Origin of the sequence: Pseudomonas sp. 7-41 (assembly GCF_021233075.1) — a bacterium.
GTDB lineage: Bacteria > Pseudomonadota > Gammaproteobacteria > Pseudomonadales > Pseudomonadaceae > Aquipseudomonas > Aquipseudomonas veronii.
Genome location: NZ_CP089551.1, coordinates 1,897,763 through 1,954,441, shown reverse-complemented (window position 1 = coordinate 1,954,441; position 56,679 = coordinate 1,897,763). Strand labels below are relative to the sequence as shown.

Genomic DNA, 56,679 nt, shown 5'->3' with positions numbered 1-56,679 from the left:
GGGGCAAGCCGTCGGCTGGACTGGCCATGATCGCCTGATTGAACATCGTCGTCGCTTCGTCGGCATAACCGGAGGTGAGACGCCCCAAGCCGAGGACAACCTGTTCACCCGCCGTTCGGTCGCGGATCGCACCGCGCAAATATTCGCGCAGCAACATGTCATCGCGCAGTACATAGCGCGGCGCCATCTCGTCCTCGCCGATCAACGTCGTGGCTCTGGAACAGAGCCAGCCGTGAACGGAGGAAGCAACCTCGGTCGCAACCTTACGTTGAAAGACGATCATGTCGTCCACCTGTTGTTCATGGCGCCCCGACCAGACAGTCACATCCAGGATGGGATCGATGATGCGTAGATTCAACCGATAGGTCCGCCCTTGCCGAAAGAGGCTTCCTTCCATGACGTAGGACGCTTGTGACGCTCGAGAGACAAGCCGCAGATCCATCGCCGCTTGGCCGAATTTCTGGCTGGAACCCTGGGAAAGTACGGCCACGCTCGGCAGATTGGCGAGGTAAAGGCTGATCTCTTCATGAAATGAGGTGACCAAATCGGGCTCATCAATGCTCAGCCCCGAGAAAGGCAGAACCAGTAGCCGGGGGCGAGGCTGCTCGCGCACAGCGGGCAGCGCCACCGCCTCGCCAATGCTCTTGGGCATGAATTGGAATCTGGGTGTGAATCCCCCTTTCGGCAATGAGATCCGCACCAGGTCCATCACACCCTCGGTCCGATAGTAGAGCTCCAGCCGTGTTCTTAGTCGCCATGCTTCGGTCCGTACACTGGTGTCGACACGCGGGTCGAAGCCCCCATCCCGACCGAACGCATCCACCGCGATAGTGAATTGCTTAAGACGATCACCACGGCCGGCCAGCGTTTCGGACACGAGGTATTGCAGCAGCTCCCGCAGACGCTTCGTGCGCTGGAAGGTCTCGCTTTGCAACACTGCCTGGAGCGCTGCGGTGACGCGCTCCTCTTGCAGGTCGACGGTGGTGATGACACTTGGATTCATGCTGTGCTCGTCCATCGTGCGGCTATCGCCACATCCTATCCCTTTTTTGCGGTAATGCCGCATAGCGCCACGAGCAGACAGGTCACAACACGTCACACATGACCGTCGGTGCCCAAGCCTGAATTAGCGTAACCCTCTGAGACTTCGTTTCCTTGCTGGGCAAGCGCCACTATCTGCGCCATGTTCAACCCAACGAAAACGACAATAAAATGAACCCACTCAGCAAGCTCAATCAGCCGGCGGATTCCGACGCCGGGCCCGTCAAGGCCCCCGGCCCAAGTCCCGAAGCGGTGAAGATGCGCGACGCTATCCTGGCGTTGACGCCGCTTTTGCGCGAAACCGCGTGGGAAAGCGAGAAAGCCACGGCGCTCGTACCCGAAGCAGTGCGGGCGCTGGACCAGACCGGTTATTTCCGCATCACGCTACCGGAGAAATTCGGCGGTTCGGCCTTCGGCGCACGCGATCTGGTAGAAGTGATCGCCGCCGCGTCCTATGCCGATGGCTCGGCCGGCTGGAGCGGTTTCGCGGCATCCGGCATCCGCATGGTCCTTGCTTTCAGCCCACAGGCAGTCGATGAAGTTTCGGCGCAGATATCAGATTGGGTCGGACCGGCCGCGGTGGGGGCTTCGATCTTCTCCAACATCGTGGGGCAGGCCAGACCCACCGACGCGGGATTCCTGGTCAAAGGCAAGTGGATGTATGGCAGCGGCTGTAGTTATGCCGCCTGGGCAGTGGTCGGTATCGAATGGCAAGAAGATGACAAGCCCGTTCGCGGCTTGGCACTGATCTCTCGAGATCAATACGAAATCCTCGACGACTGGCATGTCATGGGCATGGCCGCGAGTTCAAGCAATAGCATCGTGGCCAAGGACGAGGTCTTCGTTCCCGCGTATCGCGTGATCCGCCATGCCGACCTGCCTATCGCCTTGGGCGCGCTCTCGCAGAAATACGAAGGGCTCACCTATCGGATGGGGCCCATGGCGACCATGCTTTCCACGGCGCTCGCCAATATCGCCATCACCCTCGGCATGGCAAGAGGCTGTCTTGATTGCTTCGTCGAACAGGCCAACAAGCGCCTGCCGTTCAACCTGCCTTATGAAACGGTCGCCGCGACGCCGTCGACCCAGGTCGTCGCAGGGCTGGTATATGCCAAGATCAAAGCCGCCGAGGCATTGATCCTGCAGACGGCCGACGAAGTTGATGCACGCACCCGGCGCGCAGAAGACTTCGCGCCTCGCGAGGAATCCCTCGCCACAATGAGCCTGGTCTTCGCCGCGAACCTCTGCGGTGAGGCCATTGACGAGATGCAGCTTTGCATCGGTTCTTCGACCGTCAGCCTGCGCAACCCCATTCAACGCTTCGCCCGCGATGCTCGGGTGATGTTGACCCACGGTGCCATCCGCCGGGATCCAGCGGCAGAAATCGCCGGACGCCATGTCCTTGGTCTTCCCCCCTTCAACATGTTCGCTGGCGGCTTGGCACAGCGCTAACACTTTACACACAGAGAAAAACCTAATATGTCCAGTCCTTCCAACACCCGCACCTCGGTTTACCCCATCGATCCGATCTTTCTGGAGCGCTGGTCCCCACGTGCCTTTGATCGGGACGCTGTCATTTCCGACCAGGACCTGATGACGATCTTCGAAGCGGCGCATTGGGCCCCCTCCTCTTTCAACTCGCAACCTTGGCGCTTCATCTACGCCCGTAAGGACACGCCGCAATGGTCGCGTCTGTTCGACCTTCTCGTGCCGATGAACCAAGGCTGGGCTGCCGGCGCCTCGGCACTGGTCGTGCTGGTGTCCGCCAATACCGCGCAGATGCCGGGTGCCCCGGGCCCAATGCCTTCCTACACCCATTCGCTCGATGCTGGCGCGGCTTGGGCCTATCTCGCCTTGCAGGCCACGCGGCTTGGTTGGCATGCACACGCGATGGCCGGTTTCGATGTCGAGCGCACCTACGAAGCGCTCGATGTGCCCAAGACCTTCCGGGTCGAAACAGTGATTGCCATCGGCAGGATGGGCGATAAGAGCCTGCTGCCACCGCCTTTGCAGGAACGCGAGCAGCCGAACAGCCGGCTGCCGGTCGAAGAACTGGTCATGGAGGGAGGTTTCCGGTCATGAAAATGCCTTCGGACAAGCCCCTCATCGTCGGAATAGGCGGGACTGCCTATAAAGGTTCGTCCACCGAGCAGGCACTGATCCTTGCCCTATCGACCGCGGAAGCGGCTGGTGGGAGGACCCAACTCTTCGGTGGCGAGGCGCTCTTGGCGCTCCCGCACTATGGCAGCGGCCCACTCAACAGTGGCGCAAAAGCACTGATCGAGGCGGTTCGCGCAGCGGATGGTCTCATCATCGCCAGCCCCGGATATCACGGCAGCATCTCCGGTCTCGTCAAGAATGCCATCGACTATATCGAGGAAACGTCCAAGGACGAGAGGGTCTATCTGGATGGACTGCCAATCGGGTTGATCGCTACTGCCTACGGCTGGCAAGCAACCGGCGGGACCCTCGGCGCGCTGCGCTCGATCGTCCACGCGCTGCGCGGCTGGCCGACGCCCATGGGGGCCGCAATCAACTCAAGCGGGAAAATCTTCGTCAACGGTGTCTGCCAGGACGAGGCGACAGCCAACCAGCTCAATTTGGTTGGCCGTCAGGTCGTCGAATTCGCGGGCCGGTCGGCACATTACAGAGCGCAAGCACCGTTAAAAACGCTCAGAAACATTAATTAGGAAACAAACCGGAGCGGTCCACGCGTCCCGCAGCCGTAGAAAATCACTTAATAGCCTGCTGCGGCAGCCCAAGAGAATGGAAAAAATATAGGCACTTCGCCGGCGCTCAATCGGGCGTCGGCACAAACCAAAAATAAAAATAGGTGGAGACGTCATGAACTTTCCCGATCTTAGGAGTGAGGTCCGACGCGACTTCAGTGAACGTATTGCCGGCCCGGACAACAGATCGCATCAATTGGCGCATGAGATCGTAGCCGCGATGGAGGAGGATCTCTCCGGCCGCGACTGGCCGGAAGGTCATCTGATCGGCTCGGTTTCAGACCTGCGGCAGCGCTTCGGAATGGGACGCAAGGTCTGCCAGGAGGTCATCGCCATCATGCAGACACGCCGGCTCATCAATGTCCGGCGAGGTGTCGGCGGCGGCCTCTACGTCTCTCGCCCGGGATTGAACGACACAGTACAAGCGCTCATTCTGCATCTCGTCCTCAGCCGCACCTCGCCGCGAGCCCTTCGCGAGGCACGTATAATTGTTTGTCAACTTGCCATCCGTTCGCTCATCCGGCACAACATGCCCTTCATCTATCGAGACGCGCCCCCCATTGCTGGCAAGGAATTGGGATCAGATTTTTATCGTCAATTAGCCCAGGCCTCCGGCGATACGGCGATCACGTTCCTGATGGATCTGCTGGAAGAGCTACAGCAACGCTTCGTTGCTGCCGATCCCCAAAAAGCCGAGATCCACACAGAACTGGTGGATAACGCCCTCATCAAGGCCATACGATCAGGTGATGCGGAAACGGCGTGCTGCCTGATCCGGGATCGTATACACGCACTCGACCTGGTTGGTGTGAACCGACCGATGGATCAGGTCAGCTTTGAGCAAGCAACCACCTTCCTCGACATGAAAAATTCCTCCGGCCGATTGGCGGGATTGATCGTCGAGGAGATTCTGACGCATGCGGCAACGGTGTCGTTCAAGCTCGGGTCTGAGTGGGATATCGGCGCTCGTTACGGCTTCGCCAGCGAGATCGTACGTCCAGCCTTGCGAATACTCGAGGATCTCGGCATTGTCGCGTGCTGCCGCGGACGTAACGGCGGCGTGATCAGCACGCAGCCCAAGACCGGGACAGTTGTACGCCTGATCAGCTCAGGTATAGCGAATTGCGGCATCTCTCTGGAGCAAAACTTCGAGTTGTCGAGCCTGCTCGTGATCGAAGGGGTCCGCGTAGCCGCCGAACGCAACAACAATGGTACTGCGCCCTCCTCGAACAACGATCTCCCTTCACAGAAAATCGCCAAATTGACTGATCTCATCGAAATTGATAACACGCTGTTCGAAATGATGGGCAACCCGATCCTCGTCATTCTCGTGCGAAGCCTGGCACTACAATCCTTGCTCAGTAAGAGGTGGGCAGACCTTGCCTATTTCTCGGGCAAGGTAGCCTCGACGATGCAAGCCTGCAGCCTGGACATCTCGCGGGCAATCCGAATGGGTGATGCGATGGCTGCCGTCAACGCGGCCAAGCGCAAAAGCGAATTAATGAAACGCGAAATAGTGGGGACTTTGTGAGCAGCGTCGATCTTTCTCCTGCCAATCCAGATTCTGAATTATCCGACAAACTGGATCCGCATCTACTACGCCTTGCCGCCGTGGTGGTTCTGGGTGCCTTTATGTCGATCCTCGACACGACAGTCGTTAACATCGCGATCCAAGGGCTGACAAAAACCTTCCAGGCTCCGCTGGAAACGACTCAGTGGATCTCGACCGGCTATATGCTCGCCCTCACCGCGATCATCCCCCTCGCCGGTTGGGCGGCCGACCGCTTCGGCACCAAGCGTCTGTACCTGACATCGATCCTGCTGTTTCTAATCGGGTCCGCCTTGTCAGGCGCCGCCTGGTCGATGTCATCGCTGATCGTATTCCGCGTGCTGCAAGGACTCGGTGGCGGCATGATCTTGCCAACCGGCATGACACTCCTGAGCCTCGCGGCGGGTCCACAGCGAATGGGGCGCCTGATGGGAATCGTAGGACTGCCCATCGTACTGGGCCCGATCCTGGGTCCGACCTTGGGTGGATGGCTGGTGGACGACGTTTCCTGGCGCTGGATCTTCTTCATCAATCTGCCCATCGGCGCGATTGCTTTGTATGCAGCCTACCGTGTGCTAGACGCTGACGAATCCAAACCCCACCACGCCCTAGATTGGACCGGCTTTTTGCTCCTATCCCCGGGATTAGGGATCTTCATCTACGGGCTTACGCAAATCACGGTAGTGGGCGGCTTCAGCTCACTGACGGCTGACGGCTGTGCCTTCGTTGGTCTTGCAATGATCGTCGGGTTCACCCTGCACGCCCTGAGGCGCGACGATGCGCTGATCGATATCCGGCTGTTTGGCCGTCGGATCGTTGGCCCCGTCGCCATCATTAGCTTTCTGTTGAGCGCATCCGCTTTCGGCATGTCCCTTTTGTTTCCTTTATATTTTCAACTAGTGCGGGGTTACTCGGCCTTCGACACCGGGCTTCTCGTCATAGTTGAGGGGCTAGGGGCCGTGCTGGCAATGCCGCTCTCGGGCTACCTGGTCGACAAAATCGGCGCTGGAAAAGTTGTTTTGTTTGGCATCGTATGCGCGGCAATGTCTGTTCTGTTCCTGAGCATGATCGAAAGTACATCACCGCTCTGGAGCATTGAAGTGATGTTGTTCATTGTCGGGTTTGGCAAAGGCTCAACGATGATGCCTGCGACAAGCGCTGCACTAAGTACATTGCGAAAGCATGAGATCGCTCGTGCCACGAGTGGGCTCAACGTCATACAGCGGGCCGGTGGCGCACTCGGCACCGCACTGCTTGCCGTTATTCTGACGGGCGGGATATCGGCCAATAGCGAGCACTCTGGTGTCACTGCGGCCTTGCAGCAAAATCTCTCGCTCGGGCTCCAACAAGTATTTAGTCACGCTTTTCTTTGCGCGCTGGTACTCATCGTATTGTCAGGTTTCGCCGCCATGTTCTTGTTGCGCAAAACTGCGGTTGACGGCAATGGCGATGCAACCTCTGCTGGCTCAAACAGCGAGGGGAAACCCCGGGCAAGCACTTAGGCACACACTTGCTTGAACGAGTCCCCCGCTTAGGGAAGGTATGAATAGGGACGGTCTGAAGTAGCCGTTTTTAACTGGCCGGTTGTTTCAGGTTAAAAACGTCGACTCAATCATAAATCGGGCCGTCCCTCTTCCCATTGGGCAATTGCACTGACTTGACCAGCCGTTCGCATCGGGCTTGAGCTGCACGTTTCATGATCATGACCGGCAAAAGGTGCTCCCTGGCTTCTGGTTATCACTGGCGGAAAACGACCAAAGCTGCCCAACTCGAATGATCAATCGCCTGGCGGTGCCACCCCCCGCAAGGGAATGGGCGCGGACATGACGATGGACGTGCGCGTCTCGCCAAAGTGGTTGATGCTGCCGACGAAACGCTCCAGGTATCGGATGTCGCGGGTCACCACCCGCAGGATAAAGGAGTCCTGCCCGGTCACGTGCAGGCATTCCAGCACCTCCGGCATCTGCTGCAACTGGCCGATCAGCCGCGCCTTGTTCGATTGCGGAGTGGTCATGCCGATCAGCGCCATCACCCCGTAACCGGCCTTCTCGGCGGAAACCGTTGCGCAGTAAGCCTCAATCACTCCGGCTTCTTCCAGGCGCTTGAGGCGCTCGGAGGTGGCTGGCAGCGAAAGGGCCACCCTTGGTGCCAGATCTGTCAGGGAAATACGCCCCTCGAGTTGCACGATCTGAAGTATTTTCCAGGATTTTGCATCCAGCTCCATTTTTTCAGGCATCCCATTCTGAATTCGTAATTTATTCAGGTGATTACTTGAAACTACCGTAATTCCTGTCTTCAGGATCGATGCATTGCAACGCAGAATATCGCCCATGTCCACTGTCCCGGAGCCTGCGCATGGCGACCCTGCTGTTTCTCAAATCCGTCCTGATCGGCCTGTCCATCGCCGCGCCGGTTGGCCCCATCGGCCTGTTGTGCATCCAGCGAACCCTGGGGCATGGTGTGCGCATCGGTTTCATCAGCGGCCTGGGCGCGGCGGCGGCGGATGCCTGCTATGGTGCGCTGGGCGCCTTTAGTATCGGCGCAATCACTCACATGTTCGTCGCGCTGGTCACCCCACTCGCCCTCTTCGGCGCCCTGTTCCTGGCCTGGATGGGCTTGAAGATGTTGTGCGCCACACCGCCGGAACAATCCGCCAGTGCGAGCGACCAAGCCCGCGCGCTGCCGGCCTTCGCCTCGGTGTTCCTCCTGACCCTAAGCAATCCGCTGACCATACTCTCCTTCGTTGCCATCTTCGCCACCCTATCCGGCGGCGAGGCGATGTCCAGTACGGACGGGCCGGTGATGGTGCTGGGCATATTCTGCGGCTCTGCGCTCTGGTGGCTAGCCCTCAGTTTCGGCGTGTCCAGTATCCGTCACCGCCTGGGAGTTGGCGCCATGCAATGGATCGACCGCAGCGCAGGCCTTTTCCTGCTGGGATTCGCCGCCTGGCAGTTGATACGCGTCATCGCCAGTTGAAAGCGGCAGAGAACGGCCTGAAGCGACGCGCTCAACCCGCTGGCCGCTCGCCCGCCCCCTGGCGAACGAGACCAGCAGAGTTGACACACCAATCAGGGATACGCCTAAAGGCGCCACCGCCAGTGCGCAGATTTACAGTTCCATGCATGGCTACGCCACGTAATAGAGTGGTTGCCGCATGCCCTGTCGGTAGACGACTGCGAAGCGTTGTTACCGTGGAACTGCTCACCGGAAATGCCACGGTAAACGCAAGCCGTATCTGATAGCAGGTGTACCTGGTGGGAACGTTTTCCGGGGGCGGTTTTACTGCGCAGCAATATCGATAGGACGCTCGTCAAGAACCGTTAGCCCGTACCCGGAGACAGCAACCAGACTGTGGCGATGATTAGATAGCAGGATCACTTGCTGAACCCCAAGCTCAGCCAGCACCATGGCGCCAGTGCCATAGTCACGCAGCTCCCTGGCTTCCGCGTCCCGATCATCCTGGCCGCGAAACTGAACGGTCGCAGTAAATGCATCGGATCGTGGCTTGTTGATGATCACCACCACACCCGCGCCTTCTTCGGCGATCACTTCCATTGCCCGGGCGAGATAACTTGATTCCTCACAGACTTCACCGAAGGCGTCGGCAAAGATAGAGAGCGCGTGCATTCGCACCAAAACCGGCCGGGTTGGGTCGATGATGCCCTTGACCAAGGCTATTTGCTCGCTCTTGCTGGCCTTATTCCAAAAGGCATAGACCAACCACTCTCCTCCCCATTTACTCTTGAAGGTCGTGGTGGCCTTGCGCTCGAGCAGATGGTCGTGGCGCAACCGATAGGCGATAAGGTCGCGGATCGTACCGATCTTCATGTCATGCTTTTTTGCGAAAACGATCAAGTCGTCCATACGAGCCATCGTGCCATCGTCCTTCATGATCTCGCAGATCACACCCGAAGGATTCAACCCGGCAAGACGCGACACGTCTACGGAGGCTTCGGTGTGACCGGCTCGAGTCAGTACGCCACCATCGCGGGCACGCAGGGGGAAAACATGCCCTGGGGTGGTGATATCCGCAGGACCGTTGGCAGCACCAATGGCGACGGAAATCGTACGCGCCCGGTCGCTTGCTGAAATCCCGGTGCTGACGTTTTCGCGCGCCTCTATTGATACGGTGAAAGCGGTTTCATGACGTGTTCCATTGGAACGACTCATCGGTTCGAGTTTGAGTTGCTCGATCCGTTCCTCCGTCATCGCAAGGCAAATCAGGCCTCGCCCATGGGTCGCCATGAAATTGACCGCATCGGGCGTCGCCATCTGGGCAGGAATAACAAGATCACCTTCGTTTTCACGATCTTCATCGTCGACCAGGATGAACATTCGACCATTACGCGCTTCGTCAATGATCGCCTGAGGCGAAGAAATATAGGATCGCGATTGAACAGGCTGATTTGTTTTTTCTTGCATTATAGATTCTCCTTCGCCCCCTTGAGGAGGCCTGCCTGAAGCTCGGTGATATCAAAAACATAAATTCTGTTCACGGGTTGTGAGCGGTGAGCAGTTTATTTTTTAGAATCAGAAGTTAATCATTAGCTTTTCATTGAGAATCAGCGCCGTTGGAAGCTCGTTTTCTGCCACCGTTCCCGGATTAGTCACTAAAGAGGCGGTCGAGATGAGATAGATACCTGGACTAAATTGATAGGCATATGAAAGAGCCCCTTGAGTCGAAACTCTAGACGTATCGCGAGCTCCGCCTGCAGCGACCGCATCTTGCAACTCGGGACTCTCCCAGGTTTTACTGTACCCAATCGAAGCCATATCGAATGGTCGACTCTCAAACGGCCCCACATAAAAAAGATTAACTGCAAAGTCTTTATAAAATATATTCCGATCCGATGGCGCAGAGTCGACTTTGATATCCAAATTCAACCCACCCGGGTTAGTCGAATTCTTGGTAAGCTGCACCGTAAGCCCCGCATACGCCGCGTAGTTATCTTCCGATTGCCCTCCGTTGAATGTTGAATAGTCCGTTGTATTGTAAATAAAGCCGGCCCTGGCCCAGACAGGCAGACTTCCCGGTGCGAATTCGGTTTTATAACCAAACTCATTGACGTATATCGGACCGGTATCTTTGGTTCCCCACCTCAAACCGGTAGGATTTTCGTCCAACTCGTGGATCGCGCCGTCAGCACTGATACTGCGCGACATTGCGAAATGGTGATAAAAACGCTTTGTCCATGGATCCCTGACTGTAATCTCTGCCGTCGGTGTTGGTGAATACACGCTCATCCCCACCAGCGATGGAATTGAACTCTGCACACCTTGTGAGACTGACCCGGCGTTTCCAGTCAGATTCATTCCTACAAAATCTTGAGTCAACAAAAAATAGCCGGCTTTAAGTTCAAGCGCGTTATCAAGTAAGGGCACAGTGAGGCCCAAAGTGGCCACGGTGGGGTCCATCGCAGGCGGCTCCCCCGTACCACCGGTAGAAAAAACCTGAGAGAAACTGCCGGTAAACTGAGAACCCAACGGGAACCCGTTTCGACCCAGATCATAGGTGACATATACGGTGCTGATTGTATAAGCACTCAGAACTTGCCCAGAGTATTTTTGCGTTGTCGAAGAGCTGTACCTATTTTTGATATCGTAATCTGCGGCGACACTGATCGTACCTCGAATGCCCCAACCGGCATTAGCGAGCCCTTCTCGAGCACCGAACAATGTTGGCGAAACAGTGTCACACGTCGACGGCAAATAAATTGTCGTCATAATACGAGTATTATATTTATCGTATTTTTGACAACCTTCATAACCCGGCGGAAGTGCCCCCTCCTCCATGGGCGGAGGACTGAGGATTTGCGTTGATTGCGTTACGGAAAACCCCGATGCCGGCCTGTCCTCCTGTATCTGTGCCTGCGCCATGCGTTCGGAGAGCGCTAAAAAAGTGAACAACGATACCAGCAAGACGATTTTACACGTTGTTACGACGAGCCCATTCGGAGCCGCAGTCCTCTTTATTTTAACCACAGCACTCTCCTTATTATTATTGAATAGCGATGATTAATACAACCGACATAACCCGCTCCGCGCGCCCCAAAAAACAGGTGTATCTATCACAATATGCGCCTTAGACTTTTCTTCCAGGCGGGCGAAAACAAGCAGAGGTTCGTCACTTCAATCCAGTGAAACAGACAGATCCCAATGTTGTTCCGTGGCACTGCGCCGTGTGGATCTGCAGGCACGACACATGACATGTCAGCCGAGAGAGGACTTCTCGAGACTGACGGCACATTCACTATCGCGGCCATCGGCACATGATGCGACGGCCTCGGATCGCGGTGCTCTTTCGATGAGTGCTGCTAACCGGCGTGAACGGCTAGCAGACTGTCTTTATACAATCAGAAGTTAAACATTAGCGCCCCATTGACAATCAGAGCTGCGGGCATCTCCGATTCCGACACGGTTCCCGGGTTAGTCACGTAAGAAGCCGTCGATATCAGATATATACCCTGACGCAGTCGATAAGCATACGAAACTGCTACTTGACTGGTCTGTCTCGACGTATCATGAACGCCACCCATCGCTACAGCATCCTGCAACTCGGGACTCTCCCAAGATTTACTGTACCCCACCGACGCCATATCAAAAGGTCGACTCTCAAACGGGGCCACATAAAACAGGTTAATCGCGAAGTCCTTCGTATAGATATTTCGATCCGATGGCGCAGAATCGACTTTGATATCCAGGTTCAACCCACCCGGGTTAGTGGCATTTTTGGTGAGCTGCATCGTCAGGCCAGCATACGATGCGTAGTTATCTTCCGATTTGCCACCGTCAAATTTTGAATAGTCAGTTGTGTTGTAGATAAAACCAGCCCTGGCCCAAACAGGCAGGCTGTCGGGTGTCATTGAAGTTTTATAACCCACTTCGTTGACATACATCGGGCCTGTGTCCTTTGTGCCCCACTTCAGGCCCGTAGGATTTCGTTCCAACTCCGTAATGGCGCCTTCAGAACTGACACTGTTCGATACGGCAGAGTGGAGATAGAAGTTTTTCGTCCATGGATCCCTGATGGTAATCTCAGCCGTCGGTGTGGGTGTGAATACGCTCATCCCCACCAGCGCGGGAATTGAACTCTGTACACCTTGTGAAACGGTGCCGGCGTTCCCAGTAAGATTGCTGCCCACAAAATCTTGACTCAGCAAAAAGTAGCCGGCTTTAAGTTCCAGAGCGTTATCAAGCAATGGCACCGTGACGCCCAAAATGGCCACTGCGGGGTCCATATCAGCCGGTTCACCCTGCCCACCGGAAGAGTTAACTTGAGTCAGGCTACCGGTAAACTGAGAACCCAACGGAAACCCGTTTCGACCCAGATCATAGGTAACATAGATGTTGCTGATGGTATAAGCGCTCAGGTTTTGCCCGGAATACTTTTGCTGCGTCGAAGAGCTGTACCTATTTTTAACATCGTAATCTACCGCCGCACTCACCCGGCCTCGTATGCCCCACCCTGCATCAGTCAACGCGTCTCGCATACCGAATAAAGTTGGAGAAATGGTATCGCACGTCGTCGGCAAATAGATCGTGCTCATGATACGGGTATTGGTTTCATCGTATTTGAGGCATTTAGAATCGACCGGCGGAAGTGTCGTCCCCTCCAACGGTGGAGGGCTGACGATTTGCGCTGTTTTCGCTACGGGCGCCGTTGGCGTCTGCGTGCTCTCCTGTGCTTGGGCTTGCGCCATGCATGCAGATGCTCCCAGGAAAGTTAACAACGACACCCGCAAGATTACTTTAACCTGGGCGATGACCGTGTTGCTGCAAGGCAATTGCGAACCACAGTCTCTCTTATATTTTATTTGGACCACAGTATTTTCCTTATTATTATTAATTGAGCTGAACTAAACAGCTGTCACTGCTACGAGCGCTCATAATCGGCTCTGTGGTCCAAAAAAATAGGTGCATCTATCGCGGCACGTTCCTCAACGGCTTAGCAAATTAAGAAAGGTCTGAAGCCGGTAGGCGTTTTTAAGTGGCCCGTTGTTTCAGGTTAAAAAATGTCGATTAAATCGTGAACCAGGCCTTCCCCCTCCCAACTCGCCTATTTTCTGCGAACACGCACTTTTCAGGCACGCCTCTGCTGCACTTAACAAGCGTTTTCGCCTCATCCGCAGGTTTCACAGAGCCAAAAGCACGGTCTGCTGGGCCGCGTGGCAATCGACCAGAGCGTCTTGCGATCTGGGTGTTCCGCACGCCTCTCAACGCCGATGCAACCTGCGTCACCCACGTGCGACTCCCCCCGAAAAAGTATTGATGACCTCTTCCCGAGATCGATTTTTACCGACAAGTCCCCCTTCGTCAGCGGCATTGATACACCTATATCCCTTCGATATTTCGATGCCTAATCATCTTTGGCTGCCAGCAGAGTCATGGGGATTGAGCCGCAGCGAGCCAGGCGCGACCTGGCGTGGAATCTGTAGCGGAAGGAGATAGACGTTGATTACCGTTAAAGACATCGCATTTGTGCGCTACCAGGTCACCGACCTGGAGAGCATGGAACAGTTTTTGGTCGACTTTGGCTTGCATCAGGTTGTGCGTACTGAGCGCGCCCTGTACATGCGGGCTGCTGGCGCCGACCATCATTCGCATATCAGTGAACTCGGCGACAAGAACGCTCCCATAGGCTTCGGTCTGAAGGCTCAGTCGCTCGCCGATCTGGAGCGACTCGCCGCGCACCTGAATCTGAGCGTCGAAGACAGCCTCGAGCCCGGTGGCGGCAAGCGTGTGCGCTTCACCGATCCGGCGGGATTCGTGGTGGACGTGATTCATGGCCAGGCGCTCCATGCCCCCTTGCCGACGCGCGAGCCACTGGCGATGAATCCGGCGGTGCAACGCCAGCGCTTCGGCAAGAAAGTACGCGTCGCATGCAGACCGAGTTCGGTCATGCGCTTGGGACACGTCGCGGTACTCGTGCCTAACTTTCAGGAAATGCTCGCGTTCTATCGCGACGTACTTGGCTTCCGCGTCTCGGATACCTACTGGGCTGGTGTCCAACAGAACACGATCGCCGCATTTCTGCACTGCGGCCTCGGCGAGCAGTGGACCGATCATCACACGATCGCAATGGTGGCAGCACAAGACGGCGTGGCGCGTTTCGACCATTGCGCGTTCGAGGTACTGGATCTGGACGACCTGTTCCAGGGCAACGAATATCTCATGGCGCGCAACTACAAACATTCATGGGGCGTCGGCCGCCATGTTCAAGGCAGCCAGATCTTCGATTACTGGCGTGATCCGTTCGGCAACAAGATCGAGCACTGGACCGACGGAGACCTGGTCAATGACGGCATGCCCGTAGGCCACGCCGAAATCTCCAACGATGAAATGAGCCAGTGGGCGCCCCCGTTGATGCCGGAATTCTACGAGTGACCGTATTGCCGGTTAATTTTTTCAGGAGACACACTCATGAAGCTTGCGCGTTATACCCATGGCAATACTCCCCACGCCAGTATCGCGACCATCGGCGTTGTCGTTGACGAGCGCGTCTTGCCGCTCTCGGCGCTCGATCCTGCAGCGCCCGATACGATTCGCGACGTGCTTGCCAAAGGACCTACGTACATCAAGTGGCTTGCGCAACAGCTCGAAGGCATGGCGGGCGGGGTACCACTCGCCGAAGTTCGTCTCGAAGCGCCGATCCCCGATCCACAGAAATACCTTGCGATCGGCATGAACTATCACGATCACGCCGAGGAAGCGGCGCGCGCCGGTATCGCGATACCGAAGAATCAGCTGTGGTTCAACAAGCAGGTCAGTTGCATCACCGGACCTTACGATCCGATCTACAAGCCGAGTGTCTCGGACAAAATGGACTACGAAGCCGAGCTCGGTGTCGTGATCGGGCGGCGCTGCCGCCATGTGTCCATTGAAGAGGCAGCGAGCGTCGTGGGTGGCTATTTCGTCGCCAACGACGTGACCGCACGCGACTGGCAGTTCAAGAGCCAGACCTACACGCTCGGCAAGTCCTTCGACAGTCACGGGCCGATAGGTCCCTGGATCACGACCGCCGATGAGATCGCCGATCCACACGCCTTGCAAATGAACCTGTGGGTCAACGGCGAACCGCGCCAGAGCGCCAGCACCGGCGGCATGATCTACACCATCTGGGAGCAGATCCACGAGCTCTCGCAAGTGATGACACTGGAGCCTGGTGACCTGATCGCGACGGGCACATGCGCGAATGTTGGGATTGCATTGGGGAAATTTCTGCAGCCCGGAGACGTTGTGCGCGTAGAGATCGAACACCTCGGCCACATTGAGAACACCGTCGCCGAAGAGCCGGCTGGAACTGCGTTTATCGACTCGAATCTTGCTTCAACGCCAAGGGGCCGGTGATGTTCGAAGTCAAATTGCTGATAGATGGAAAAATCATGTCTGCGGCATCTGGTGTCACATTCGAACGGCGTAATCCGCTTTCCGGGCAGGTGGTTTCGCGCGCCGCCGCAGCGACGGTGCAGGATGCTCGCGCCTCAGTCGATGCAGCGGCACGGGCCTTTGTCTCGTGGTCACAGACGGGGCCGGGCGCACGCCGCCAATTGCTTCTGAAGGCCGCCGATGCGGTTGAAGCGCGTGTTTCGCGGTTCATCGAAGCGATGGCCGCAGAAACCGGCGCGAGCGTCTCGTGGGGAAGTTTCAATGTACAACTGGCGGCAGCGATACTGCGCGAAGCGGCCGCGTTAACGACTCAGGTCAGCGGCGAGGTGATTCCTTCGGACCAACCGGGCAACCTCGCCCTGGCCGTGCGGCAGCCGGCTGGCGTCGTGTTTGGCATGGCGCCATGGAACGCCCCGGTGATTCTAGGCACGCGCGCGATCGCTACGCCGCTGGCCTGCGGAAATACAGTGGTTCTCAAGGGGTCGGAACTCTGTCCGCGCACCCACGGCCTGATTGTGGAGGCGTTGAACGAAGCGAGGTTCCCGCCTGGTGTGTTGAATTTCGTGACCCATGCGCCGGCAGATGCGGCGGCAGTGGTCGAAGCGATAATTGCGCACCCCGCCGTGCGCCGCGTTAACTTCACCGGCTCGACACGCGTCGGGCGCATTATCGCCATCACTTGCGCACAGCATCTCAAGCCTGCGGTACTGGAATTGGGCGGTAAGGCGCCGCTCGTCATACTCGACGACGCCAATCTCGAAGCCGCCGTGGACGGTGCGATCTTCGGGGCGTTCGCCAACTCCGGCCAGATTTGCATGTCGACCGAACGCATTATTGTCGACGCGCGCATTGCCGATGATTTCGTTCTGCATCTCGCTGCTCGTGCGCGCGCGCTGCCGCTTGGCGATCCACGCGGCAAGGATCCGGTGGTGCTTGGTTCCGTGGTCGATATGAGCACAGTCGAACGCTGTAATACCTTGATCGACGATGCGCTGGCGAAAGGCGCAACGCTGCTGTGCGGCGGCAAAACGGATAACACGCTGATGCCGGCCACGTTGCTGGACAAGGTGACGCCGGACATGCGGATTTACCATGAGGAAGCCTTCGGTCCGGTGAAGCCGATCGTGCGCGTCAACGGTGTCGAGGAGGCCATCGCCTGCGCCAACGACAACGCGTTCGGGTTATCAGCAGCAGTGTTCGGCGGAGACATTGCGCGGGCCCTGGAGGTGGCCAAGCGCATTGAGTCGGGTATTTGCCACATCAACGGCTCGACGGTGCACGACGAGGCGCAGATGCCTTTCGGCGGTGTGAAGGGCAGCGGTTTCGGTCGCTTCGGCGGTCGCGCGGGCATACATGAATTCACCGAGCTGCGCTGGCTGACGCTTCAGACGACGCCGCGCCACTATCCATTCTAAAACCGATAAAAACAGGAGACGTCCCATGACGTTCGAATTCAAGCCCGGCGTGCGCTATCGCATGCCCGTAGTGTTCGGGCCTGCGCCAGGCCCACGCCAGAAACCCGACGGCAACCTCTGGAGCCCAGAAGAAACAGGCACGATGAACGCCCAGTGGATGACCGTGAGCTACCGCACCGAGCGATCGAGCCTGGAGCGTATCCTGCCCCCCGGCTTCGCTCTGCGTGGCGAGCCACAGGTTCATGTTTCGTTGGCCTATTTCCATAATCTATGGTGGCTGGCCGGTCGCGGCTACGGCATCCTCAACGTGGAAATTCCGGTCGTCTATACCGGCACGACGGAAAGGATCGAAGGCTCGTTCTGTCCGGTCCTGTTTGAGGGCATTCCAGATGCCATTATGACGGGCCGTGAGGAGCTGGGCTTTCCAAAGTTGTTTGCCGATATCCCGCTGCTAGACATCGATCATGAAGCGGGTACGGCTGGCGGGGAGGCATCGTGGTTTGGCTTCAAGTTCTTCGACATCCAATTGAACGGCCTTACCGAAACCGCGGGTGACAAACGACTCCCCGGCCCCGGAGGCGCAACGCTGTTTTATAAATACATGCCGCGCACCGGTCCTTTGGGTAGCGGCGGCTGCGATATCGCCTATGCAACCACTTCGCAACCTTTGCCGGGCGCGACGGGCGACACCTCGCCAATCAAGTTCACCGACGCGAACTTCCGCAAGTGGAGAGGTACGGGAGGCTCAGTGAAGTGGAATCGCGCAACATTCGAACAGTTGCCGACCACCTCCCAAGTGATCAACGGCTTGGCGGATCTTGAAATCCTCGAATACCTTGGCGCAGAGATGATCGAATTTTCCGGACCAGGCATTGGCGTCAGCGCCAACGTCATTCGGCCCGTGGAATAGGCTGTGGCCTGAGCCTAGGCACATCGATGATCGGAGTGCTGTTTATGAAAAAAACCGCTTTGCGGCAATGCCATCCACTCCAGGTTTGAATCGCTCTGGCAAGGGAGCTTGCTCCCGTTGGGGCTACGTAGTAGCCCCCTTTTTTTGGCTCATCACGGATTACCGAGAAAGACGGTCTTGATCCTCATGAAAAAGAATTCGTTATCCCGGTAACTGCACACCGTCCGCTTAGTGACCTTTATTCGCTTGTCTATCCCTTCCAACTGCCCCGTGTGCATCGGCCTCGCGGCGCGTCATGCGGGCATAGCGACCCAGCCGACTGCCGGCCTCCACGCGCTTCCCAAAATCACGACAATCAACACGCCTGAGCAAAACGCGCAGGCATGGAGAATCAGATCGATCTGTGGCGCGTCGCCGACAGGCTTGATCGAGACAATGGAAAAGCCCGCTCATAAAGGAAGGAAAACATTACTACCGCGCATAAGAACGCCGGTTTGTTAGATATGTTTGTGCGCACCAACATCATCAAACAAATCGGCGTTCTTATTTCTGCGTTTCCCGGGATTGAGTGAAGAACCTTTTTCGAGCGCTTCGTACTGAAACGCCAGCCCTGCGTCGAATCAATACGTTGCCAAGTACATGAAGTTTGAGTAGCAGCGCACTACTCAGCGTACCCATGCATGGCGTGTTGCGAGAGATCGTTGGTGAACACAACGGATCCGGCAACCACGCCGTCAATGAGCACGGGTTGTTTACTTTGCGTAAAGCTCAACCGGGACGGGCCATTCCGGCGGGTAATCCGGTAGGAGCGCCGCCAACATCACCGCGACCATCATAAGTCCAGTCAGGACAGCAAACGGGATGAAGTAACTTCCGACCGCTTGCGCTACTGCACTGGTAATGAAAGGTGTCAGGCCAAAAGACAGCGAACAGATTGCCAGCGTTAAACCCTGAAGTTGTGCAAAGGCTTTGGGGCCGAAATAGCGAGCAACCAGGTAGGGGCCGAGCGCTGACTCCGCACCGGTAGCAAACCCCAGAGCGCCCATTGCCACATACAACAAAGACACCGAGCCTTGATTGACGTAAGCGATGACCACCCCCATCGGAACCATCGCGAGCAAAGGTGCAATAATCCAGGGCCGGCGACTGCGATCGAGGACCGTGCCACCGATAAAAAGGCCCAAGATCGAAGCCATGAATAGAATGGATTGCGAAAGTGCGATGTCGCCTAAATCAAAGCCACGTTGTTGGAAAAAATCAACGGAGTTCTGTCGGACGGTCATCGGGCCCGCCGCAGTGATCGCCAGAAAGAACGTGATCGATAGCCAGGTCCTTGTCTTGATGGCGGCCCCGAGGGGGATGCCGGCCGCATCATTCTTACGCAGCGCCGGTACGGGCATGGGAAGGAGCTTGTCAGGCGATCGACCGGTGGGTTCTGAAATGAGCAAGAGCCCTGAGGGAATGCCCAGCACAGCGATCAAGCCGGCCATTACAAAGTAAGCCCCGCTCCAACCGATGCCACCAGCTTGGCCGAGCGCAGCAACCGATCCGTCGCTGCCGGCGCTCCCATATATCAACCACTGGAACAATGGCGAAAATACTGCCCCGGTAAAACTTGAAAGGATGCCAATCAGCGCAAAACCGATCCCCCGATGCTCTGGAAACCAGCCAGTGATGACTTTGAAGACCACGGCGAGGCTGCACATAAAACCAAACATCGCCGCCAGGATGATCATAGGCGCCAGAAACCACAGCGATTCGCCAACGAGGGGAATCAGCACCGTGGTTACCGCGTATAGAGTCACCGCGGGAATCGTGACGGCTCTCGCCCCCCAGCGGTCCACCCACGCGCCTGCAATCGGCAGGATGAGCGGACCGAGCAGCAGCGGCATCGCAACGAAGATCAGGATCGCTTCAGATTGTGCTCGATGTGTCGCTGCCGAAAAGGCAGCCGTCACGAAAGGGGTAATCGCCGAAAAACCTGCAGGGCTAATGACCATCAAGATCAGGGATCCCACCAACGCCATACGGGCTTTTCTGGGTGCCCCAACCAAGTCTGAAAAATAGGCTCGCAATGTTTTTTTTTGAAACGGGGAAGTTGAAGAAACCTGCGCCTGTCCCATAGGAATTTTTTCCTTTTGTATTGGTTTTTATTGGTTTTATTAATGCACGCCTGTTACTCATTTCGTTATTTCGAGGATCGCAGCACTTCAGTTGCCGTGAGGTGAGTTACGCGATCGAGTTGCAGCCCATCCATGGTTCCAACTCACGGATGAATCCGATGCGCGAACTTCATCGTTACTTCTGGTTCGTTATCTGTTTGCGAACAACTTTTCTCAGGTCCGTTTCGCAAACCCGGAATGTTCCGGGCTCCACCTACGGTTGCGACATCGCGACGTCGACCTATAGTGAGTTCACCGCCCCGCTCTTCAGCCTATTCTCAGATGTTCAAACAGGGACATGCAGACTATCGCCAGGCCTGACCGCAAATGTCGCGTTAGGGCGCCAACTTCGCTTAGGCCGACGGTTTCGGAAGGATGGGCGCCATCATTTTTTGGAAGGCGCTCCAATGCTCAACGAGCTTTCCACCTCGTACCCGGAAGACGGTGAGGATGTACCAGTCGTAGGTTTGCCCTGGCACAAGGGGGTCCGGCATCGGATGCCTGAACATCACGTACCCCAGTTCCCCTTCGACGGTCACATTCACCACCGGTGGGGCCGTGCCTCTATCCAAGGGGGCTTTTCGGAAATACTCAATCAGATTGTCCCGGCCGTTACCGAGCGCATTCGGATCATGTTGGATATAGTCATCGCTGACGAACTGCGTCATAACCGAGACGACATTGTCCTCGACAGCCTTGGCACGAACCATCTTGGCAAGAGCGACCTGAAAATCAATTAACAGGCGCTTGATTGCGGCGACTTCCGGGTATGGTGACGCCGACACTGCCGCCAGGTAATCCTCCCTGTCCAGCCAGGTCTCATAGAGCTTCGGGTCGTGGATCTGTGCGATGCCGTCAATGATTGTGAAATCAGTCATGTACTTACAGCCCCTTTTCTTCAGTATTGGAACGCTCTGGCACCGCGCCGGCGAACATGGGGAACGGCTTGAGCCCCAAAAGCCGCCGCCCATTGACCTCGGCTTGCGGGTCCAGTCGGACGGCGCCATGCGAACTCAAGACGCGAACGTCGCGGACAAAACGCTGAATTGGGTTGCTCAGCGACACAGTCGATGAGCCGATTGTCTTTTGCAGCAGGTTGATAGCGTCCTCGCAAAGGCTGGCGACGTAAGCGAGGTTCAGACTGATTTCCGAGTCTTCATCAGGCGTAAAGTCGAGGCCTGCAGCTGTCCTGGCATCAACCTGATCGGCATAACCCTCGATCACAGCCGCAGAGACGTTGATCATGGCGAGCGCTTTGCCGGCAGCGACTTGCGCCGACGCCATGTCTGCGATTGTCGGATAGGGAAGTGTAAAAGGTTGGCGTTTCTTGGCCTGCTCCACAAAGCAGTTCAGTGCGCCGCGGGCCATGCCGAGCGCAATCGACATATCGCACAAGGAAACAGTCGTAAGCATCGCGAGCCCGCGTTGCTGATAAGCGGTGCCCTGGTAACGGGTGTGCAGATGCTGAAAGCGCACAGGGTATTCGGCCAGGTCGAGGAATCGATGATCGGGCACAAATACTTCTTCGGCGATGGCCAGGCTATTGCTGGCGCTGCCCGCCAACCCCATGACATGCCAGTCGTCGAGGATTTCATACTTCGAACGATCGACGACGACAACCCCACGCCCGGTACCGCCTGCGGTCTTCGGATCGTAAGTGATCCCCAACATCGCCCATTTGGCATGCTTGCATCCGCTGCCGAAAGCCCAGCGGCCTTTCACCATCCAGCCGCCGTCTACCTTGCGACCATCGCCGACTTTTGTTGCGAAAACCGATGCGCCAACGACGGTCGGACCAACCCAGTCTCGCGTATCTTCAAGAACTTCTTTGACAACCTCAGCATCGAGCGCCAGCAGGTTTTTCACCCCTACCGCGACGAAGCCAGCCCATCCGGCTGAGCCGTCTGCTTCGCCCAGCGTGGCAATGATGTCGACCAGATCCCGCGTTCCCAACGCGTAGCCGCCCCATTCGGTGGGCATAGCCATCTTGTATACGCCGATAGCTTCGAGCGCATTGAGAACATCCGGCGTCAGCGCACCAATCTCCTCGCCTTGGCGCGCCTGTTCCCGAATAAGCGGAATAAGTGCTCTGGCCTTATCCCGGATCTCGCGGCCCAAATCGGTCAACCATTGCGACTCGACGGGCCCTGCTGGGGGCGGCGGCGGCATACCTACGGGCATTGGAGGCATTCCGGGTGGTGGCATCCCGGAAATATTTGGCCCACCGGGAATAGGTGGCATACCGGGAATAGGCGAAAAGTTACTAGACATCTGTGAGCTCCTCTTATTTTTTAGCCAAGAACTTCGGCCAGAACTAGACTGTACCGTACAGTACAGTCGTGTCAATTGCTTTTTGTCGACGGCAAGAAGATTGCGTTTACGTGAAAGGAGGCCATGGGACTAAGCTTTTGATTCGCCCCTGCTTATAAGCTATAAGGCCGGTGACGGTCGGCGCCCTCTGTGAGCGCCTTCCCAATGCGACATTGATGTAGGACCTGAAGAATGCCTCACCCACGAATCCAGACTTCCAGATCAAAACGAGAGTTGATCATGGCCGCTGCCGTCGATCTTCTGTTGGCAAACGGGTACGAGCGAACGTCCATGGACGCCGTCGCAGCCAAGGCAGGCGTTTCAAAGACAACGGTGTATGCACACTTCTCGGATAAGCTGAAGTTATTCCACGCCGTCATGGCAGAGGCCGCTTCAGACTTCGCGATCGACCTGGGCTGCGTGGTCGAAAACCGATCGGTAGCCGATCCGCAAGAGCAGCTCATCATTGCGCTGATCGAGGTGGTCAAGGCTGCATCGGCCCCTCAGTTGACAGCTTATTTCCGTGTTCTCATTGCCGAGCTTGATAGACGCAGCGAGTTGCAGGCCATTTTTGAGCAGGTTCAGTCAGGAATGCCGGACGTGATCCGGATCTTGGCGTCTCTCATCGTCGAGGTGGCCACTACTCGCGGTTATCGTGTCGAAGACCCCGAACGATATGCCGCACTGCTGATCCGACTGACAGCACCGGGTACCCAGTTTGATACCCTGGTCTCGAATTTCCGCCCGTCGGACGAGCTGTTGGCGGCGCATGTCAGGCTCATCGTAAGCATCTTCTTCGATGGTATAGGACCGAAAGACAGCGACGGAAAAGTCGCAGCACTGCCCTCCGCCTACCTCTATCCGCTCGGCCCTAACCCCTAGGCCGTCGACGCGTAAAAGCCTCAATGCCGAACGGGCCTCAACAGCACCGCGCAAAAAAGCACGCTGGTCTGCCGACGCAGCAGGCGGCTGGATCCCTCCAGCCGACCGTGGCGGTTATGAGACCGTTGTCATCCGACCAGGCACCTTCTCCTCCTGGGTCGGTTGGAGCACCCATGGCTTGGGAAACTTCGGGAGCATAGCCGCGAGAATGACCGCGATCACACCGGCTGCGATAAGCATCAGGAGAGGAACGGTGTAGCTGCCGGAACTTGTCTTGATCACACTGACAATGAAGGGGGACAGCGCCAAAGCCGGTGAGGTGATCGCAAGGGTCAGCCCCTGCAATGCGCCGAAGGACTTCAGTCCGAAGTACCTGGCGATCAATGTAGGAGCAAGAGTCGACTCTGCGCCGGTTGCGAAGCCGAGCAGTGACATGGAGATATAGAGGAGCACAACAGAACCGCTATTGACGAGCGCGAGCGCCAGACCAATCGGTACTGCGGCAAGGAGCACTGCCGCGACCCATGGACGGCTCGCTCGGTCGAGGACAGTCCCGGCGGCGAGCAGTCCGAGGACCGACGTGCTGAAGAGTACGGACAACGCGAGAGAGACAGTTGCCGGATCGATGCCTGCCTCGCCGTAAAAGTCCACCGCGTTAAGGCGTAGCGCAATCGGTCCTGCGGCAGCTAATGCGAGAAACAGCGTGATGGAAATCCATGCACGAGTCGCAACCGCTTTCTTGAACGGCACGCCGGGCAGACTGGCATCCACGGTAGTCGGCATGACCGCTGTCATGCTCACCTTCGGTTCGCAGATGAGCCATAGGACAGCTGGGATACCGATGACGGCGATCGCGATCGCGATCATATAGTAGGTGCCGTCCCAGCCAAATCCCGCGAACACGGCTGGGTCGACGGCGGAAATCGCCCCTCTGGAAAGTTCGCCCGGTGGCGCGCCGCTACTCATGCCCGGCATCATCGGTGGCAATGCTGGCGCGTTACCGTTCACGAGCCACTGGAACAGTGGGGAGAAGACGGCGCTGAAGAGACTGGACGCTACCCCGACGAGGCCAAAACCGATTCCGCGGTGCTCGGGGAACCACCCCGAGATCACCTTGAAGGCTATGCCCAAGCTTGCACCGAATCCGAAGGTCGACGCGAGAACGAGGAGCGCCCCCATCAGCCAGGTCGTACCCGCGCTGAGGGGGATGATCGCCGTAGTGATCGCATACAGGATCAGCGCAGGGAAGGCAATGCGCTGAGCGCCTAGCCGATCGACCCAACGTCCGGCGATAGGCAGGACGAGCGGGCCGATGAACAGTGGCAGGGTAACGAAGAGAAGAATCGCTTCCGGCGGTGGCGTGCCCGTCTTCATTGCAAAGGCTGGCACCACGAACGGGGTGAGTGCCGAAAGACCGGCCGGGCCCATGGCCACGAGGATGAGACTGCCGATGAGTGCGCCCTTGGCTCGGCCGGACGACTTCATGAAGTCGGCGAAGTACTGCCTCCAACTGACCTTCGGTTGAGCCCCATCGCGCGTCGGTATTACTCCATCTGGGTACGGCGTTGCGGGAGATCCCGTCGTTACAGATAGATTCGCTTGAGACATCTGAACTCCTTGAACTCAGTGCACGCGGGCGTCAATGAGGCCGCGCTTCAGTTATTTTTATTGGTGACTGCGTTTGAGCACTATCGCGACGAATCTAAGTACGAGGAGGCATCCCTTCGGGCGGCATCCGAGGTGGCATCCCGGCTGACGGCGGAGCCTGTGGCGAGCCGGCGCTCGGAAGAGGAGAACTGAGGGCAGCCATCATCGGGAAAGGCTCAAAACCGAACAGGTCTCGTCCATTGATTTCAGCCATTGGATCGATGCGGAACGCACCATGCGTCGCCAGCACATGGATATCGCGCACGGCGCGCTGGATCGGATTACTGAGGACGACAGCCGACGAGCCAAGCGCAAGCAACAAGCCGTCGACAACGCGCAGGCACTCATGGATTTGGTGGACCAGGTCCATCGTGATCTCGGGCTCATTCCACGGGAAGAATTCCTCCTGTGCGACCGCTCGCCGGTCGATCTCGTCGGCATGACGCCAGAGCACCGCGTTGGCCCCGTTGATGACGGCACGGGCCTTGCCAGCAACGACTTGGATTGACGCCATTTCCGACATCGTCTTGTACGGGAGGTTGAAAGGTGGCCGCTTCGCCGCCTGCTCGAGGAACGAGTCCAGGGCACCCTCTGCGATACCGACCGCCAGCGCAGCGAAGGAACACGTAGTGGCGACCATGCTGCCAATCATGCTGTGCTTGAAGGCCATTCCGGAGTACTTTCCGCGCAGCGCTTCCGTCAGTCGCGGCAGGTCGTTAGTGTGGACGATGCGGTAGTCCGGCACGAAGACTTCCTGGTCCGCTCGGACGCTGTTCGAGTTCGTCGCCTGCAGACCCATGACGTGCCAATCATCGACGATCGTATACTGGTCGTGCGAGAGTATCCCCATCGCGCGGCGGCGTTCTCCGCTTGCCGCATCGTCGTATTCGAATCCGACGGCACCCCAGGCTGCGTGTTTGCTACCGCTGCCGAAGGACCATTTCCCCTTCACCATGTAGCCGCCGTCGACCTTACGGCCGTCGCCGACCTTTGGCGCGAAGACAGTGGCGCCAAACATGATTGGCCCGACCCAGTCGGAGATGCAGGCGAAAACTTCATCGCGAGCCTTCGGATCGAAGCCCAGCGCGTTCCTGGCGGCGCTCGAGACAATCACAAGCCAACCAGCTGAGGCATCGCCCTGACCGAGCGCTTTCACGATCTCCGCCGAGTCGCGCGCACCCAGTGCGGACCCTCCAAGTTCGATCGGGATCGTAATCTTAAAGGCACCTACGCGATGGACAGCCTCAAGGGTGGCCGGCGCCAGCGCTCCAAGTTGCTCGCCTTCGGCTGCGTGCTTGCGCAACAGCGGCAGCAACTCGAGGATTTCATCGCGCATCCGACGCCCGACCTCGCTTAGGTAGGGCGACTCTGAAAACTTCGTCTGGCGGGCCAAAGGCCCTCCAAGCGGCGGCAATCCCGAAGGGGGACCTCCTACGGGTGGTGTAATGTCCAAGGTCATCAGTTGTACTCTACTTTGTTATTGTGGTTGAGAGTCAGGCTGGGTCAGGGACGGGGTCCTGGCGGTAGAACGAGTGCAAGCATCGGCGAGGGCTCGTCCATAGACCCCATTTTCAATTTCCCATCGGGTTCTGGCCGGGCACCACTTTGCGGAAGGTGCTCCAATGCTCGGCGATCTTGCCGTTGTGGACCCGAAAGACGGTGAGGATATTCCACTCGTAGGTTGCGCCAGGCACAACTGGATCGGGTGCGAGTTCGCGCATCATGATGCAGCCGACCTCTCCGTCGAGAATGACACTCACCACAGGGGGCGGTGTCGAACCGGCTATGGGCACGAGCCGGAATTGCTCGATAAGCTTGTCGCGGCCATGGCCGAACGCGTTCGGGTCGTGCTGGATGTAGTCATCGGCAATGTACTTGGTCATCACCTCGACGACCCGTTCTTGCACCACATTGTCACGGACTATTCGGGAAAGGTCGGCCTCGAACTCAATGAGCAACCGCTTGATCGCTGTGCGCTCTGGCGACGGGTCGGCCGCGACAGCAGCCTTGTACTCGTCGTTATCAAGCCAGTTCATATAGATAGCGGGATCACTGATCTCGGCGATGGCGTTGACGATCTTGAATCCACTCACTTTCGTGGCCCTCCCTTCAGACCACTGGACACAAGCGGCACGCCAGGCATCGGTGACAAGTTACTGGACATCTTGAGCTCCTCTTATTTTTTTGATCAAGAACTTCGACTGAATATAGACTGTACCGTACAGTACAGCCTGTCAATTGCTTTTTTGCCGAAGGTAAGGAGATCGCGTTTCCGTGAAAGGAGCTTATGGGACTAAGCTTTTGATTCGCCCCTGCTTATAAGCTATAAGGCCGGTGACGGTCGGCGCCCTCTGTGAGCGCCTTCCCAATGCGACATTGATGTAGGACCTGAAGAATGCCTCACCCACGAATCCAGACTTCCAGATCAAAACGAGAGTTGATCATGGCCGCTGCCGTCGATCTTCTGTTGGCAAACGGGTACGAGCGAACGTCCATGGACGCCGTCGCAGCCAAGGCAGGCGTTTCAAAGACAACGGTGTATGCACACTTCTCGGATAAGCTGAAGTTATTCCACGCCGTCATGGCAGAGGCCGCTTCAGACTTCGCGATCGACCTGGGCTGCGTGGTCGAAAACCGATCGGTAGCCGATCCGCAAGAGCAGCTCATCATTGCGCTGATCGAGGTGGTCAAGGCTGCATCGGCCCCTCAGTTGACAGCTTATTTCCGTGTTCTCATTGCCGAGCTTGATAGACGCAGCGAGTTGCAGGCCATTTTTGAGCAGGTTCAGTCAGGAATGCCGGACGTGATCCGGATCTTGGCGTCTCTCATCGTCGAGGTGGCCACTACTCGCGGTTATCGTGTCGAAGACCCCGAACGATATGCCGCACTGCTGATCCGACTGACAGCACCGGGTACCCAGTTTGATACCCTGGTCTCGAATTTCCGCCCGTCGGACGAGCTGTTGGCGGCGCATGTCAGGCTCATCGTAAGCATCTTCTTCGATGGTATAGGACCGAAAGACAGCGACGGAAAAGTCGCAGCACTTCCTCCCGTCTATGTGTATCCCATTCGGACGATATAAACCCCGGACGATCGTTAACCGTGCGGCAAGCGCGTCTTGTCGCTACGCGGCGTGAAAAAAGCCAGCGCCGCCGCCCAGGGTGGTCAGGTGCTGCGCGAAGGGCAAACCGTCACCTACGAATTGGAACGGGGGCCGGGGGGCGAGTGGCAAGCGGTCAATATCAGGATCGTGGAAGAACCGACGCTGAATTAGCGCCATCCTGCGCGCCGCCACTCGCGGCGCACTTCACTACAGCTGAAAGCGTGCCACCGCCTCGTTCAGTGCGACCGCCAGTTGCGCCAGTTCCCGGCTCGCGCCGTTGATCTGCCCGGCGCCGGAAGACGATTGCGCCGACAAGTCGCGAATGTTGACGATGTTGCGATCGACTTCCTTGGCGACCTGGGCCTGCTCCTCGGCGGCGCTGGCGATGACCAGGTTGCGCTGGTGAATCTGGTCGATGGAATCGGTGATCTGGCTCAAGGCGCCGCCGGCGCCTTCCGCCAACGCCAGGGTGTCGGTGGCGCGTGCGGTGCTCGACTGCATCGAGGTCAGTGCGTGGTCGGAACCCGCGCGCATGGCGCTGACCATCTGGTCGATTTCCAGGGTCGATTGCTGGGTGCGGTGCGCCAGGGCGCGCACTTCGTCGGCCACGACCGCAAAACCGCGTCCGGACTCCCCGGCCCGCGCCGCTTCGATGGCGGCATTGAGGGCCAGCAGGTTGGTCTGCTCGGCGATGGAGCGAATCACGTCGAGTACCTTGCCGATATCCCGCGATTGCTCGGCGAGGTGTTGCACCAGGGTCGAGGTCTCGCCGATGTTGCTGCTCAGGGCTTGAATCGCGCTGACCGTTTCGCCCACGCGATGCTGGCCTTCGCGCGCCGTTTCATTGGACACCCGCGTGGACTCGGAGGTGGACACCGCGTTGCGCGCCACCTCGTCAGCTGCGGAAGTCATCTCATTGACGGCAGTGGCGGCCAGCTCGATTTCCGCGGTCTGCTTTTGCAGGCTGCGGCTGCTTTGATCGGTGATGCCGTTCAGGTCGGTAGCCGACGACGCCAACTGCCCGGCCGACTGGCGAATCAGCTGCAAGGTGCCGCGCAGGCTGGCTTGCATACTCTGCAGCGCCACGAGCAAGCGGGTCACTTCGTCGTCGCCGGTCACCGCCACCGTTTCGGTCAGGTCGCCACGGGCAACGTTTTCCGCGGCCCGCACCGCATGGCTCAGCGGGCCGACGATGCTGCGTGTCAGCAGCCAGGCCAGCGCCACGGTACTCAAGGCGGCCAGGAGCACAAAGCCGAAGACCATCGTGCGCGAACGGCCATACTGCGCCTCGGCCGCCAGCCCTTGTTGGTTGATCTGCGCGTTGTAATAGTCGGCCAATGCGTTGAGCTGGGCGCCGGAGCCATCGACCACGGTTTTCATATCCACCAACAGCAACTTATTGAGCTCAGCCCCCTGTTGCTGGTCGGCCAGCGCAAACGAGCGGGTCAGCCCTTGCTGGTACTGGCGCAGCGAGACCTGGAACTGCTCATACAACGCGCGCACTTCGGGGCTGTCGATCACGGCGTCGAGGTCGGCCAGCTTTTTGCTCAGGTCCTGGCTGCGCGTGTCCATCTGGCTGCGGTATTGCGGGATGCTTGCCGGGTTCGGGTCCAGCGCCATGCGCAAAGAGATGGTCCGAATGCGCAACATGATCTCGCGGATATCCGAGACCAGACGCATTTTAGGCACCAGCCCACGCTCGACCTGGACCGCACTTTCACGAATGCTGGCCATGTTCGAGAGCGCAAAAAAACCGAGTACGGCCACCAGCAAAGCAATCAGGGCAAAACCCAGGCCCGCGCGACGGGCGATGGACAGGCTACGTAAGGACATTTTTCGAGGCTCTTTTATTAGTGATCAGATGTCATACAAGAGCATTTCGGCAGCCAGGATCAGGACTTTAGAGACGTCATCCATTTCCCCGCGTGCGCCTGCGATCAGTCATGCAGGATTACAGGGAGATTTGCGTATGCGGAAAAATCCCTGCACGGGAAAGAACCTGATCTCTCCATCTGAAACGAAAAAGCCTGCAGAACGCTCGGTTCAGCAGGCTTTTCGCTGCGGGCATCGGTTAACTGCCCTCAAGCGCACCCGCACGGGGTTGACGCTCGAACCGCGACTTCACACGCCTTGTCGAGCCATCAACTACTGACAAGTCCCACCTTTGTGGTGCGACCCCGTGCCCCCGACCGGATGTGTCCCCTTCGGACACGCCGCGGCAAAAAACGGGCTACACGCCAACACCACCAAAACCCCGACCAATAACAGCTTCTTCATACCATCCTCCGTGATCGTCACGACATATGATGGCACAAAGATATCACACCTCCACAAAACCGATACTCGGTTACTTCGCCCAAGCCTGCGGGCCGCTGAAGAACGCCTGCGCATTGCTGTCCAACGTCTCCAGGTGATACCCGCCCTCCTGCACGATCACACAGGGCAACCCCAGGCCGCGGATGTGCTCACCCAAGCGCGCAAACCCGTCCCGCGTCACCGCGACTTTGCTTTGCGGGTCCAGTTCGTAGATATCGAAGCCCAGGGAGAGCACCAGCACATCCGCAGAAAAGTCCTTCAGCGCCTTGAGGGCCAGTTCGAGCTGTTCAAAGAACACCGCCTCGCTGGCACCGTGGGGCATCGGCAGGTTGAGGTTGAAACCTTCGCCGGCCGCGTTGCCGCGCTCGTCGGCAAAACCGGCGACAGCCGGGTAGAAGTTGGTCGGGTCGCCGTGGATCGACACGTAGAGCACGTCGTCGCGGTCGTAGAAAATCTCCTGAATGCCTTGGCCGTGATGCATATCGGTATCCAGCACCGCGACGCGCTGGAAGCCTTCGAGCAACACCTGCGCCGCCACCGCGGCATTGTTGATGTAGCAGAAGCCGCCCGCCGCATCGAAGCGCGCGTGATGACCGGGGGGGCGACACAGCGCGTAGGCGGCGGGCGCGCCATCGAGGACGGCCTTGGCGGCAGCGACGGCGCTTTGGGCCGACCAATAGGCCGAGCGCCAGGTCCGTTCGCCGACCGGGCAACTGCCATCCGCCAGGTAGCGTGCGGCTTGGGCGAGGATGCCGCGCAGGGCGTTGGGTTCACGCACGAAGATGTTGGACATGACTTCGTCGCCCCACTCTTCAGGGATTTCCTTCCAGCGCGGGTAAGCCTCCTGAAGGAAGGTCAGGTAGGGCGCACCGTGTACCGCCAGCAGCGGCTCAAGGCCGTGGTCCTCGGGTGACACAATCTCAAACCCCAGGGTTTGCGCGGCCCGCAGCAGGTTGCGGGCACGCTCGGGGACTTCCTGCGGCGTTCGCATCTGGCCACGGGAGTAGTAGCTGCGCGGATGATGCAGGAGTTGTTCGGGGTGGAAGAATGTTTGCATGGGAATCTCCTGAGTGAACACGCCGCCGGTGGGCGCTGGCTTGCCTGCGGCCCGGCAGGTCGTCTTCAGTCGTCCTGAATGAGGCGGTCAGTTGGCTTGGCCGGCACGTTTCAACACGGCGTTGAGTAAAACATCGGCGCCCTGGCGCACATCCTCGGGCAGTACGTCTTCGGCTTCGTTGTGGCTGAGGCCGCCGACGCAGGGGATGAAGATCATCGCCGTCGGGCAATAGCGTGCGAGGTGGATGGCATCGTGGCCGGCGCCGCTGACGATGGGCTGCTGGCTGTAACCCAAGGCGTCCACCGCCGCTTGCACGCAGGCCACGCATTCGGCATCGAACGGCGTCGCTGGGCTGATCCAGTGAGGGCTGATGGTGACGCTCAGGCCGCGCTTCTGCGCGATGGCCTGCAAGCGCGCCCTGACCTGCTGCTCCATCGCCTCAATGTCGGCGTCGCGGTGATGGCGCAGGTCGACGGTGAAGGTCAGCAAACCGGGAATGGTGTTGCGCGAAGACTTGGCAATGCTCAACTCGCCGACGGTGGTGAGGCCCTGGGGGGCGAAATCCATGGCGAGGCATTCCAGGGCCTGGATCATTTTCGCGGCGCCATACAGCGCGTCCTTGCGCAGCGGCATCGGTGTGGTGCCAGCATGCGCGGCCAGCCCTTCGACCCGCACATCGAGCCAGCGAATCGCCTGGCCGCCGCTGACCACGCCGATGCTCTTGGCGTGGTCCTCAAGGATCGGGCCTTGCTCGATATGGGCTTCGAAATACGCATCCACCGCCCCGCCCAGAGCACGCTTGCCGTGGCAGCCGAGCGTGCGCAAGGCGTCGGCCACGCTGATGCCGTCGGCATCGGTGGTGGCCAGGGCTTGGTCCAGCGCCAAGGTACCGGTGAACACGGCGGAGCCGAGCATGGCGGGGGTGAAACGGGCGCCCTCCTCGTTCGTCCATACCGCGATTTCCAGCGGCTTGCGGGTCTGGATGCCATGGTCGTCGAGGCTGCGCATCACCTCCAGGCCGGCCAGCACGCCGTAGACACCGTCGAAGCGGCCGCCTTCCGGCTGGGTGTCGAGGTGACTGCCGATCATCACCGGCGCGGCGTCCTTATCCGTACCGGCACGCCGGGCGAACAGGTTGCCGATGGCGTCCATGCTCAGGCTCAGCCCGGCGGCCTTGCACCAGTGGCTGAACAGCTCGCGACCGGCGTGGTCTTCAGCGCTCAACGCCAGGCGGCAACTGCCGCCGCGCGCGGTCGCACCGACTTCGGCCATGGCCATCAGGCTGGCCCATAAACGCTCACCCTTAATCTTCAACATTGCACCCGCTCCATTAAACACCAGGGGCCATTTCCAGGCGGTGGGCGGTGGCGTGGCGGCGCGACAAGGCCAATACGCTCACCAGCGAGACCGCCGCGATCAGGCTGTAAAACACTGCCATCGGCCACCATTGGCCTTGGTATTCGTGGGCCAGCCAGGTGCCGATCAACGGCGTCAGGCCACCGGCCAGCGCACCGCACACCTGATAGGCCAGGGAAATCGCGGTGTAGCGCACGCGGGTTTCAAACAGGCCGCTGACAAAGCCCGCGATCACCGCATAAAACGAAGCCATGCACACCACCGCCAGGGCGATGCCGAGGATGATCAACGGCGCCTCACCGCTGCTGACCAACACGAACATCGGGTAAGGCGACGCCATCGCCAGCACCGTCATCGCGCAGAGGAAACGCGTGGCGCCGACCTTCTCCGCGACCCAGGCCGCCAGGGGCTGTACGCAGAACTGGATGATGGCGACGACGAACAGGCACTCCAAAATCAACGAGCGCGGTAGGCCCAGTTGCTGAGTGCTGTAGGCAATCATAAAAGTGTTGGTGAAATACACGCCGGCGATGCCCAGGGTGTTGGCACCGATGCACAGCAGCAGCGGGCGCCAGGCGGTTTTCAGCACCTCGATCACCGGGGCCTGGTCCGGCTTGAGCGCCCGTGCCTTTTCGGCCAAGGCTTTGTCTTCGAGGAACTCAGGCGACTCGTTCACCCCCAGGCGAATCGCCAGGCCAACGATCAACAGCAAGGCGCTGGCCAGGAACGGCAGACGCCAGCCCCAACTGAGCAGGTCTTCTTCGGGCAAACGGGTCACCGCGCTGAACGCCAGCAGCGACAGAATCAAGCCCGCCGGGCTGCCCAACTGAGCAAAGGAGGCAAAGAAATTGCGGCGGCCCTTTGGCGCGTGCTCGCCGGCCATCAACACCGCCCCGCCCCACTCGCCACCCACGGCGATGCCCTGCACGATGCGCAATAGCACCAGCAGGACCGGCGCCGCGACGCCGATCTGCGCGTAGCTCGGCAACAACCCGATGCACACCGTGACCACGCCCATCATGACCAGAGTGATCACCAGCGACTTCTTGCGGCCGATGCGATCGCCGATATGCCCGAACACAATGCCGCCCAACGGCCGCGCGAAAAAGCCTACGGCAAAGGTGCCGAACGCGGCCATGGTGCTGAACAATTTATCTTCGGAAGGGAAAAACAGCTGACCGAACACCAACGCGGCGGCGGTGGCGTAGATATAAAAGTCGTACCACTCGATCATGGTGCCGATGAAAGCGGCGGCCGCAGCACGGCGAGGCTGGGGCGAAGCGGAAGGCTTCATGGGGCGGGCTCCTTTGGTTATTTTTTTGGCAGGAGAAAGGTCGAACGCATGCGCTCTGATGGCGCTTGTTGAGGGTGATTTATCGTCGCGGGGCTATGATTAGTCAATTTTCTATTTATTATTCCAATTATAAATACTGCTTATTATTGAGCCGCGCCATGCCCGAAACCCGTCGCGATATTCACCCGCTGCTCAACGACCGCCTGGACTGGAACCTGCTGCGCACCTTCCGCGTCATTGGCCAGGAACTGAGCATCAGCCGCGCCGCCGCACGCCTGCACCTGACTCAGCCGGCCATCAGCCAGGCCCTCAAACGCCTGGAAGAACAACTCGACTGCCAACTCATCGCCCGCCGTGGCCCGCGCTTCGTACTGACCGAGGCCGGCGAACAGATCTTCGCCATCGCTGGCGAGATGTACGGCCAGGTCTCGCAGATGAGCAACGCCCTGCAAAAACCCGGCGATGAAGTGATCGGCAAAGTGCGCCTGCTGATGATCAGCCGCATCAACTCCAACACCTTCGATGAGTTCCTGGCCGACTTTCACCGCGAACACCCGCGGGTCGACCTGGAGGTCGAGGTAATGCGCAGCTCCGACATCGTCGCCGCCCTGCTGGAAAAAACCGCCACCCTGGGCCTGAGCCTCAACCGCCGGCCACAGCCGCGCCTGGAACAACATCTGTTCCTGCACCAGCGCTATGGTTTTTTCTGCGGCAAACACCACCCACTGTTCGGCCGCAGCGGCTTGGCCGAAGGGGACTTGCAGTCGGAAAACTTCGTCAGTTTTACCAGCGACCAGATCGGCGGGATGCTCTCGCCGTTGACCATATTCCGCGATCAGCAGGGGTTCAGCGGGCGGATCGTGGCGTCGTCATCCAGCCTGGAAGAAGTGCGCCGCCTGGTCATCGCCGGGTTTGGCCTGGGCTGCCTGCCGATTCATGTGGTGGCGGAGGATGTGCAGAACGGACTGCTCTGGCGATTACCGCCGGACGAGGGGATTGCGGATGTGGATATCCATGTGTTGTGGCATCGGGAGCAGAAGATGAGTCGCGCAGAAACAGTGTTTATCGACAGTCTGCTGGCTCGTCTGGCGCGGTAGTCGAATGTATTCAGCGATTTATCAGACGGTTCTCTCAGGCGAACTCAATAGGGCCTTGGCTTGTTCATCCTGGACTTCGGCGAACTTTGTAGACTCTTTCCTCGTCAACTAAAGTTCAGCTCGTTGAAAACATTGTTTTTGCTTCGCCAATTAATGACACCTGTCACACCGGCCAGGCCAAACTTTAAAAAAGTTCATCAATACCAACGAACACATCTCTGATGCACTCATCTAGCAGCGGGAACAGAAATAACATTATACGTTCCTATACTTAATAAAGCTTAAACAACCACCTTCAAAAAATAATAAACCGCGCCTGACTCTACTCAGTGTTTTGCGCCACCTATTAGGTGAATTGAACCGAGCACTGCTATGGCTCTCGATTCTTCAGGATCCTTTTTGCGGCGCCAATAATTTCTTTCAGCGACGTTTCATCTGCTTGATAGGCAATGTCGCATAGGCAGTGGCGAAGGTTCGCGGCGGTTGGTTCAGCGTGATCCCGGCTCGTGAAAAAAGCATCCAGTCCCACGCCCAGGACGTCAGCGATTCGCTCCAACATCTCGATGCTAGGGGCGTATTCGCCCCTCTCGTAACGACTCACTGTCATCGACTCACACCCCAGTGCTTCGGCAAGGGCGGCCTGTGTCCATTTATTGTCTAGTCGTAAGTGCTTGATTCGCTTGCCTATACGTATAGTGGCACTTTGCTTCATCTGAAATATCACTTAAAATCAAATGCTTACACCTATTCACCTCCCCAGGAAGATCATAAAAAGGCTAGATTGCTATTATTTTCTAGCCAATTTCAGTATAGTCATTTTTTGACTATCTGAACGATGTTGAATTGCTAAGGAATTTTCCCATGGACGCCGAAAATTATGCCTGCCGGAAAATGCGATTGATTTTTGGTGCCTGCAGGTACCCGCGCTTGAGAAGCACCCAGCATTTATTTGTCGTTACAGGTCAAAAAACACCGCTCCTATTGCCTATGGTTGGGTAACTGGGGGGTAAACGTTCATGCTCACACCTTCCCACCTTCAACAACTGACACGACAAGGCATGATCGAACAGGCGTTACGCCAGGTCGATATCGAGCACGAATTCAGCCTGGTTTTTCAGCCGGTGATTGATTTGCGCAGCTGGCGCACCGTAGCGTTCGAGGCATTGGCACGCTGGAACAGCCCAGAGCTAGGTGACGTGCCTCCCGGCCAGTTCATTCCGATTGCCGAGCGGATCGGCCTGATAAATCGCCTGACCACTCACCTGCTCGGCAAGGCATTGCTGATTGCCTCTGACTGGCCCCGCCACATTTGCCTTTCTTTTAACTTGTCCGCGCACGACTGTGCTTCAGACGAAATCGCCGGACAAATAATCGAAATCATCAAGGCCAGCCATTTCGACGCCAGGCGACTGGACCTGGAAATAACCGAAACAGCGATCATGCAGGATGTCGTTAAAGTGCAACATACTATTGACAGGTTCTGTCGGCTAGGTTGCGGAGTGGCCCTTGACGATTTCGGCACTGGATACTCCAGCCTTAGCCAACTACTTTCGCTGGCGCTCACTAAAATAAAAATAGATCGAACCTTTATTACTGGCATTGACGAAAACCCCACCAGCTACAAAATTGTAAAGTCTCTAGTTGCTTTGAGCAGTGACATGCAACTGGAATGTATAGCCGAGGGCGTGGAAACTCGCGAGGAATTGGAATCCTTGATTAGCCTGGGTTGTTTTTTTGTCCAAGGTTATTACTTTTCGCAGCCCATGCATCATTCGCACATAGATAATTGGCTCAAAGACAATTGAATGGTTCGTGGCATGTCAAAAACTCAATGTCGAGCGCTGACTGAAGTGCAGACCTTCGCAAGGTTTCTCTAATATCCAACCCGGTACGAAGTGGCTAAATCTGGAAGCATCCTTGCATTTTCTGGTCAATGTAGCCCAGAGATCCAGGCAACGGATTCCTCAGGCACGGTGGCCTTGGTTTGCTCGGATGAACCGCCAGCCTTGCGCGCTTCGCTCATGGTCTCCTCGGCCTGTTTGCTGAAGGCGCCGGAGGCACACTCCAGCTCGGAGGAAACCTGTTTGAACTGGTCGCGAGTGGTGTCGGACATGGGTTATCCTCCCTGTAGGGTATAAACCTCTATCGCCGCAGACACAAAAAACTTAAGGACGAGTTAAAAATGCCTATTGCTTAATGGCTAAAAAGCCAATTAAACCTTCCATCAGAACTAAATCAAGGATGACTCTGTGTCACAGCAAAACTTCAACGACAACATCGTAAACTGGACATTTGAAAACTACGCAACACTGGCAAGCTTAGGTAGCGGTATCGCCATCTGCTTGTTAGCTTTGTACATTTATTCACGTTCAGGCTCACTGATATTCCTACGCGACTTAATGTGGCGCTTTTTCGGCGGCTCCACAAAATTTGAAACCGAAGACTACGAACAAGTACGAAAAAACCTCAGGGAAGTTGAATACTACCGATTCGAGTTCAACATACCCGCACAGAACTTGGCTGACACCAAACTCGCCGAAGAATGGATCAAGAAAAATGGCTTCTGCCATAGAGATGTTGCACGAGCAAGAAAATATATAGACTGGAAAAACTTTGACAGCCTAAAATTTAAAGAGGCCCTGTTTTCGAAAAAAGCTCAATGTGCGTTTTTTGCGCTACTCTTCTTTTTCTTCGTAATTATCAGCATTTCAGTACCACTTACGAACGCAAAATACCTGATGGTTTCATTGAAAGACGCTCCGGAAGCTCCGTCATTTTACCTATCCGAGGGCGATGCTAAATTCAGCTTTTTCAAATCCAACCCAACGCTAACAGAGAAAGAGTGCCAGTCACCGGATTCACTTAAAAAATTTATCAATCACGAGTTCTCAGAAAAAAACATCAACATCATCTGCTCGCTCTTTGGCGAGGACAAATACCGTGAGCATGTAAACAATGGGCTCAAGGGGCAACGAGGGCTTCTTCTGGCAATCGTCGCAATTTCGATTTTCTCCGTGTTCTGTATATTGGTGCGAATATCCAGATCAGATGTTGCAAAAAAACTCCACGAAAAAATTCATCCGCCCAAAAAACAAATTTTCAAAAAATAACCCATCCAGCTGAATAGCTTTGCGACTCTTACATTACACCGTTAGAGTCGCCTCGCTGGATTGATCACACCCCGAAGCCTTTTCTAGACTACGAGCAGGCTCATAGGACGTTTGGCGAAGACCTTCGCTGCGGCCTCTTCCGCTGACAGCGAAGCTCCGAAGATGCTGTCCCGCCGCATGGCGGAATCGACCGACACGGCTTTGCCATGCTGGAGGTGCTGAACCACTCTTGCCAGAAGGCCCTTTCAGCCAAGCCGATGGGCACGCCGAGCCACTGCTGCAAGGCGGCGCGCAGCCGTCCGGGTTTCCAGCGTTTCACGGCCAGACGCCCGCCATGATCGGGTTGTTGAAGAAGCCCTTGCGGCCACCGATGTCGGTCAGCCATGAACGGCAGGCAAAAAAAATCCGGCACTCTTATCAGAAGCCCGGATTTTTCAGCAAATCAAACTAGCTCAGTACTACAGAGCTTTTACCGGCTTAATCAAACTCTCCGCCGGAATCCCAAACATCTCATGCAGTTTCCAAATCATCGGCAGCGTAAGAGCTCGCTTCCCGTTCAGAACCTCATAAACCCGATTCTTGCGCCCGATGGCAGGCACAAGGTCTGTCGCTGACAAACCGGACTGCTCCATCCTGAAACGTATGGCATCCACCGGGTTGGGCAGGTCAACCGGGAAGTGTTTCGCTTCATAAGCTTCGATCAGCGTAATCATTACCTCTAGGTAATCCCCTTCAGGAGTCCCTGGCTCTGGCTCATTATCGAACAGCGGCGAGACAGCCTTCAGCGCTTCTTGGTAATCCTGTTCGGTACGAATGGGGCGAATGTTCATGGGTTACTCCATTTCAACAGTATCTGCGTCAACGGCGTCGTACTGCTTATGTGTGCCGACAAATTTGATATAGAGAGCGCTGTAGCGGTAGGCCACAGCGACCACTAGCCGGTAGTCATTGCCCTTGATGTTGAACACGACCCGGCGGCTCTTGAGAACGCTCGCATGGCGAAATTGGCCTTTGATGTCTGCGGGCGTCTGCCAGTTCGCTTTCTTGACCTCGTCAATCCAGGCAAGGAGGGATTGCTCTGAATCCGGATATTTCTGCCAAAAAGTCTTGAGCTGGCTGATCGCGATGATTCTCATAGAATGATCCTAGTCCCACGGTGGGACTCACACAAGTGCGTTTCATCTGTTTGCCGTGTCCTGATACTCCCCCACACTCAGAAACGCCAAACTGAAATCATAAAAAAATTTTGCAGTCAGACACCCGCCATGATCGGGTCGTTGGAGAAGCCGTCGCGGCCACAGAAGAGATGTACGTCGCCGTGGTGGGGATCAAAGGGTCCACGATCACTGCGGCGCCGGTGCGACCGCGACGAGAGCATTCAGCACAAAGTGGATGATCCCGGAGCCAGCCGAGTCGAGTATTTTGCCAGTGGTAGCTATAGAGCCTGGGTTTACTCTCGCTCATCGCCGGGGAAATTTGATGCGTGCGAAACGTTATCAATTAGAACTTTTAAAAGCCTTCACTAGACTCAATCAGCAACCCCTGATAACTTAACTTAAAATCAGACCCAACTTATAAAGTACACACAACATGACTATTGAAAACAACATGAGAGGGATAGTTATAGCACCCTCACTAGATCTCGACGCACATAAAAATATTAGCTACTTAGGAACCATTCACCCTGACACCTTTAAAAAATACTTACTTTACTTTGACAAAATTGACATCCCAAAAACTACCAGAATAGGTTTTGAATCAACACCTGACGATAAATTTCTCGAGAGCGCTGGGATCTTAGAGCACACGCTGCACGACGAGGGCTCTACATTTCAGCCAAAGCACACAAAACTAAACCTAATCGAAAATGCCCTGAAGATACGCCATAGTGTCCAACCTGGGCAGTGGAGCCTGGCGAATCACAAGCTCTCTCCGAGCGAGAACCAGCTTACGAAGAACCCAGGGATCGAAATAAAAATTTATGAATGCCTACCGATTCCAAGCCCAGAATCATCTTTCGACGACATATTAAACTACAAAGACAAGAGAGAAGATGAACTATTAGAATTTCGAAATCATCTAGACGACATCTACCAACTGATTCTTTCTCAGCCAGACACCGAGAGAGGTTTAGTGACAGCAATAGCAAACCTCAAAAAATCCATAACCAACGTCAATGCCTCAGCTACGAAAGGCCTACTACGAAGAGTTGCTTCCAGCTTCAACATCAGCCTTAACATCGAAAGCACTTTTTCGTTGGCCAGTGCTTTACTAGCAGGAGACAAAAGTCAGGTCATCAAAGAAGCATTGGGTTTCATTAGCTTTGAACCTGCAAAACTATTTACAGCGACTGAGATCCCGAAGGATCTAAAGGCGCTCTCTTATTTGGTCAACCTCAACAAAATATGACATCACTCGTCCAACCTTTATAACTCGATAGCGATGGGGATCCGTCCTATGCGGGGATGCAGCAACCAACCTGAGATCTTTTTACTCTCTAACAGAAAATCTACAAAGTAGGCGTTTCAAGTGTTTTTCCGCAACGACACAGTGATAAAACTTTGACGCACTATCGGCGCAAACTGTCCTGACAGATGGTCAAGTACCGCGTCTCTCAGAGCGTCTCGATAACTCAGCAATCATTCGATCATGCAGTCGCTGGACCCAGTTGCGATAAGTCCTATCCGCCGATGGCTCCAGTCCCAGCTGCCGCATCTGCTCAGCAACGGACAGCTCCCGTTCCGGTAGATAGCGCAAGCTCGCCAATTTGGCTAACCGCTGGCCCTACTCACCTTGATGTTGCAACCAGGCCAATGCGGCTTCCACCTCGCGTGCCATGTGATCGGGACCGGCTCCCACGAGTAGATCCCTCGAGCCCGGCGTACCACGGCCCCCCCCGCCCCCCAGTTTTGGCAAGACATTCGAAAGAGAATCGGTGCGCGTTTGGCAGCATCAACACGGACTCGAACAAAGTAAGCATCTTTCAGCTCGAAGTGATATTCGCTTTCGGGGGGAGTTCATGGTTTTTTCACCCCTATCCAAAAGCTGCAGGTACGTGCGCGCTTCGGCGTACCGAATAACGCCTGCTGTGCCTTCTACGGAGGCCACCACATTGCTTGAGTAGGCAGCGGTGGGAGAGCCGCGCAACAAGGCGCGGTAGCGGGTATCGCATCACCAAATCCTTATGAGTGATGGAAGGCTGCTGGGCGAGCCTTGAGAATTGCCCTAAACCAAACCCCAACAACGAAAAAGCCCCTGAAATGTTCAACCATTTCAGGGGCTTAGTCGTATTCAATAATGGCGGAGAGATAGGGATTCGAACCCTAGGTACCGGTGAAGGTACAACGGATTTCGAATCCGTCCCATTCGGCCACTCTGGCATCTCTCCAACGGCGCGCATCATAACAGCCTGTCTCTGGAAAGCAAAGCGCCGAAGCGATTTTTTTCCGTGCTATCAGATGCTTGCGTCGATTACAGCGGTACGCCGAGGCGCTTGGCGACTTCTTCGTAGGCTTCGATCACATCACCGAGGCCTTGGCGGAAGCGGTCCTTGTCCATCTTCTTCTTGGTGTCCTTGTCCCACAGGCGGCAGCCGTCCGGGCTGAATTCGTCGCCCAGGACGATGGAGCCGTCGTGGAACACGCCGAATTCAAGCTTGAAGTCGACCAGCAAGAGGCCGGCGGCGTCGAACAGCTTGCTCAGCACGTCGTTGACCTTGAGGGACAGTTCCTTCATGCGCGCCAGTTGCTCGGCGGTGCCCCAGCCGAACGCCACGACGTGGGATTCGTTGATGAACGGGTCGCCCTTGGCGTCGTCCTTCAGGAACAGCTCGAACGTGTAAGGGTTGAGCTTGAGGCCCTCCTCCACGCCCAGGCGCTTGACCAGGCTGCCAGCGGCGTAGTTACGCACGACGCATTCGACCGGGATCATGTCCAGCTTCTTGACCAGGCACTCGTTGTCGCTCAGCAGTTTGTCAAATTGGGTCGGAATGCCGGCCGCTTCGAGTTTCTGCATGATGAAGGCGTTGAACTTGTTGTTCACCATGCCCTTGCGATCCAGTTGTTCGATGCGCTTGCCGTCGAACGCCGAAGTGTCGTTGCGAAACAGCAGGATCAGGCGGTTGGCGTCGTCGGTCTTGTATACCGACTTGGCTTTGCCGCGGTAGAGTTCTTCACGTTTTTCCATGATGGGCTCCGCTTTGAGTGAGGTGGGCTAGGCGATGTGTCGCCAGTCGAGCCCTGAATCTTGATCGGCCAGTTGCAGCCAGTCCGGGTCGCACCCAAGGGTATCGACAAAACATTGCCGGGCCAGCTGCGGCAGGTTGTTCTTGCTGCTCAGGTGGGCCAGGACCAGGTGTTGCAGGTCTTGCCAGCCCAACTCATACACCAGGTACGCCGCCTGGTGGTTGTTCAAATGCCCGAGTTCGCCGCCCACCCGTTGCTTGAGAAAGTACGGGTAATGACCGCGAGCCAACAGGTCTCGGCAGTGGTTGGACTCGATCATCAATGCATCGAGATCCCGGTAACCGTCCAGCACCTTGGCGCAGTAGGAGCCCAGGTCGGTGAGTACGCCGAAACGTCGCTCGCCGCCACTGAATACATACTGCGTCGGCTCCTGGGCGTCATGCGCCACGGCAATCACATCGATGCTCAAGGCACCGATCTGCAACTGCTCGCCACCGGCCAGGAAGCCTGCGGGTTCAATGGGTTTGCGCATCCCGCGCAAGGTGCCGCGACTCAGGTACACCGGAAGATTGTAGCGCCGAGACAGCAAACCCACGCCATGCACATGGTCGGCATGTTCGTGGGTCACCAGAATCGCGCTCAGCTGCGAGGGGTGAACCCCCAGGCGCAGCAGGCGCCGCTCGGTTTCCCTTAACGAGAAACCACAATCCACCAGCACATACGTGTCGTCTTGAGCGACCAGCGTGCCGTTCCCTTGGCTACCGCTGCCGAGAACGGCAAAACGCATCGGATCAGCCCAGGTTGTCCTGAATCACGCCCAACACTTTGCGCGCTGTTTCAGCTGGCGCAACGGTGTTGATGTTCTTCTCGACGGTGACTTGCACGCTGTCGCCAACCTTGCTCAAACGAATCTGATAACGCTCGGCGCGGGTTTCGATCTCTTCCTTGGTCGGCGCGCTGCCGAACAATTTGCTGAAGAAACCTGGCTCGGCGTCTTTCTTCTCGGCTTTTTCCGCCACGTTGATGTAGTACAGGCCCAGGCTGCGGTTGATGTCTTCAACACGCCAAGGGCCTTGTTCCAACGCGCGACCGACACTGGCCCAGGCACGGTCCAGATCTTCACCCAGGTTCAGCACCACGTTGCCGCTGCCGTCTTCGGTGAGGCTGACGCGGCTCGGGGTATCGTAATCGCGTGCGGCGAGCAGGGAGATCGAACCGCCCTTCTCGGAAATACGGCTCATGCTGGCCAGCATCTCGTCGACCAGTGCGGCGTCGACGCCGGTGTTGACCGAGCGGTTGGTGAACTCGACGTTGGACGTGCTGCCGGCAGGACGCTCGGCGCTGACCACATAGACTTCACTGGTATTGCGCTGCACGCCAGGCTCGATGCGTACACGTACACGGGCTTCGCTGTCAGCGGCGATACCGCCGGACTGCAAACGCTTGGCCATGCTGGCGGACAGCTCGCTGCCCTGCTGCCACGCAGTGGTGAACTCACCGGTCTGCGGGCGCTGCTCGTCGATGCGGAAGCCATTGTCCTGGAAGAACTGCACCGCCACCGGCCAGACTTCGGCAGGTGGGCGCTGTGCCACGATCCAACGCGAATCGCCGCTCTTCTGCAGGCTGTAGTCGCTGGTATTCGCCACGGCCGAGATCGGTTGTGGACGCGGCACCACGTATTCACCCTTGGCGGTGTCGTCGGCGACATTGCGCGGAATCGGCAGCAACGGGTCAAGGCGCTTGGCGACATTGACGTCCGGCGGCAGTTGCATCGGTTTGGTTGCTTGTGCTTCCAGGTAATCGCTGCCGCGGTCACGGAAGTAGCCTTCCGGGCCCCAGATCCAACCGCAGCCGCTGGTGCTGGAGATAATCAAGGCAAGTGCGGAAAGTCCGGCCAATCGCTTCATGCGTAGTGCTTCCTCAATTAAACCAGGACGCCGGACTGGCGCAGGGCCTGTCGCAGCGGTTCGTGACAGGCTTCGCTGAGGCGGGTGAGCGGCAGACGGATACCGTCCGGCATCATGCCCATCTCGAACAGCGCCCATTTCACGGGAATAGGGTTGGATTCGATAAACAGTGTCTTGTTGAGCGGCATCAGTTTTTCGTGAATCGCACGCGCGGTCACGGCATCGCCGGCGAGGGCGGCGGCGCACATGTCGCTCATGGCACGCGGGGCCACGTTGGCGGTCACCGAGATGTTGCCCTTGCCGCCCAACAGGATCAGCTCGACAGCAGTGGCATCGTCGCCGGAATACACCAGGAAGTCGCTGCTCACGCCTGCCAGGATGTCCTTGGCGCGCTGCAGGTCGCCGGTGGCTTCCTTGATGCCGATGATGTTCGGCACGGTGGACAGGCGGATCACGGTCTCGGCCTTCATGTCGCACGCGGTGCGACCTGGCACGTTATAGAGGATCTGCGGGATATCGACCGCTTCGGCAATGGTGCGGAAGTGCTGGTACAGGCCTTCCTGGGTCGGCTTGTTGTAGTACGGGGTCACCAGCAGGCAGGCGTCGGCGCCGGCTTTCTTGGCGTTCCTGGTCAGCTCGATCGCTTCACGCGTCGAGTTGGCGCCCGTACCGGCGATCACGGCGATACGGCCCGCGACACGCTTGACCACGAACTCGATGACCTGGATGTGTTCTTCCACGTCGAGAGTGGCCGACTCACCTGTGGTGCCGACCGCCACAATGGCGTTGGTGCCCTCTTGCAGGTGGAAGTCCACCAGTTTGCCCAGGCTATCCCAGTCGAGACGACCTTGTGCATCCATGGGTGTGACCAGTGCCACCATACTGCCCGCAATCATGCAACCGCTCCTGCCGGAAAAAGAGAGCCGTAATGGTACTGGCGCCAAGATGCTTGTACAAGCGAAGTACCGCCTGAGGATGCGTTCTGGCGCAACTAAACGACGGGCATTGCCATCATTGCGCGAAAGTGCGGGCCGAGACGGGGTAAAAACCCGCCGATCACGCAATGAAAACGCCACCTCCTATCCCTTGGCGACGCTTTTCGCTACCCTTCATGCTTTGATCGATACAGCCCTCACCGTATCGACCGCTCATCGTTTTAGGAAGGCTGCATGTCCACCCCCACAGTTCGCGAACAATTCCTTGTTATCAGTGCCCTCGGCGCCAACCCCATGGAGCTGACCAACGTCCTGTGCCGCGCCAGCCATGAAAACCGCTGCGCCGTCGTCACCTCCCGTCTCACCCGCCATGGCGAGTGCAGTGCGCTGGTGCTGCAGATTTCCGGCACCTGGGACGCCCTGGCACGCCTGGAGACCGGCCTGCCGGGCCTGGCCAAGAAGCACGACTTCACCGTCAATGTGGTACGCAGTGCCGCGCTGGAAAACCGCCCGCAGGCCCTGCCTTATGTGGCATATGTCAGTTCGGCCTACCGCTCGGACATCGTCAACGAGTTGTGCCAGTTCTTCATCGACCATAACGTCGAGCTGGAAAACCTCACCTGCGACACCTACCAGGCACCGCAAACCGGCGGCACCATGCTCAACGCCACGTTTACCGTGACCTTGCCGGCCGGCGTGCAGATCAGTTGGCTGCGCGACCAGTTCCTCGACTTCGCCGATGCCCTGAACCTCGACGCATTGATCGAGCCGTGGCGCCCACAGAACCCAATGTAAGGAAGCCCCCATGGCGGTAGTCATCGACAAACCCGTAGCCGATTTCGAAGCCCAGGCCACCAGCGGCCAGACCTTCAGCCTCGCTGCCCTCAAGGGCAAGCAAGTGGTGATCTACTTCTACCCGAAGGACAGCACCCCGGGTTGCACCACCGAAGGCCAGGGTTTCCGTGACCAGTACGCAGCGTTCAAGGCAGCCAACACCGAAGTGTTTGGCGTGTCGCGCGACAGCGTGAAGTCCCATGAGAACTTCAAGGGCAAGCAGGAATTCCCGTTCGAGCTGATCAGCGACAAGGACGAAGCGGTTTGCCAGCTGTTTGATGTGATCAAGCTGAAGAAGCTGTATGGCAAGGAATACCTGGGCGTGGATCGCAGCACCTTCCTGATCGACAAGGATGGCGTGCTGCGCCAGGAATGGCGTGGCGTGAAAGTGCCAGGGCATGTGGACGCCGTGCTGGCGGCCGCCCAGGCTTTGCATAACGCGTGAGCATCATCGGGAGAGGGCGCACGCGCCCTCCCCTCGCTTCAGAGTAAGGGCGCCACCACCGGTTCCTGCCGCGGCCATGCATCCAGCACCGCCTTGAACAGCGTCGCCAGAGGGATCGCAAAGAACACGCCCCAGAACCCCCACAACCCGCCGAACAACAATACCGCGCAGATGATCGCCACCGGATGCAGGTTGACCGCCTCCGAGAACAGCAGCGGCACCAGTACGTTGCCGTCCAGGGTCTGGATGATGCCGTACACCGCCATCAGGTAGATAAACTGGTCGCTCCAGCCCCACTGGAACAAGGCGATCAACGTGACCGGCACCGTCACCACCACCGCGCCGACATACGGCACCACCACTGAAATGCCCACCAACAATGCCAGCAGCGCCGCGTAGTTCAGGTCCAGGGCAATAAAGGCGATGTAGGTCACGCCGCCACAGATGATGATCTCGATCACCTTGCCGCGAATGTAGTTGGCGATCTGCCGGTTCATCTCCTCGGCCACCCGGGTGATCAGCGCACGCTCACGCGGCAGATAGCCACTTACCCAGCGGCCGATCATCGCGCGGTCCTTGAGGAAGAAAAACACCAGGATCGGCACCAGCACCAGGTAGATCATGATGTTGACCAGCAACGGCAGGCTGGACAGGGAAAAGGTCACCGCCCACTGCCCGAACTTTCCGATCTCGCCGCGTGCCACTTCGATGGCTTGCAATACCTGCTCATCCGACACCAGATGCGGGTAGCGCTCCGGCAACAGCAGCAATAGAGACTGCCATTTGGCGAGCATGCCGGGCAACTCATTGAACAGGGTGATCAACTGGTGCCACAGCAGTGGCACGACCACCACGATAAATACCAGCAACAGCCCCATGAACAAAGCAAATACCAGCCCCACTGCCGCCGCGCCCGGTAAGCGCAGACGCTCCAGGGTGGTGACCAACCCCTGCATCAGGTAGGCCAGCACCATCCCCGCCAGTACCGGGGCGAGCATGCCACCCAGGGTGAGGACGGCGGTAAAGGCCAGGAACAGCAGGACCGCCAGCACCACGGCTTCCTCGTCGGAGAAGTAGCGCTGAATCCAGTCTCGTAACACTTTGAACATCAATCAACCTCGGGTGGTGGGAAGCGGACGCTTCAGGCCTTGCGCAACCAATAACGGTAGACACCGGCGGCGTCTTCTTCATGCACCAGGGTATGACCGGCCAGCCTGGCAAAGGTGCGGAAATCACGCTGGGAACCGGCATCCGTGGCGATGACTTTGAGCACCGCGCCGCTGGCCAATCGATTGAGTTCGAGTTTGGCCTTGAGCAAAGGCAACGGGCAATTGAGGCCGCTGGCATCGAGTTCGGCATCAAAGGCTACAGCGTCGGTCATGGTTTTACTCCGGGCAAGCGTTCAGGTTGCTTAGAATATCTGGTCCGACGCTCAGTGTCCGGCTACAGTAAGCTCTTTGTCGAAAGGCTCTGTGCATGACTTTTTTGCGCCCCACCCTGCTGACGCTGGCCTGCCTGCTGGCCTCCCCGGCCTTTGCCGACGACCTGCCGTCACTTGGCGACGCCAGCTCAGCCATTGTCTCGCCGCAACAGGAATACCAACTGGGTCGCGCCTGGCTTGCCTACTTACGCGGCCAGGTGGCGCAGCTCAACGATCCGCAGCTCAAGGATTACGTCGAAACCAGCGTGTACAAACTGGTGGAGACCAGCCAGGTCAATGACCGCCGCCTGGAGTTCATCCTGATCGACAGCCCGCAGCTCAACGCCTTTGCCGCACCTGGCGGTATCGTCGGGGTCAACGGCGGGTTGTTCCTCAACGCTCAGACCGAAGGTGAATACGCCTCGGTGCTGGCCCACGAACTGGCTCACTTGTCCCAGCGTCACTTCGCGCGCGGCGTCGAAGCGCAACAGCGCATGCAGATCCCGATGATGGCCGCGATGCTCGGCGGCATCATTGCCGCCGCAGCCGGTGCGGGCGACGCCGGCATTGCTGCAATTGCCGGCACCCAGGCCGCGGCGATCCAGGAACAACGGCGGTTCTCGCGCCAGAATGAACAAGAGGCCGACCGCATCGGCATCCTCAACCTGGAGAAAGCCGGTTACGACCCACGCTCCATGCCGACCATGTTCGAGCGCCTGATGCGTCAATACCGCTTCGACGCCAAGCCGCCGGAATTCCTGCTGACTCACCCGGTGACCGAATCGCGCATCGCCGACACCCGCAACCGCGCCGAACAGGCCAAGCTCGGCGGCACCGAAGACAGCCTGCGTTATCAATTGATTCGCGCACGGGTGCAGCTGAAATACGAAGACACGCCAGGCCTCGCCGCCAAGCGCTTCCAGGCCCAACTGGACGAAAACCCGAAAAGCGACGTGGCGCGCTATGGTCTGGCCATCGCCCAAATCAAGGGGACCAAGCTCAAGGAAGCCCGGGAAAACCTGGCCCCGCTGTTGGCCAAGTCGCCCAACGACATTACCTACAACCTGGCGCAGATCGAACTGGACATCACCAACAACCGCTTGCCGGATGCCCAGCAACGCACTGACCGGATGCTCACCCAGTACCCCGGCAACTATCCGCTGAACCAGGTGCGAGTGGACCTTTTACTCAAACAGAACCGCACCGCCGATGCGGAAAAGGCCCTGGACGGTTTGCTCAAGTCGCGCCCGGACGATCCGGACGTGTGGTACCAAGTCGCCGAAACGCGCGGCTTGTCCGGCAATATCATCGGCCTGCACCAGGCGCGCGCCGAGTACTTCGCCCTGGTCGGCGACTTCCAGCAAGCCATTCAACAACTGGACTTCGCCAAGCGCCGTGCCGGCAGCAACTTCCCACTGTCGTCACGTATCGACGCACGCCAGCGTGAGCTGATCGAACAGGAACGCTTGGTGAAAGGAATGATGGGCTAAACCCACCGCCCACAAAAAAGCCCCGCCCTCGTTAAACGAAGGCGGGGCTTTTTTATGCGCCGGTGTTACTCAGCCAACTTGAAGGTAATGAAGCTGGCACGGCCCTGACGCAGGACGCGCATCGAGACCGAACGGTTCTTCGGCAGCGCCTTGGCGATGTCGGTGAACTGCTTGGTGCTGTCGATGGCCTGATTGTTCAGGTGAGTGATCACATCGCCTGGCTGCAGGCCGATCAACGCGGCAGGACCGTCCTGCACTTCCTTGATCACCACGCCGCTTTTCAGGTCGAAGGCCTTCTTCTGCTCGTCCGTCAGCTCGGCCACGGCAATACCCAGGCGATTGCTGCTGCGCTCGGCGCCCGGCTTGGCGCTACCGAGGGCATCAAGGGTCGCGCCTTCTTCCGGAATGGCGCCGACGGTCAGTTCAACGTTCTGGCGCTTGCCTTCACGGATCACTTCCAGCTTGGCTTTGCTGCCCGCCTTGAGCGCGCCCACCAAATGCGGCAGGTCTGCCGACATGACGATCGGCTGGCCGTTCATGCTCAGAATCACGTCGCCGACTTGCAGGCCGCCCTTGGCTGCCGGGCCGTCGTCCTGGATCTGAGCGACCAGCGCACCGGCCGGCTTGTCGAGGCCGAAGGACTCGGCCAGGTCCTTGTTCACTTCCTGGATCACCACGCCCAACCAGCCACGGCTGACCTTGCCGCCGCTTTTGAGTTGGTTGGAAACGTCCATGGCCACGTCGATCGGGATGGCGAACGACACGCCCATGAAGCCACCGGAGCGCGTGTAGATCTGCGAGTTGATGCCGACCACCTCGCCGTTCAGGTTGAACAGCGGGCCACCGGAGTTACCTGGGTTGATCGGTACGTCGGTCTGGATGAACGGCACGTAGTTTTCGTTGGGCAGGCTGCGGCCGATGGCGCTGACGATGCCTTGGGTCACGGTGTGGTCAAAGCCAAACGGCGAACCGATCGCCACGACCCATTGCCCGGCCTTCAGGTCCTGGGACTTGCCCAGTTTCAGCACAGGCAGGTCCTTGCCGTCGATCTTCAGCAACGCCACGTCGGAACGTGGGTCGGTGCCGACCAGCTTGGCTTTCAACTCGCTGCGGTCAGCCAGACGGACGAGGATCTCGTCAGCGTCGGCAATCACATGGTTGTTAGTCAGGATGTAGCCATCGGGCGAGATGATGAAGCCTGAGCCCAAGGACTGCGCTTCACGCTGGCCACCGCCACCACCACGGGGCGCGCGTTGTTGCGGCATGCCACGCTCGAAGAACTCGCGCAGCATCGGCGGCAGGCCTTCCAGGTCCGGCATCTGCTGGTCGGAGACTTTGCGCTCGGGCAGTTTTTGCGTGGTACTGATGTTCACCACGGCAGGCGAGGCCTGCTCGACCAATTGGGTGAAATCAGGCAGCTCGACCGCTTGCGCGGGCACGGCCTGACCCAACACCAACAATGTGGCGACTATGGATAAATAGGACTTCAAGCGTGGTATCGACATACAGCTCCCGTTACGACGAGCAGGGTTGGGCGACAGGGTTCTGGAAACGCCGGAAACTGTGACCGACATCTCCGTTCCGCGAACAAAACATGGTCAGCGCCGACAAGCCCTGACCTATAAAAAATATGAGGGATTTTTGCAAGTGAAAATGCTGGACCAGACATTTCATGATGCTCGGCAGCCAACCTCGCATGGACGTAGGGTGAAAGGCCAGGATGAACATAAGATTAACGATTCACGGCTTGGCGGCTGGTTTTTTTTCACCGCGCACCGACAGCGCGATGCGCTCGGCGGTGCCCATGGGGATTTCGCCCACTACCGTGACCATCATTTCGCCATCCACCGTATTCAGCCGACGCGACACCGCCACCGTCGGGCCCAACTGGGTACGGGTTTCGGTAACGCCGGATTCGCCGATCGGCTCAAGAAATACCGAAAACCGCGCCAGCCCATCTTCATACATCCGACTGTCGACCGTCGCTTTGGTCTGGGTGTCTTTGCGCGCATTGCTGCTGGTCAACTGGAAACCCGGCGGCAACCATTCCAGATGCCAGTCCTGGGCAGGTTGCACCTCGGGCGCTTTAGCCGTGGCCACTGCAATAGGCGTGCAATCGCCAGTGGGTTGCAAGTCGCGATCATCCGGCGTGACCGAGGTGTTCAATCGCGTGAACTGGAAACGCTCCAGCAACTGCCCCTGATCGTTCACCAGCAGGGATTTAAGGGGCAACGCGGTTTCGCGGTCCAGGTGCAACTCAAAACCATAGCGGTATTGGTCACGCGGAGTGATCGACACAATCACCGCATTTCGACCGGCCACGCGAGATTTACCGATGACGGCCAGTTCATAGAATTGCGCGATTTTTTGCGGATCAAGCGCACGTGAAGGGGCATCACGCGAATTGCCGAGGCCGGCGACAAGAGTGCCGCTGACGCATTGCGTCCGACCGTCTACCCGCACGACTTCCTGAGCCGAACCGTCGAGCTGCAAAAGCCGCTCGCGAACCTGACCGTCCTGGACACGATGCCAGATGTCGTGGGTAGAAAAATTGCCGTTACGCTCGTAGACGAACGTACCTTGGAAGCTTTGCTGTTGCTCAGCACGCCCAAGTCGAGTCAACCAGTCTTGGGCATCATCGGCGTGGGCGGGGAGTGCAAACCAACCACTGAGCAAAAGCGTAAGGAGCGGTATGGCGCGCATAGTGCTCCTCAACGGTTCAACGGTTTTCCAGGCTTGCCGCGCGAGCATAAGGCAGAGCGCTTTCAGTGCCTTTCAAGGCCGATTCCTGTGCGTGTTGGCGCAGGTAGCCTGGAAGACGCTGATCCTGCCAGCCGGATTGCCCTTGAAGCACACCGTTCGCCATCGGGCCGGTAGTGTCGGAGCTTTCCTTGTAGCCTGCCAGTACGGCGGGGCCCTTGACTTGCGGGCCAGCCATGATCGGTTGCTGAGTCTGCTGGGCCAGTTCGGCACCGGCGATTTCGTCCTGGTTGTACAGGCGAACACCAGCCAGAACGGCAACAGTCACCGAAGCGGCCACTGCCAGGCGACCCAGGCTACGCCATGGCCCCCGCGCAGCTTTTGCCGGAACGGCTTCATCAGCCAGTGCAGCAGAAACGGCCGCAGCAATATCCAGACGAGGGATTAGAAGATCCTTGTGCATCACCGCCCGAGCGACTTGGTAACGAGACCAGGTATCACGGGTTTCGGCATCACCGAATGCATTGAGCACCCGACGAAGTTCCAGTTCATCCGCTTCGTTATCCATCACTGCGGACAGCGATTCCTGCAGGGCATCACGACTCATGGCGGTTCCTCTCTTGGCTGTCGCCGCTGTCTTTAGTTTTCCTGCAACAACGGTTGCAAGGCTTTATCGATGGCTTCCCGGGCCCGGAAAATCCGTGACCTTACAGTCCCCACCGGACACTGCATGACGCTCGCAATGTCTTCATAACTCAGACCATCGAATTCACGTAAAGTTAACGCCGTCCGTAAATCTTCTGGCAGTTGCTGAATAGTGCGATGAACGGTGCCTTCGATCTCGTCGCGCAGCAATGCACGCTCCGGCGACTCGAGATCTTTGAGGCCGTGATCACCATCGTAAAATTCTGCATCTTCCGAACTGACATCACTATCTGGTGGGCGGCGTCCGCGAGACACCAGATAGTTCTTCGCCGTGTTGATGGCGATGCGGTAGAGCCACGTGTAAAACGCGCTGTCACCGCGGAAATTGCCCAGCGCACGGTATGCCTTGATAAAGGCTTCCTGTGCAACGTCCTGCGCTTCATGGGTGTCGTGCACAAACCGCACGATCAACCCGAGAATTTTGTGCTGGTATTTCAGCACTAGCAGATCAAAAGCTCGCTTGTCGCCGCGTTGAACGCGCTCGACCAGCTGCTGATCCTCTTCCTGGGTTAGCATGAACACTCCTCGTTGTACTTGAAGGAGGCTTGCATAACTGAACGATCAGGCTTGCAAACATAGACTCGGACTTTCCGCAAAAGTTCTCCCCTCCAAGCAAGTTTCCGGCATGCACTGATTTGGCACACACGAAAAACGCAGCGCGGGCAATGCCGGCTGCGCGAATAATCTTGTCGCCGGTTTCCTGACGCGTCCAATGCTCCCGACGGGCCAATAAACTCAACGTTTTCCCAGCTTTCGGGCAACCTGCTATTGAGTCGGGGCTTATGCAAAAAGTTCCCACTTCAATAACCGGTCCATTTACCTTGGCCGTGCACCGTAATTTCACATTGCCACGAATGCGCGGCTATTGTGCCGCTCCCCCCCTCTATATACTAGTAGCCCGTGTGACCCTTTGATTCGCCGATCCAGGCGTCCTGTTTGCGCCAGCCCCTGTGGATCGCTTTTTGCGGAATCCTTCAAATGAGCCAACAGTTTCAACACGATGTCCTGGTGATCGGCAGCGGCGCAGCCGGCCTGAGCCTTGCGCTGACCCTCCCCAGCCACCTGCGCATTGCGGTGCTGAGCAAAGGCGACCTGGCCAATGGCTCGACATTCTGGGCCCAGGGCGGTGTTGCCGCCGTGCTGGACGACACCGACACGGTGCAGTCCCACGTCGAAGACACCCTCAACGCTGGCGGCGGCCTGTGCCACGAAGATGCGGTGCGCTTTACCGTCGAACATAGCCGCGAAGCCATTCAATGGCTGATCGACCAGGGCGTGCCGTTTACCCGTGACGATCACGCCGGCAGCGATGACGGCGGCTTCGAGTTCCACCTGACCCGCGAAGGCGGGCACAGCCATCGCCGCATCATCCACGCCGCCGACGCCACCGGGGCCGCGATCTTCAGGACCCTGCTCGAACAAGCCCGCCAACGCCCGAACATCGAACTGCTCGAGCAACGGGTCGCCGTCGACCTGATCACCGAGAAACGCCTGGGCCTGTCGGGCGAGCGCTGCCTCGGCGCCTATGTACTCAACCGCAACAGCGGCGAAGTCGACACCTACGGTGCGCGCTTCACCATTCTCGCCTCGGGCGGCGCGGCCAAGGTCTACCTCTATACCAGCAACCCCGACGGTGCCTGTGGCGACGGCATCGCCATGGCCTGGCGCTCGGGCTGCCGGGTGGCCAACCTGGAATTCAACCAGTTCCACCCCACCTGCCTGTATCACCCGCTGGCCAAGAGCTTCCTGATCACCGAAGCCCTGCGCGGCGAAGGCGCGCACCTGAAACTGCCGAATGGCGAGCGCTTCATGCAACGCTTCGACCCGCGCGCCGAACTGGCCCCGCGCGATATCGTCGCCCGCGCCATCGACCATGAAATGAAGCGCCTGGGCATCGACTGCGTCTACCTGGACATCAGCCACAAGCCCGAAGCGTTCATCAAGACTCACTTCCCGACGGTCTACGAGCGCTGCCTGGCCTTCAACATCGACATCACCAAAGGCCCGATCCCGGTGGTGCCGGCCGCGCACTACACCTGCGGCGGCGTGATGGTCGACCAACACGGGCGCACCGACGTGCCCGGCCTGTACGCGATCGGCGAAACCAGCTTCACCGGCCTGCACGGCGCCAACCGCATGGCCAGCAACTCGCTGCTCGAATGTTTCGTCTATGCGCGTTCGGCGGCAGCGGACATCCTTGAACAACTGCCGCAGATCCCCGTCCCAGCCGCCCTGCCCCGCTGGGACGCGAGCCAGGTGACCGATTCGGACGAAGACGTGATCATCGCCCACAACTGGGACGAACTGCGACGCTTCATGTGGGACTACGTAGGGATCGTGCGGACCAACAAACGCCTGCAACGCGCACAACACCGCGTGCGACTGTTGCTGGATGAGATCGACGAGTTCTACAGCAACTACAAAGTCAGCCGCGACCTGATCGAATTGCGCAACCTGGCCCAAGTGGCGGAGCTAATGATCCGCTCGGCCATGGAGCGCAAGGAAAGCCGGGGCCTGCATTACACCCTCGACTACCCGCAGATGCTGCCCGAGGCCCGCGATACTATTCTGGTGCCAACCACCTACGCCGACTGAACTTCAGGCGAACCCGCAGGCGCCGGTGTACATCGGCGGCCTGCGAATCCTTGGGCACACAGATCGACCGCACCGCCCATTCGCCCTGCACCCGATAGCGCAGCACCACGATCAACGGCAACGCCAGGCTGTCGGGACGCAGTTGCACGCGGTGCCAGCCGCGCGCTTCGCTCCACAACTGCCACCCGCTTTCGTCACGGCGCAGGCCGCGAATCGACGAACGGTGAGTCAGCCGGATATGGCGCGGGATAACCCAGGCGGCGTGAGCCAGGCACAGCAACAGGCCAAGGCTTGAATAAGGCAAATCGACAAGCAGCAGCGCACCCAGTGCGGACGACTGGGCCAGGAGATAGGCCGCCAGCAACAGCCGCGAGGCCTGCCAGCGGCATTCGAAGGCGGGATTACTTGGGCTGGACACGATCCAGGATCATCCGAACCATGCGCTGCAGCTCCGGGTCTTCCGATTCAGCGCGTTCCATGAACCAGCCGAACATGTCCTGGTCTTCGCATTCCAGCAGGCGCACGTAACACTTGCGATCCACCTCGTTAAGGGTCGAGTAAACCTCTCTGACGAATGGCACCAGCAACACGTCCAGCTCAAGCATGCCGCGACGGCTGTGCCAGTAGAGGCGATTGAGTTCTACATCTTCGACCATGGAACGCTCCTCAAATAGATTGCAAGTATACAGGCCCCAAGGCAGCGGAACAGTCGGCTTTGGTCGCCCCCTACAGAAACTATCCATTTGTCGGGCGCCCCTCTATGATGCACCTAGACTTTTTGACCTGCGATGACCCATGGCCGACTCTGCTTTCTTCTGCCCACTGACCCACGAAGGCGTTCTCGCCGTCCGCGGCGCCGACGCTGCCAAGTTCCTGCAGGGCCAACTCACCTGCAACCTCAACTACCTGAGCGACACCCAGGCCAGCCTCGGCGCGCGCTGCACGCAAAAAGGCCGCATGCAGTCGAGCTTTCGCATCCTGCTGCAAGGTGATGGCGTGCTCTTGGCCATGGCCACCGAGCTGCTGGAACCGCAACTGGCCGACTTGAAGAAATACGCGGTGTTCTCCAAATCCAAACTCACCGACGAAAGCGCCGCCTG

At 57.9% G+C, this 56,679-nt stretch carries 52 protein-coding genes, 1 tRNA gene and 4 pseudogenes (2 of these 57 only partly in view); 23 read left to right on the top strand and 34 right to left on the bottom strand.

What is annotated here, in order from left to right; translation table 11 throughout:
• Window positions 1-1,003: the 5' portion of a hypothetical protein gene (locus tag LQ249_RS08765; protein ID WP_232566386.1), read on the bottom strand. It extends 596 nt beyond the left edge of the window; the window shows 1,003 of its 1,599 coding nt (coding positions 1-1,003); the start codon lies at window positions 1,001-1,003; the stop codon falls past the left edge of the window.
• Window positions 1,004-1,155: 152 nt separating this feature from the next.
• On the opposite strand from LQ249_RS08765, the gene LQ249_RS08760 reads away from it, so the two are divergent.
• The 5 genes from LQ249_RS08760 (at window position 1,156) to LQ249_RS08740 (ending at window position 6,821) form a co-directional block, all read left to right on the top strand.
• Window positions 1,156-2,493: an acyl-CoA dehydrogenase family protein gene (locus tag LQ249_RS08760; protein ID WP_232566385.1), complete on the top strand. Its 1,338-nt coding sequence runs from the start codon at window positions 1,156-1,158 to the stop codon at window positions 2,491-2,493.
• A 27-nt stretch (window positions 2,494-2,520) separates the two neighbouring features.
• The gene (locus LQ249_RS08755) at window positions 2,521-3,123 is read left to right on the top strand and encodes a nitroreductase family protein (RefSeq protein ID WP_232566384.1); all 603 of its coding nucleotides are present in this window, start codon (window positions 2,521-2,523) and stop codon (window positions 3,121-3,123) included.
• Window positions 3,120-3,731, top strand: a complete 612-nt coding sequence (locus tag LQ249_RS08750; protein WP_232566383.1) for an NADPH-dependent FMN reductase — start codon at window positions 3,120-3,122, stop codon at window positions 3,729-3,731. The genes LQ249_RS08755 and LQ249_RS08750 overlap by 4 nt, the downstream gene beginning before the upstream one ends.
• 154 nt (window positions 3,732-3,885) lie before the next feature.
• Window positions 3,886-5,301, top strand: coding sequence for a hypothetical protein (locus LQ249_RS08745; RefSeq protein WP_232566382.1), 1,416 nt, complete (start codon window positions 3,886-3,888; stop codon window positions 5,299-5,301).
• Window positions 5,298-6,821 carry a DHA2 family efflux MFS transporter permease subunit gene (locus LQ249_RS08740; protein WP_232566381.1) on the top strand — a complete coding sequence of 508 codons (1,524 nt, stop codon included), beginning with the start codon at window positions 5,298-5,300 and terminating at the stop codon, window positions 6,819-6,821. The genes LQ249_RS08745 and LQ249_RS08740 overlap by 4 nt, the downstream gene beginning before the upstream one ends.
• Before the next feature lie 275 nt (window positions 6,822-7,096).
• Here LQ249_RS08740 and LQ249_RS08735 read toward each other — a convergent pair whose 3' ends face one another.
• A complete protein-coding gene (locus tag LQ249_RS08735) occupies window positions 7,097-7,651 on the bottom strand; it encodes an Lrp/AsnC family transcriptional regulator (protein WP_232566380.1) in 555 nt (184 codons plus the stop codon).
• 23 nt (window positions 7,652-7,674) lie between these two features.
• Here LQ249_RS08735 and LQ249_RS08730 point away from each other — a divergent pair, with 23 nt between their 5' ends.
• Together LQ249_RS08730 and LQ249_RS08725 are read left to right on the top strand one after the other, a co-directional pair.
• A complete protein-coding gene (locus LQ249_RS08730; RefSeq protein ID WP_232566379.1) occupies window positions 7,675-8,295 on the top strand; it encodes a LysE family translocator in 621 nt (206 codons plus the stop codon).
• A 97-nt stretch (window positions 8,296-8,392) separates the two neighbouring features.
• Window positions 8,393-8,541, top strand: a pseudogene (locus LQ249_RS08725) (transposase domain-containing protein); the annotation flags it as partial.
• Between the two features lie 57 nt (window positions 8,542-8,598).
• On the opposite strand, the gene ribB reads toward LQ249_RS08725, so the two are convergent.
• The 3 genes from ribB to LQ249_RS08710 all read right to left on the bottom strand — a co-directional run bounded on the left by ribB (window position 8,599) and on the right by LQ249_RS08710 (window position 13,019).
• Window positions 8,599-9,741: a 3,4-dihydroxy-2-butanone-4-phosphate synthase gene (gene ribB, locus LQ249_RS08720; protein ID WP_232566378.1), complete on the bottom strand. Its 1,143-nt coding sequence runs from the start codon at window positions 9,739-9,741 to the stop codon at window positions 8,599-8,601.
• A 108-nt stretch (window positions 9,742-9,849) separates the two neighbouring features.
• Complete coding sequence (locus LQ249_RS08715) at window positions 9,850-11,301, bottom strand: carbohydrate porin (RefSeq protein WP_232566377.1); 1,452 nt, start codon at window positions 11,299-11,301, stop codon at window positions 9,850-9,852.
• 371 nt (window positions 11,302-11,672) lie between these two features.
• Window positions 11,673-13,019: a carbohydrate porin gene (locus LQ249_RS08710; protein WP_232566376.1), complete on the bottom strand. Its 1,347-nt coding sequence runs from the start codon at window positions 13,017-13,019 to the stop codon at window positions 11,673-11,675.
• A gap of 751 nt (window positions 13,020-13,770) precedes the next feature.
• Between LQ249_RS08710 and LQ249_RS08705 the strand changes: the two genes are divergently transcribed.
• The 4 genes from LQ249_RS08705 to LQ249_RS08690 are packed head-to-tail and all read left to right on the top strand — an operon-like array spanning window position 13,771 to window position 18,030.
• Complete coding sequence (locus LQ249_RS08705) at window positions 13,771-14,703, top strand: VOC family protein (RefSeq protein WP_232566375.1); 933 nt, start codon at window positions 13,771-13,773, stop codon at window positions 14,701-14,703.
• Between the two features lie 36 nt (window positions 14,704-14,739).
• Window positions 14,740-15,666, top strand: a complete 927-nt coding sequence (locus LQ249_RS08700) for a fumarylacetoacetate hydrolase family protein (protein WP_232566374.1) — start codon at window positions 14,740-14,742, stop codon at window positions 15,664-15,666.
• Window positions 15,666-17,120, top strand: a complete 1,455-nt coding sequence (locus tag LQ249_RS08695; RefSeq protein WP_232566373.1) for an aldehyde dehydrogenase — start codon at window positions 15,666-15,668, stop codon at window positions 17,118-17,120. Before LQ249_RS08700 ends, LQ249_RS08695 begins: the two co-directional genes overlap by 1 nt.
• Before the next feature lie 25 nt (window positions 17,121-17,145).
• Window positions 17,146-18,030 carry an acetoacetate decarboxylase family protein gene (locus LQ249_RS08690; protein WP_232566372.1) on the top strand — a complete coding sequence of 295 codons (885 nt, stop codon included), beginning with the start codon at window positions 17,146-17,148 and terminating at the stop codon, window positions 18,028-18,030.
• 152 nt (window positions 18,031-18,182) lie between these two features.
• On the opposite strand, the pseudogene LQ249_RS31715 reads toward LQ249_RS08690, so the two are convergent.
• From LQ249_RS31715 to LQ249_RS08675, 4 genes and pseudogenes are all read right to left on the bottom strand, one after another.
• Window positions 18,183-18,323, bottom strand: a pseudogene (locus LQ249_RS31715) (ISL3 family transposase); the annotation flags it as partial.
• A 459-nt stretch (window positions 18,324-18,782) separates the two neighbouring features.
• Complete coding sequence (locus LQ249_RS08685; protein WP_232566371.1) at window positions 18,783-20,153, bottom strand: MFS transporter; 1,371 nt, start codon at window positions 20,151-20,153, stop codon at window positions 18,783-18,785.
• A 392-nt stretch (window positions 20,154-20,545) separates the two neighbouring features.
• Window positions 20,546-21,070: a nuclear transport factor 2 family protein gene (locus LQ249_RS08680; RefSeq protein ID WP_232566370.1), complete on the bottom strand. Its 525-nt coding sequence runs from the start codon at window positions 21,068-21,070 to the stop codon at window positions 20,546-20,548.
• 4 nt (window positions 21,071-21,074) lie between these two features.
• Window positions 21,075-22,373 carry an oxidoreductase gene (locus tag LQ249_RS08675; protein WP_232566369.1) on the bottom strand — a complete coding sequence of 433 codons (1,299 nt, stop codon included), beginning with the start codon at window positions 22,371-22,373 and terminating at the stop codon, window positions 21,075-21,077.
• Window positions 22,374-22,742: 369 nt separating this feature from the next.
• Between LQ249_RS08675 and LQ249_RS08670 the strand changes: the two genes are divergently transcribed.
• The gene (locus LQ249_RS08670) at window positions 22,743-23,384 is read left to right on the top strand and encodes a TetR/AcrR family transcriptional regulator (RefSeq protein WP_232566368.1); all 642 of its coding nucleotides are present in this window, start codon (window positions 22,743-22,745) and stop codon (window positions 23,382-23,384) included.
• A gap of 114 nt (window positions 23,385-23,498) precedes the next feature.
• Here LQ249_RS08670 and LQ249_RS08665 read toward each other — a convergent pair whose 3' ends face one another.
• From LQ249_RS08665 to LQ249_RS08655, 3 genes are all read right to left on the bottom strand, one after another.
• Window positions 23,499-24,869, bottom strand: a complete 1,371-nt coding sequence (locus LQ249_RS08665; protein WP_232566367.1) for an MFS transporter — start codon at window positions 24,867-24,869, stop codon at window positions 23,499-23,501.
• A gap of 217 nt (window positions 24,870-25,086) precedes the next feature.
• The gene (locus LQ249_RS08660; RefSeq protein ID WP_232566366.1) at window positions 25,087-26,367 is read right to left on the bottom strand and encodes an oxidoreductase; all 1,281 of its coding nucleotides are present in this window, start codon (window positions 26,365-26,367) and stop codon (window positions 25,087-25,089) included.
• Between the two features lie 235 nt (window positions 26,368-26,602).
• Complete coding sequence (locus tag LQ249_RS08655; protein ID WP_232566365.1) at window positions 26,603-27,124, bottom strand: nuclear transport factor 2 family protein; 522 nt, start codon at window positions 27,122-27,124, stop codon at window positions 26,603-26,605.
• 350 nt (window positions 27,125-27,474) lie between these two features.
• On the opposite strand from LQ249_RS08655, the gene LQ249_RS08650 reads away from it, so the two are divergent.
• Entirely contained in the window at window positions 27,475-28,113 is a 639-nt protein-coding gene (locus tag LQ249_RS08650) for a TetR/AcrR family transcriptional regulator (RefSeq protein ID WP_232566364.1), read from the top strand.
• A gap of 36 nt (window positions 28,114-28,149) precedes the next feature.
• Entirely contained in the window at window positions 28,150-28,305 is a 156-nt protein-coding gene (locus LQ249_RS08645; RefSeq protein ID WP_232566363.1) for a cold-shock protein, read from the top strand.
• 36 nt (window positions 28,306-28,341) lie between these two features.
• On the opposite strand, the gene LQ249_RS31710 is transcribed toward LQ249_RS08645, so the two are convergent.
• From LQ249_RS31710 to LQ249_RS08625, 5 genes and pseudogenes are all read right to left on the bottom strand, one after another.
• Window positions 28,342-29,205, bottom strand: a complete 864-nt coding sequence (locus LQ249_RS31710) for a methyl-accepting chemotaxis protein (RefSeq protein WP_370737569.1) — start codon at window positions 29,203-29,205, stop codon at window positions 28,342-28,344.
• Window positions 29,200-29,967, bottom strand: a pseudogene (locus LQ249_RS31705) (MCP four helix bundle domain-containing protein); the annotation flags it as partial. The gene LQ249_RS31710 and the pseudogene LQ249_RS31705, both read right to left, overlap by 6 nt.
• 514 nt (window positions 29,968-30,481) lie before the next feature.
• Window positions 30,482-31,507, bottom strand: a complete 1,026-nt coding sequence (locus LQ249_RS08635) for a histone deacetylase family protein (protein ID WP_232566362.1) — start codon at window positions 31,505-31,507, stop codon at window positions 30,482-30,484.
• Window positions 31,508-31,594: 87 nt separating this feature from the next.
• Window positions 31,595-32,824, bottom strand: a complete 1,230-nt coding sequence (locus tag LQ249_RS08630) for a Zn-dependent hydrolase (RefSeq protein ID WP_232566361.1) — start codon at window positions 32,822-32,824, stop codon at window positions 31,595-31,597.
• A gap of 13 nt (window positions 32,825-32,837) precedes the next feature.
• The gene (locus tag LQ249_RS08625; protein ID WP_046384359.1) at window positions 32,838-34,157 is read right to left on the bottom strand and encodes an MFS transporter; all 1,320 of its coding nucleotides are present in this window, start codon (window positions 34,155-34,157) and stop codon (window positions 32,838-32,840) included.
• Window positions 34,158-34,315: 158 nt separating this feature from the next.
• On the opposite strand from LQ249_RS08625, the gene LQ249_RS08620 reads away from it, so the two are divergent.
• Window positions 34,316-35,254 (top strand): LysR family transcriptional regulator, encoded by a 939-nt coding sequence (locus tag LQ249_RS08620; RefSeq protein ID WP_057004979.1) that lies wholly within the window; start codon window positions 34,316-34,318, stop codon window positions 35,252-35,254.
• A gap of 370 nt (window positions 35,255-35,624) precedes the next feature.
• Here LQ249_RS08620 and LQ249_RS31700 read toward each other — a convergent pair whose 3' ends face one another.
• Complete coding sequence (locus LQ249_RS31700) at window positions 35,625-35,966, bottom strand: helix-turn-helix domain-containing protein (protein WP_057004978.1); 342 nt, start codon at window positions 35,964-35,966, stop codon at window positions 35,625-35,627.
• A 298-nt stretch (window positions 35,967-36,264) separates the two neighbouring features.
• On the opposite strand from LQ249_RS31700, the pseudogene LQ249_RS08615 reads away from it, so the two are divergent.
• A pseudogene (locus LQ249_RS08615) lies at window positions 36,265-37,059 on the top strand (EAL domain-containing protein); the annotation flags it as partial.
• Between the two features lie 125 nt (window positions 37,060-37,184).
• Here LQ249_RS08615 and LQ249_RS08610 read toward each other — a convergent pair.
• Window positions 37,185-37,367 carry a hypothetical protein gene (locus LQ249_RS08610; RefSeq protein ID WP_177031583.1) on the bottom strand — a complete coding sequence of 61 codons (183 nt, stop codon included), beginning with the start codon at window positions 37,365-37,367 and terminating at the stop codon, window positions 37,185-37,187.
• A 136-nt stretch (window positions 37,368-37,503) separates the two neighbouring features.
• On the opposite strand from LQ249_RS08610, the gene LQ249_RS08605 reads away from it, so the two are divergent.
• The gene (locus tag LQ249_RS08605) at window positions 37,504-38,364 is read left to right on the top strand and encodes a DUF6216 family protein (protein ID WP_232566360.1); all 861 of its coding nucleotides are present in this window, start codon (window positions 37,504-37,506) and stop codon (window positions 38,362-38,364) included.
• Between the two features lie 458 nt (window positions 38,365-38,822).
• Here the strand turns inward: LQ249_RS08605 and LQ249_RS08600 are convergent, their stop codons facing one another.
• Both LQ249_RS08600 and LQ249_RS08595 read right to left on the bottom strand, forming a co-directional pair.
• Window positions 38,823-39,194 carry a helix-turn-helix domain-containing protein gene (locus LQ249_RS08600; protein WP_232566359.1) on the bottom strand — a complete coding sequence of 124 codons (372 nt, stop codon included), beginning with the start codon at window positions 39,192-39,194 and terminating at the stop codon, window positions 38,823-38,825.
• 3 nt (window positions 39,195-39,197) lie between these two features.
• Window positions 39,198-39,500, bottom strand: coding sequence for a type II toxin-antitoxin system HigB family toxin (locus tag LQ249_RS08595; RefSeq protein WP_046384363.1), 303 nt, complete (start codon window positions 39,498-39,500; stop codon window positions 39,198-39,200).
• Between the two features lie 454 nt (window positions 39,501-39,954).
• Between LQ249_RS08595 and LQ249_RS08590 the strand changes: the two genes are divergently transcribed.
• Window positions 39,955-40,773 carry a DUF6236 family protein gene (locus tag LQ249_RS08590; RefSeq protein ID WP_232566358.1) on the top strand — a complete coding sequence of 273 codons (819 nt, stop codon included), beginning with the start codon at window positions 39,955-39,957 and terminating at the stop codon, window positions 40,771-40,773.
• An 889-nt stretch (window positions 40,774-41,662) separates the two neighbouring features.
• On the opposite strand, the gene LQ249_RS08585 is transcribed toward LQ249_RS08590, so the two are convergent.
• The 5 genes from LQ249_RS08585 to dapA all read right to left on the bottom strand — a co-directional run bounded on the left by LQ249_RS08585 (window position 41,663) and on the right by dapA (window position 45,351).
• Window positions 41,663-41,752: transfer RNA gene (locus tag LQ249_RS08585), tRNA-Ser, on the bottom strand.
• Window positions 41,753-41,835: 83 nt separating this feature from the next.
• Window positions 41,836-42,549 carry a phosphoribosylaminoimidazolesuccinocarboxamide synthase gene (purC, locus tag LQ249_RS08580; protein WP_057004972.1) on the bottom strand — a complete coding sequence of 238 codons (714 nt, stop codon included), beginning with the start codon at window positions 42,547-42,549 and terminating at the stop codon, window positions 41,836-41,838.
• A gap of 27 nt (window positions 42,550-42,576) precedes the next feature.
• Entirely contained in the window at window positions 42,577-43,335 is a 759-nt protein-coding gene (locus LQ249_RS08575; RefSeq protein WP_017844920.1) for an MBL fold metallo-hydrolase, read from the bottom strand.
• Window positions 43,336-43,339: 4 nt separating this feature from the next.
• Window positions 43,340-44,455 carry an outer membrane protein assembly factor BamC gene (gene bamC, locus LQ249_RS08570; RefSeq protein ID WP_046384365.1) on the bottom strand — a complete coding sequence of 372 codons (1,116 nt, stop codon included), beginning with the start codon at window positions 44,453-44,455 and terminating at the stop codon, window positions 43,340-43,342.
• Window positions 44,456-44,472: 17 nt separating this feature from the next.
• Window positions 44,473-45,351: a 4-hydroxy-tetrahydrodipicolinate synthase gene (dapA, locus tag LQ249_RS08565; protein WP_017844918.1), complete on the bottom strand. Its 879-nt coding sequence runs from the start codon at window positions 45,349-45,351 to the stop codon at window positions 44,473-44,475.
• Between the two features lie 273 nt (window positions 45,352-45,624).
• On the opposite strand from dapA, the gene LQ249_RS08560 reads away from it, so the two are divergent.
• On the top strand, window positions 45,625-46,185 hold the full coding sequence (locus LQ249_RS08560) for a glycine cleavage system protein R (RefSeq protein WP_003172487.1): 561 nt from the start codon (window positions 45,625-45,627) through the stop codon (window positions 46,183-46,185).
• 10 nt (window positions 46,186-46,195) lie between these two features.
• On the top strand, window positions 46,196-46,669 hold the full coding sequence (locus tag LQ249_RS08555) for a peroxiredoxin (RefSeq protein ID WP_046384366.1): 474 nt from the start codon (window positions 46,196-46,198) through the stop codon (window positions 46,667-46,669).
• Between the two features lie 38 nt (window positions 46,670-46,707).
• Here LQ249_RS08555 and LQ249_RS08550 read toward each other — a convergent pair whose 3' ends face one another.
• The gene (locus tag LQ249_RS08550; protein WP_017844916.1) at window positions 46,708-47,778 is read right to left on the bottom strand and encodes an AI-2E family transporter; all 1,071 of its coding nucleotides are present in this window, start codon (window positions 47,776-47,778) and stop codon (window positions 46,708-46,710) included.
• Between the two features lie 32 nt (window positions 47,779-47,810).
• The gene (locus LQ249_RS08545) at window positions 47,811-48,050 is read right to left on the bottom strand and encodes a sulfurtransferase TusA family protein (RefSeq protein ID WP_017844915.1); all 240 of its coding nucleotides are present in this window, start codon (window positions 48,048-48,050) and stop codon (window positions 47,811-47,813) included.
• 95 nt (window positions 48,051-48,145) lie between these two features.
• Here LQ249_RS08545 and LQ249_RS08540 point away from each other — a divergent pair, with 95 nt between their 5' ends.
• Complete coding sequence (locus tag LQ249_RS08540; protein WP_057004971.1) at window positions 48,146-49,579, top strand: M48 family metalloprotease; 1,434 nt, start codon at window positions 48,146-48,148, stop codon at window positions 49,577-49,579.
• A gap of 65 nt (window positions 49,580-49,644) precedes the next feature.
• On the opposite strand, the gene LQ249_RS08535 is transcribed toward LQ249_RS08540, so the two are convergent.
• The 4 genes from LQ249_RS08535 to rpoE all read right to left on the bottom strand — a co-directional run bounded on the left by LQ249_RS08535 (window position 49,645) and on the right by rpoE (window position 53,500).
• Entirely contained in the window at window positions 49,645-51,084 is a 1,440-nt protein-coding gene (locus LQ249_RS08535) for a DegQ family serine endoprotease (protein WP_108524274.1), read from the bottom strand.
• A 235-nt stretch (window positions 51,085-51,319) separates the two neighbouring features.
• A complete protein-coding gene (locus LQ249_RS08530) occupies window positions 51,320-52,282 on the bottom strand; it encodes a MucB/RseB C-terminal domain-containing protein (RefSeq protein WP_046384369.1) in 963 nt (320 codons plus the stop codon).
• A 16-nt stretch (window positions 52,283-52,298) separates the two neighbouring features.
• Window positions 52,299-52,886, bottom strand: coding sequence for a sigma-E factor negative regulatory protein (locus LQ249_RS08525; RefSeq protein ID WP_046384370.1), 588 nt, complete (start codon window positions 52,884-52,886; stop codon window positions 52,299-52,301).
• Between the two features lie 32 nt (window positions 52,887-52,918).
• Window positions 52,919-53,500, bottom strand: coding sequence for an RNA polymerase sigma factor RpoE (gene rpoE, locus LQ249_RS08520; protein ID WP_003172477.1), 582 nt, complete (start codon window positions 53,498-53,500; stop codon window positions 52,919-52,921).
• 462 nt (window positions 53,501-53,962) lie between these two features.
• On the opposite strand from rpoE, the gene nadB reads away from it, so the two are divergent.
• Complete coding sequence (gene nadB / locus LQ249_RS08515; protein WP_017844910.1) at window positions 53,963-55,579, top strand: L-aspartate oxidase; 1,617 nt, start codon at window positions 53,963-53,965, stop codon at window positions 55,577-55,579.
• On the opposite strand, the gene LQ249_RS08510 is transcribed toward nadB, so the two are convergent.
• Both LQ249_RS08510 and LQ249_RS08505 read right to left on the bottom strand, forming a co-directional pair.
• Window positions 55,548-55,997, bottom strand: coding sequence for a protein YgfX (locus LQ249_RS08510; RefSeq protein ID WP_017844909.1), 450 nt, complete (start codon window positions 55,995-55,997; stop codon window positions 55,548-55,550). The two genes, nadB and LQ249_RS08510, sit on opposite strands and share 32 nt — an antisense overlap.
• A complete protein-coding gene (locus LQ249_RS08505; protein WP_057004969.1) occupies window positions 55,981-56,235 on the bottom strand; it encodes an FAD assembly factor SdhE in 255 nt (84 codons plus the stop codon). Before LQ249_RS08505 ends, LQ249_RS08510 begins: the two co-directional genes overlap by 17 nt.
• 139 nt (window positions 56,236-56,374) lie before the next feature.
• Between LQ249_RS08505 and ygfZ the strand changes: the two genes are divergently transcribed.
• A protein-coding gene (gene ygfZ, locus LQ249_RS08500) for a CAF17-like 4Fe-4S cluster assembly/insertion protein YgfZ (protein ID WP_108524273.1) crosses the window boundary here: on the top strand, window positions 56,375-56,679 show its 5' end (the start). Its footprint extends 637 nt past the window's final position; the window shows 305 of its 942 coding nt (coding positions 1-305); its start codon is at window positions 56,375-56,377; the stop codon falls past the right edge of the window.

What these genes read in the sequence shown, in the direction of transcription:
- LQ249_RS08755 (WP_232566384.1), top strand. Translation starts at nt 2,521, where the DNA reads ATGTCCAGTCCTTCCAACACCCGCACCTCGGTTTACCCCATCGATCCG.
- LQ249_RS08750 (WP_232566383.1), top strand. Translation starts at nt 3,120, where the DNA reads ATGAAAATGCCTTCGGACAAGCCCCTCATCGTCGGAATAGGCGGGACT.
- LQ249_RS08745 (WP_232566382.1), top strand. Translation starts at nt 3,886, where the DNA reads ATGAACTTTCCCGATCTTAGGAGTGAGGTCCGACGCGACTTCAGTGAA.
- LQ249_RS08735 (WP_232566380.1), bottom strand. Translation starts at nt 7,651, where the DNA reads ATGGGCGATATTCTGCGTTGCAATGCATCGATCCTGAAGACAGGAATT.
- LQ249_RS08730 (WP_232566379.1), top strand. Translation starts at nt 7,675, where the DNA reads ATGGCGACCCTGCTGTTTCTCAAATCCGTCCTGATCGGCCTGTCCATC.
- ribB (WP_232566378.1), bottom strand. Translation starts at nt 9,741, where the DNA reads ATGCAAGAAAAAACAAATCAGCCTGTTCAATCGCGATCCTATATTTCT.
- LQ249_RS08710 (WP_232566376.1), bottom strand. Translation starts at nt 13,019, where the DNA reads ATGGCGCAAGCCCAAGCACAGGAGAGCACGCAGACGCCAACGGCGCCC.
- LQ249_RS08700 (WP_232566374.1), top strand. Translation starts at nt 14,740, where the DNA reads ATGAAGCTTGCGCGTTATACCCATGGCAATACTCCCCACGCCAGTATC.
- LQ249_RS08695 (WP_232566373.1), top strand. Translation starts at nt 15,666, where the DNA reads ATGTTCGAAGTCAAATTGCTGATAGATGGAAAAATCATGTCTGCGGCA.
- LQ249_RS08690 (WP_232566372.1), top strand. Translation starts at nt 17,146, where the DNA reads ATGACGTTCGAATTCAAGCCCGGCGTGCGCTATCGCATGCCCGTAGTG.
- LQ249_RS08685 (WP_232566371.1), bottom strand. Translation starts at nt 20,153, where the DNA reads ATGGGACAGGCGCAGGTTTCTTCAACTTCCCCGTTTCAAAAAAAAACA.
- LQ249_RS08680 (WP_232566370.1), bottom strand. Translation starts at nt 21,070, where the DNA reads ATGACTGATTTCACAATCATTGACGGCATCGCACAGATCCACGACCCG.
- LQ249_RS08675 (WP_232566369.1), bottom strand. Translation starts at nt 22,373, where the DNA reads ATGCCCGTAGGTATGCCGCCGCCGCCCCCAGCAGGGCCCGTCGAGTCG.
- LQ249_RS08670 (WP_232566368.1), top strand. Translation starts at nt 22,743, where the DNA reads ATGGCCGCTGCCGTCGATCTTCTGTTGGCAAACGGGTACGAGCGAACG.
- LQ249_RS08665 (WP_232566367.1), bottom strand. Translation starts at nt 24,869, where the DNA reads ATGAAGTCGTCCGGCCGAGCCAAGGGCGCACTCATCGGCAGTCTCATC.
- LQ249_RS08660 (WP_232566366.1), bottom strand. Translation starts at nt 26,367, where the DNA reads ATGCGCGATGAAATCCTCGAGTTGCTGCCGCTGTTGCGCAAGCACGCA.
- LQ249_RS08650 (WP_232566364.1), top strand. Translation starts at nt 27,475, where the DNA reads ATGGCCGCTGCCGTCGATCTTCTGTTGGCAAACGGGTACGAGCGAACG.
- LQ249_RS31710 (WP_370737569.1), bottom strand. Translation starts at nt 29,205, where the DNA reads ATGCAAGCCAGCCTGCGCGGCACCTTGCAGCTGATTCGCCAGTCGGCC.
- LQ249_RS08635 (WP_232566362.1), bottom strand. Translation starts at nt 31,507, where the DNA reads ATGCAAACATTCTTCCACCCCGAACAACTCCTGCATCATCCGCGCAGC.
- LQ249_RS08630 (WP_232566361.1), bottom strand. Translation starts at nt 32,824, where the DNA reads ATGTTGAAGATTAAGGGTGAGCGTTTATGGGCCAGCCTGATGGCCATG.
- LQ249_RS08625 (WP_046384359.1), bottom strand. Translation starts at nt 34,157, where the DNA reads ATGAAGCCTTCCGCTTCGCCCCAGCCTCGCCGTGCTGCGGCCGCCGCT.
- LQ249_RS08620 (WP_057004979.1), top strand. Translation starts at nt 34,316, where the DNA reads ATGCCCGAAACCCGTCGCGATATTCACCCGCTGCTCAACGACCGCCTG.
- LQ249_RS31700 (WP_057004978.1), bottom strand. Translation starts at nt 35,966, where the DNA reads ATGAAGCAAAGTGCCACTATACGTATAGGCAAGCGAATCAAGCACTTA.
- LQ249_RS08610 (WP_177031583.1), bottom strand. Translation starts at nt 37,367, where the DNA reads ATGTCCGACACCACTCGCGACCAGTTCAAACAGGTTTCCTCCGAGCTG.
- LQ249_RS08600 (WP_232566359.1), bottom strand. Translation starts at nt 39,194, where the DNA reads ATGAACATTCGCCCCATTCGTACCGAACAGGATTACCAAGAAGCGCTG.
- LQ249_RS08595 (WP_046384363.1), bottom strand. Translation starts at nt 39,500, where the DNA reads ATGAGAATCATCGCGATCAGCCAGCTCAAGACTTTTTGGCAGAAATAT.
- LQ249_RS08590 (WP_232566358.1), top strand. Translation starts at nt 39,955, where the DNA reads ATGACTATTGAAAACAACATGAGAGGGATAGTTATAGCACCCTCACTA.
- purC (WP_057004972.1), bottom strand. Translation starts at nt 42,549, where the DNA reads ATGGAAAAACGTGAAGAACTCTACCGCGGCAAAGCCAAGTCGGTATAC.
- LQ249_RS08575 (WP_017844920.1), bottom strand. Translation starts at nt 43,335, where the DNA reads ATGCGTTTTGCCGTTCTCGGCAGCGGTAGCCAAGGGAACGGCACGCTG.
- bamC (WP_046384365.1), bottom strand. Translation starts at nt 44,455, where the DNA reads ATGAAGCGATTGGCCGGACTTTCCGCACTTGCCTTGATTATCTCCAGC.
- dapA (WP_017844918.1), bottom strand. Translation starts at nt 45,351, where the DNA reads ATGATTGCGGGCAGTATGGTGGCACTGGTCACACCCATGGATGCACAA.
- LQ249_RS08560 (WP_003172487.1), top strand. Translation starts at nt 45,625, where the DNA reads ATGTCCACCCCCACAGTTCGCGAACAATTCCTTGTTATCAGTGCCCTC.
- LQ249_RS08555 (WP_046384366.1), top strand. Translation starts at nt 46,196, where the DNA reads ATGGCGGTAGTCATCGACAAACCCGTAGCCGATTTCGAAGCCCAGGCC.
- LQ249_RS08550 (WP_017844916.1), bottom strand. Translation starts at nt 47,778, where the DNA reads ATGTTCAAAGTGTTACGAGACTGGATTCAGCGCTACTTCTCCGACGAG.
- LQ249_RS08545 (WP_017844915.1), bottom strand. Translation starts at nt 48,050, where the DNA reads ATGACCGACGCTGTAGCCTTTGATGCCGAACTCGATGCCAGCGGCCTC.
- LQ249_RS08540 (WP_057004971.1), top strand. Translation starts at nt 48,146, where the DNA reads ATGACTTTTTTGCGCCCCACCCTGCTGACGCTGGCCTGCCTGCTGGCC.
- LQ249_RS08535 (WP_108524274.1), bottom strand. Translation starts at nt 51,084, where the DNA reads ATGTCGATACCACGCTTGAAGTCCTATTTATCCATAGTCGCCACATTG.
- LQ249_RS08530 (WP_046384369.1), bottom strand. Translation starts at nt 52,282, where the DNA reads ATGCGCGCCATACCGCTCCTTACGCTTTTGCTCAGTGGTTGGTTTGCA.
- LQ249_RS08525 (WP_046384370.1), bottom strand. Translation starts at nt 52,886, where the DNA reads ATGAGTCGTGATGCCCTGCAGGAATCGCTGTCCGCAGTGATGGATAAC.
- rpoE (WP_003172477.1), bottom strand. Translation starts at nt 53,500, where the DNA reads ATGCTAACCCAGGAAGAGGATCAGCAGCTGGTCGAGCGCGTTCAACGC.
- nadB (WP_017844910.1), top strand. Translation starts at nt 53,963, where the DNA reads ATGAGCCAACAGTTTCAACACGATGTCCTGGTGATCGGCAGCGGCGCA.
- LQ249_RS08505 (WP_057004969.1), bottom strand. Translation starts at nt 56,235, where the DNA reads ATGGTCGAAGATGTAGAACTCAATCGCCTCTACTGGCACAGCCGTCGC.